Here is a 48,206-nt window from a genome sequence, read left to right on the forward strand (position 1 = left end):
AACGAAATTTAGTCACTTTGTTGAAAAAGCCGCCCAAGGAGGGGATAAGCTCGCCTCAAAATTCCAGAAGAAGTCGGTAACCCCTGAAGGAATCGAGCTTGATGCGAATGACCTTAAAGTCATGCATATGGATTCCAAAGAAAAGTTGCCTGAGACGGATGTACAGAAGAAGTGGAATGAGTTTTATAAGAAGAAAGAGGCAGCGGAGAAGGCGGCACGGGAGGCAGACCAATCCACCCCGCCGAAACAGGACACTGAGGGGACGCCAAAAGCTTCGATAAAGTCTGTGGATGAAATTTTGGAAGGAGCTAATCCTGGCAGGGCTACTAAAGGTAAAGCTACCCAGTATGAAAAAACGGGTGGTTTCGATCAGGCTCTTGACGATTTTAACAGTATGGGAGTGACCGATGTAAAAGATATACCGGGTGGTAAGGTAGGAAAATTACCAGATGGACGAACTGTGAATGTAAGAAACAAAAGCTCTGACGGTAGGCCGACATTAGAAATTTATGACGGTAAAAAATCAATTAACATTCGTTACTAAGGTAGGTGTGGAATAGTGCAAGAAAATTGGGAGCGCTGGGAACCGATATCTGGTTTGTCATCAAAATATTATGTAGAGTCATTGTCAGATAGTATTGAGGGTTTTAGAATTTTGTTGTCTGACGCTTATGACGAATATAAGAAAGTTGAAGTGTTATTTGAAGATTCCGTACATGCATATAGGAGTACAGATGAAAGTTTTAGACAAAGTGTAATAAATAAAATTGATGAGCGATATGGAACAGAGTTTTACTCAGAATGGACCTTTTTTAAGGTTACTAATTCTGAATATATTCAATGGTTATCAGAACAATCATATGGAATTGCAGAATCAGAATCACTTATACACTTTTCCATTTTGGCAGGCGACTCAATTGTAGATGTTATCGCTGCATACGAACCAAAAATAGCAATTATTTAGATAGACTGGCTTTACATCATAACAGCAGGATCGTACAATAAATCGAGTTTTCCCGCCAGTAGGTACACGATTGCGGTACGGTAAAACCTGCACGCGGCTTAATCGCCCAAGGCACGTTCACACGCAGAATCCGGCCACATCCCCCGCAGCGGGTTCGCGGATGCTCGGCATGAAAGTAAATCGGATATTCGGCAAAATTGAGATGACGCCATGCCTGATCATAGTCTGCAATATCTTGTACCGGCTGAGCTTCTCTCCCGCATCCTGAACAAGCGAACAGGGCCTCCTTTCGAAACTTCAAGTAGACATCCATCCGCTCCATTTTCTCATCAAATTGACAGCGGTCGATGTACCACGGCTCGGGGATATGAAACACATTTTCGATATTCGGGATCTCTATTAACATTTGAACACACTCCGTTTCTACTGGTCTATTTATTTCCAGTATTAGACTGGAAATACTTCGCCGTATAGATAGTTTGGTACGAGAAGTATCTGGATTACGGGAGGCTGTTCAGCACAATGAACATGTATTAGCTCGTCAACAAATGGAACTGGAAGAAGCAGAACGAGAAGCTGTGCTAATGGTAAAACGAGCAAAGGAACAAATACAGAAAACGGAACAGCTATTAAGTCGCCATTGCTTTAGCATCTTGCATTGATCTTATGCGCTTTCGAAATTCAGGATCAATAGTATTATTGGATTAAAGGAAATTCATCTTCTTAAAATGTCGTTTTTATGGGAAAGGTTTCGTTTGACCTCTGTCAATAGATTGGACACATAAAATCGGCGAAAAAAACTGGCATAAGGGACAATCGGTCCTGTATACAATCAAGTATTGCGATCAGGACGCCTCATGCATGGCGCAGGTCCTCGGGCTCTGCGCCCAGGATGGAAGAAGGAGGAGCCGACATGAAAGGAAAAAAGGGAAAGCAGCAGGCCGAAGGAGCGTTCGCCGAGAACGAAAATGCCGCCTACCAGCAGGCGGCATTCGAGCACCCGCTCGGCGGTCAGTACAGAGTGTGGTATCCCTACGTCAGCCCGTTCGATCCTTGTCCGCCGATTGTCGAAAAAGTCTACAATACGCCGCCGCAGCTTTTTTTCACGTATCAGCCGATGCATTTGCCGCAGTTTCCGCCCCGCGAGGCTTTGAGAAGAGGGACTTTATGGCCCGCATTATACAGTCCTTACGAGAAGAAATCCACTTGACGGGAAAGGAGGCCGCTTAAGCGATGCAGAAGCAAATGCCGGAATCGTATTATACGAAGCTGGAGGAGCTGCAGGCGATCGATTTCGTGCTCGTCGAATTGACGCTTTACCTGGATACGCACCCGACCGATGTCCAGGCGCTGCAGCAGTACAATCAGTTCGCCCAGCATCGGATGCATCTGGCTCAACAGTTCGAGGCGGAGTTCGGCCCGCTCATGCATTTCGGGCACAGCTTTTCGAGGCACCCGTGGCAGTGGTGGGAACCGCCGTGGCCTTGGCAGGTCTGATTCGAGGGGGAGGGAAACGAAGCGATGTGGATTTATGAGAAGAAGCTGCAATATCCGGTCAGGGTCAGCAAGTGCGATCCGCGCATGGCCAGACTTTTGCTGGAACAGTACGGGGGAGCGGACGGCGAGCTGGCGGCTGCGCTGCGCTACTTGAACCAGCGGTATTCCATACCGGACAAAGTTATCGGTCTGCTGACGGATATCGGCACGGAGGAATTTGCCCATTTGGAAATGATTGCCACAATGGTCTATAAGCTGACCAAGGATGCTACGGTCGAGCAGCTCAAAGCGGCAGGGCTGGACGATTATTACGTCAATCATGACCGCGCCTTGTTCTACAACAACGCCTCGGGCGTACCGTGGACGGCGACATACATTCAGGCCAAGGGCGACCCGATCGCCGATCTGTACGAGGATATCGCCGCCGAGGAAAAAGCCAGGGCGACGTACCAATGGCTGATCGACATGACCGATGACGTGGACCTGCAGGACGGCCTGAAGTTTTTGCGCGAACGGGAGGTCATCCATTCCATGCGGTTCCGGGAAGCGGTCGAAATTTTAAAGTCGGAGAGGGAAGCCAAAAAAATATTTTAACATCCACCCATTCCCTGATTCTTCGCAAGTAGCGCCCGTGGTACAATGGGGTCGGGGAGTTGATGGTCATGCCGGCTACGCCGATGCGCATGGAAAAGCGGGGTCTTTCCTTGGCGGCCCGCGCTTATTTTTTCGAACCGAAGATTGCAGGCTTGCGCCTGCTGCTGTTTAAGACCGGATCGGAGACGAGGGTTTTCTCCGAGCAGGGCCAAGATTGCACCCGCCTGTTTCCGGAGCTGCATCTCGTGCCGCTGGAAGGAAGCGCGATATTGGACGGCGAAGCGTGCTGCATCGATCCGCAGACCGGGGCGCCGGCCCTTAGGCTCGTCACCGACCGCCTGCGAATCAGGAGGCGGGCCAGAGCCGCGTCGTTTGCCTTGCACCGGCCGGTCGTTTACCTCGTATGGGATATATTGCAGTACAACGGGAAAGACTTGCGCGCCAAGCCCCTGATCAAGCGAAAATCAATTCTGGAAAGCGTGCTGAAGGAAAATCGCTTCTTTCGGATGATGCCTTACTTCGATGGCAGCGAAGCGCTGATTGCCGCGTTGCAGGACACGAGGGCGGCACAGATGATCGCCAAGCCGAAGGAAAGCTTGTACACCGGCAAATTGCCCCGCGATTGGCTGGAGATCGATGTTTCCTCAAGGCCTTACTTCATAAGCGACTGATGGATCGCTCCCTCGCTCTTGCAGCGAGGGCTGTTTGATTCTACATCTTGTTTAGGATTGCCGGCCGCCGCCTCATTCATTCGCCTCGGGAAGCTAAAGAAATCTTTATGATGGTTCGCCTTCATTTGAATATCCTAATCATTATTGAACATTGCAATTCGAGGAATGAAATGAGGCGATCGACATTCATTTGGTGGTTGCTGTCATTGCGCTGGCTAGCGTAGCTGTGAAGCGGGCTTGGCGCGGGTTTTCCGTATTTCATACGACCGTGCTATATATGATGGTTTGCAATTTGCTGTACTGGTTTCTAACCGACGACTATCTTCTGTGGGCATTCGTTCCCGACCTGATCCCGAACGGTGTCATTACGGAATTAATTTACATGTTGATCGTATTTCCGTGTACGGTCGTGCTGTTCCTATCATCTTTTCCGAATCAGAAGAAAGGGCGCTGGAAGCATTACGCCTTGTGGGTTGCCATTTATGGCGTGTCGGAGTTCGTCTATTCCGTTACCGGCCGGATCATGTACGATCACGGTTGGAGCTGCTGGGTGTCCCTCGCTTTCGATTGCCTGATGTTTCCGATGCTTAGGCTGCACAGCACAAGGCCCGGAATCGCCTACATCGTGTCCGTCTTTTGCGCCGTGGGGCTGATGCTGCTGTTCCGCGTCCCGCTGCGCCCTATGCCTTGAGGCTCGATTGACAACCCTCGCCATTCATGTTTCTATAGTACATGAACGACAGATGGGAGGAACCGAATGTGTCTGCTGTGATGAGCAAGCCGGAAGCGATGATTTTCGACCTGGACGGCACGTTGTTTCAGACTGAAACGCTGCTGCTCCCGGCTTATCATGCGACCTTCGACCGCTTGCGGGCCGAAGGCTTATACGAGGGAGCGACGCCCCCGGAATCGGCGATTTTAGGCGGACTGGGCATGCTGCTCGCGCATATATGGAAGCGGGTCATGCCGGATGCCGACGAGAGCGTGCATCGGAGGGCCGACGAGCTGCTGCTGCAATATCAGCTCGAAGGAATGGCGCAAGGGCAAGGCCGGCTGTATGAAGGCGTCGCCGATACGCTGGCCGAGTTGCAGCGGCGAGGCATCCGGCTGTTTGTCGCCAGCAACGGGCTGGAGGCTTATGTCAAAGGCGTTGTCCGGCAGCACGAACTGGAGCCGCTGTTCGTGCCGGGGGGGCTGTACAGCGCCGGGGAATACGGCACAGCGACGAAGGTGGATTTGGTGCGGCGGTTGCTTGCCGACCACAGCGTGACTAGCGCATGGATGGTCGGCGACCGTTCGTCCGACGTCGAGGCCGGACATGCCAACGGCCTGGCCGTCGTCGGCTGCGATTACGCCGGATTCCGGGAGCAGGGCGAGCTGGACGGGGCGGATGTGCGCATCGACCGATTTTCCCGGCTGCTGGAGCTGCTTTAAGTAGAGCGGAGCGGCACAAGGCTGACGCCAGCGGCGCATGTGTCTCAAAGCTGGTTTCGGCGCACGCGAAAGGCTGTCTGCAAGCGAATGCGTTTCGCCTGCAAACAGCCTTTTTGCACGAAAGAATGAGGCGGAAGAAGCGCTATGCGGTTACCCCGGCCTCCGCTTGCGGCTCTGGCACCGGGTCCGCTTTTTCCGGGCTTTTGGGCCGCTGCATCAGCCACAGCGCGTACTCCAGAGGACGATAGATCGCTTGGCGGTACGTTTCCTTCTCTCCGATGCGTCGGAACACTTCGCGCGAAGGCTTCGGGTTCACCTCAAGCAGCCAAACGTTGCCCTTCGGATCGACCGCCAGATCGATGCCGGTTTCGCATTGCGGGCCGAAATGCTTCTCGATCTGCTCCGCCACGTTCAGCCCGAGCGCGTACGCCTGCTCGCGGATTTCGTCAACCTTGGATGGCGACTTGAATCGCTGGCGCAGCAGGGTCTCCATCGGTACCGCCTTGCCGCCGCCGTGCAGATTGGAGGTGACCGAGGCTTTGGGGCCGATTCGGCCTGCGCAGCCCGTAACCTGCCAGCGGCCTTGGCCGTCCTTCTGGATCAGCATGCGAAAATCGTGCACGCGGCCGTTGTTCAGCTCGAGCGGAATGCCCTGCTGCACGATATATTTTTCACTCAGCTTCCACCCGGCCAGACGGGCCGGGATTTGGCTTGCGGTAATGCGGCGGGCCGGGATAATGCGCCGGTGCGGGTCGCGCCCCTGCATGAGATAGGTTGTGCCCCCGGCTGTTCGCTGCAGGCGAATGATGCCGCGGCCGCCGGTCCCGTTCTTCGGCTTCAGAAATACGACAGGGTAACGCTTCAGAAAGCTTGCCAGCTCCTTGGCGTCTTTATAACGAACGGTAGCCGGCAAATGAGGCGCAATCTGCGGATGCTCGCTTAGAAGCTGATGCACCGTCCACTTGCTGGCCATCATCCGTCCCAAATACCGCAGCTTGGCGTGTTTTTGGCGGAAACGCGTGAGCTTGCGGTAATTGTGCGCTCCGTGATAACGGCAGCGGTCGTAGATCAGCGGGGGGACCGGGGCCCATTTGCGCAACCAGGCCGCCCGATTCGCGTTGTACGTCATTGCGTGGATCCGTCCTCTGGCACTGTCCATATCGTCCGGGGTGAAGATCAGCACCTCGAGTCCAAGCTTGTTCCCCGCCACGCACAGCTTCCGGAAGAAAGAAATCTCCTCCAGTCTCCTGCCCGGCAAATACATGGCCAATACGCCGATTTGATGAGACAAAAGGAACCACCTGCCCGTTTTGACTTTCTTGAAAATAGCCCAAGGTTCGCAGCCCATTTTTCAACGTTTACAGAAAGTTTAACTTCGCTAAAGCATTAAGCGAAGTGCGACTTTCTGTACCAAGAAAAACTACCTCTAAACCGCGGCCCGCTCATCCTTGAATGGACGTCGATAGACGTTTTTCTTATCTTGTGATGATGCCGCCCAAGCCGTTTTCTTTTCACCTGTTGCTGCTTCAAGTGCTGCTTCTTCCTGCGTTCCTCTATCGAAGCACATTCCACCAGCGGGCGGGGGTGCGCTTGAGCGGCAGTTATGCTTGGTGCAAAAAGCCACACTTCAATTTAATGCTTTAACGCTTTGTCGAAGTTAATATTTTTCTGGCAGCTTTTCCGGCAGCGCTGAGAAAACCTTGCCTTCGGAATGGCCTTTATTGGCCCTTTTTGGCCCTTTAAAATCTGCACTTTACTGCGACAGAGATGCTCGGCCGGCGGCCCCCGAGATCCGCGTTAGCGTGCAAACTGCCAGTTAGCGTTCGGACTCCGCATTAGCGTGCGAACTGCCAGTTAGCGTGTGAACTCCATGTTAGCGTTCGGACTCCGCATTAGCGTGCGAACTGCCAGTTAGCGTGTGAACTCCATGTTAGCGTTCGGACTCCGCATTACGTGCGAAATCCGTGTTAATGTTCAAACTCCGCGTGAGCGCGGCCCCTCCCTGGAGCACATGTGGCGACAAATCCTGCAAAAAATGCAACATTTTACGCTATCTTCGCCCCAGAGGAAGGGGATTGTTGTATTTCGTGCAACAATTTGGGCGAAATTGGCTTCAAATCCGGGAACATCGCCCGAAATGTTGCACAAAGTGCAACATTGAGCCGCTAATACGGTTTATCCCCCCGTTTTTGTTGTACAAAATACAACATTTGCTGACTCTATTTGCTGACTCTCTTGCAAATTCGGCGGTATCCACACGCAGAATTTTCAATACCGCAGGCGAGACGGCCGATGACGAAGGAATCGCTCGTCATAGGCGCCCGACATAGGCGTCGTCATAGACGTCTATTTTCAGCGATTACGCGCCGCCCGTCGCCCTGCAGCCTCCGGATGGAGCGAGCTTTGCCGCGCTTGGAACGGGACAAATAAATGCTGTATCGGATCAAATTATTCAGCGATCGTCTGCGGATGAGGGGCTCGTCGAACTTCATCGGCTTGGAGTTCGCCTCGAAAAACCAGATGTTCCCATTCACATCGACACCCAAATCCATGGACATTTCGCCAAGCTGGTGACCGCAGGCCTGCTCGATTTGCTTCGCCGCGAGCAGCGCCGTCTTCCTGACGCGGGCCATAATCCGCCTTGCGTCGAGCGGGCCGAAAGCAGACAGCAGCAGCTTGGCAGGGTTGTCGATCGATCCGCCCCGGGGCACATGCGTCGTAATGCTGTGCTTTCCGGCCCGGCGGGCGCCGACGCCGGCGACGGTCCACAGCCCCTTGCCGTTCTTCTGCACGAGCACCCGCAAATCGAAGGGGCGCTGCCGGAATTTGGCGAGCGGAATGCCCTGCTGGGCGATATATTCCTTATTGCCCATCATTTGTTGAATGTGCGGCCACAGCTGGCTCACCGACGGATAGCGGTAAATCAGGCTCTTCGATTTGCTCTGCACGCTCAGCTCGTAAGGCCGCGGCTCCTCGCTGCCGTCCTTGGAAGCCAGCTTGGTTACTCTCATGATTCCTTTGCCCGCCTTGCCCCGGATCGGCTTCAGATACAGGAAGGAATGAGCCTGCAGCAGCTTTTCCAGATCTTCGGAGGAGGTCAGCTTTTGCGTGGCAGGGATGATCGCGCGCGTGGCCGCGGACTGGTTCAGCCATTCGAACAAGGTCCATTTGTTGAAAAACGACGGGTTGAAAAAGCGAATCTGGTTATGGCGCAGGCAGGTCTGAATGACCTGCTGCACCTCGGGAAGCAGCTCGAATTTGCGGTATGGGATGCGATTATAGATGACGTGCGGTAAGGGCATCCGCTTTTTTTTCCACGATTTGCTGGCCGTATTGTAGGTATAGCCTACCGCATGCTTTTCCGACAAATTGAAGCTCTTCGTCGTCATGACATAAACGTCTACGTGATGCTCCTTGCCGGTTCGGATCAGGTCGATAAAATTGTCTAAATTCCCGCGAAAAATCCTCGTTTTGTCCTGATGGGTAAGAATGGCCAGCGTCGTTCGCCGCGGTTGTTGTAGGACTTGGGCGTCCACTTACGAATCCCTCCTTGCCCGAAAGCGGCTCAAGTAGAGGCAATAATCGAACAAATGATTCAGAGAGGCCCTTCCCTGCTCCTTCAAAGCGGGGTGCTTGAAAATAGACCGCCCCGGCTTCGAATTCGCCTCAAACATCCACACATGCTCGTTTTGGTCGATGCCGATATCGAAACCGAGCTCGCCGAGCGTATGCCGGTAATTGCGCTCGATGGTCTGGGCCAGCTTCACGGCCGTCTCCTTGGCATTGGCCAGCACAGCGTCCGAGCGGGCGCCGAAAATCTGCCTCAGCACTTGTTCGGGCGTCATCAGCTGGCCTCCGGTGCGCACGTGCGTGGTGATGCTGCCTTTGCCCGCTTTCTTGGCCCCGATGGCCGAGACGACCCATTCGTTGCTGGCATTCTTCGTCATATGGAAACGGAAATCGATCGGACAATTGTCGATCTCGATCAGCCGGATGCCTTGCTGGGCGACGTACTTGTTCAGGCTGCCGCCTTGTTTGCGGAGCAGCGCCATCAGGCTGTCGAAACTGCTAAAGCGGAGCAGGACGTTGCGTCCGGCGCGGCGAAAGCGCGCGTAATATCCGCGCTTCGGGTTGTAGGTCAGCCGGAAAATGCCGATGCCGAGGCTGCCGCCGGTCGGCTTGAGGTAAATAAACTTATGCCTCTCCAGCATATTGCGCAGCTCCGCCGCCGACGGGTTAATGCGCGATTCCGGCACATGGCGGGACGCCTCGGTCCCCTCGAGCAGCCGGTACACGTCAGACTTGTCGAAGAAGCTCCAGTTGAAGAGCGGAATCCCCTTTTTGATAAACCGGCTCTTAAACGCGTTCATGCTCATCAGCTTTTCGGCCTTGCGGCTGGGCGAACGGTTATAGACGACATCCGGAAGCGGTATCACCTTCCGCATCCAGCCGTTCTCGCCCTTCGGAATCATGGCGGTGACGGTCGATTGCGCCCAGTTGACGTCCCGCGGAGAGAAGCCGAAGTAATAGGCGCGATCGGAGCCGGCGCGCATGAATTGACGGATGAAAGACGTTCGCGAGCCGAAGGGCGCCGAACTGCTGCGGGTTACGTTCGTCAGCACGCCGATCATCGGACCGATCCGGATATCTTTGCCGTTGCTGCACATGACGGTGATGGAGCCGGGGCGCGGCACGCGCAGCTGGCTGTAGACGGCTGTCGGCAAATATAGGTGATGGCCCGTTTTTTTGAGGAGCTTCAGCCCCAGGCTGGCGGTTTTGCTGCCGAGGGACAACGTGACGCCTCTTATTCTGGACAGGTTGAGCGCATTGGCCAATTCACTGGTCACGTATACCGTTCTATCCTGTCGGTTTATGACGTGAATCGTACAAGTAGTCAAACTCATGTTGGACCTCCTCAGAGTTTTCCGCATAAGGAAAACTGGCTTCGAAAGGGTTGAATGCGGTCTTACTCCAGCTATGGCGAATCCGGCACGCTCACGGGGCGTTCGCCAGAAACCGCCGCTTCCGGTTTCGCCAGCACATACCGGGCATATCGAATCGGGTTGGCCGTGGCGGCTGCCCGCGCTTGTTCGTCGCGCAAATAAGTAAAGATGGAGCGGCCGGGTTTGGAGTTCGCTTCGAGAAACCAGATGCGGCCGAGGGCATCGATCCCGAAATCGATGCCCAGCTCGACAAGCCGCCCGTGACGCTGCTCCAGCGCTTCCGGAATGAGCTCCGAAAGCCGGTGCAGCTCTGCTATGAGCGCTTGGGCTTTATTCGGGCCGAACTGCCGCTTCAAAAAATCGGGGAGCGAATGGACCGTTCCGCCGCCGTGAAGATTCGCGGTCAGGCTTCCCGCGAGCCCTTGCCTGGCGGCCATGCCGGTAATTTGCCAGCGGCCTTGGCCGTCCTTCTGCACGAGCGCTCGCACGTCGTAGGCGATGCCTTCGCGCGTCTGCAGCAGAAGGAACTGCTGCAGCAGGTAGCGGCGGCAGCCGATAAAGCGGCGCAGCCAGCGCAATAGCGCGGCCATGTCGCCGAGCTCGAGCGCGATCGGCCGGTTGCGGCCGTCGCGGCCGCGCACGGCATACGCCGCGGGCTGCGGCCTGGCAGCGCCGGGCTGGCGGTCGGCCGTCCGCCGTACGTGCAGTACGCCGCGGCCCTGGGAGCCGCCCTCGGGCTTCAGCACGGCCTCGCCGCGCCGCATGAGCCATTCGGCCAGCGTGCGCATGCTGCGCAGCGGTTCGGTTTCCGGGAGATAGGCGCTCAAGCGGTCGTCCTGCCTGAGCATCTGCCCGACATCCCACTTGCCCCGCAATCCGTTGCCGAGAAACCGGATATTGCGCCGCCGCAGCTCCCGCACTGTCCTACGATACGCGGCGTACTGTTCTTTGGTGCCGAAGAAGCAGCGGTCGTATACGAGATCGGGCTCCCTCAGCTCCTCCCTGGACCAGCGCTTGCCGGCGGCATCGTAGATGTACCCGCAGACCCGCTTCTCGGATTCGTGCAGACCGGACGGTGTGAACACATAGACCGCGAGACCCATACGCTGGCCGATGAGGCACAGCCGGCGGAAAAACTGGCGATTGCGAAACGGAGGGTCCCCATCGGTCTCGGTTGTCATGATGCCCAGCGTGCGGAAGCGGCGTTCTCCCGGCTTCGATCTCATCATGCGAATCACCTCTGCAGGTCGATCGTTCTTCTCGGATGTGAAGCGGTTCATCTCCGGCTTGGCGGTTGCCCCATCAGAATTTGGACAAGTAACGCGCATACTGCACGATCGTTTTCACGGACGGCCGGATTTTGCGGTCCGGGGAAAGCGGAGAATTGTCATCTTTCGACGGCTTGGAATTCACTTCAAGAAGCCATACCCGTCCGTTCGTATCGATCGCCAGATCGACGCCCAGCTCGGCGAAATGTCCCGGAACCTGGGCTTCAATGCCTTTGGCGATTTGCAGGGAAGCTTTCCTCAGCTTCGTCAAACCGCCGGATACCTTCGTCTCGGACCGGGCCAGCGCCTCCTTCACCGTGCTGAGCGTGCCGCCTCGCGCCAGATTGGAGACGAAATGACGATTGCTCGCAATCCGGGCGACGATCGAGGTGATGGCCCACTGTCCGGTCTCGCCCCGCTGCACCAGAGCGCGAAAGTCGACCGGTCGTCCGCCGACGGTGATCAGCTCGAGGCCCTGCTGTATCTGATAACGCTGGGCCTTGACCTTGCCTGATATGACCGAGAACAGCCGGCTGAGCGAGGCGAACGATTGCTTGCGGATGCCGTTCAGCTGCGTGAGATGACATACGAAGGAACCGCCCGGCTGCTTGCGGATGCGAATGATGCCTTTCCCGAGACTTCCCGTAATCGGTTTGAGAAAGACCGTCTGGTACTTGCCGCACATCGCCTTCAGCTGCTGATAATTGTGCAGCAGATGGGACTCGGGCAAATAGGCGTTCAGATGCGCTTCCTTGCGAAGGGCATCGAACACTTCGTTCTTGTTCAAATATTTCTCGTTGAACATCTGGGTGTTGTGGCTCGATTTGGCGTGACTGATGAACTGCTGCACATTTTTCAGATTTTCGTACTTGCGCGAAGTCAGCCGGTTATAGAGAACGTCCGGTATCGGGAAGGTTCCCTTCGTCCATCGGCCACCGGCATAATGCCATCCCGGCACCGTATCGCCATGCCCTTGAACCTCGTTCGGCGTGCAAAAAAAGACGGAAGCCCCGTAAACGCCGCAGGCATCGCTCATCTCCCGGCAAAACGCTGTGCTGGCCCCGAACGGCTTATCGGCCGATCCCGCATAGACCCGGCTGACCAGCACGCCGATCAGAGGACCGAGCACAATGGTGCGGGAGCCGCTTTTGTATTGACAACAGAGCTGCCTGCCGTGCACCAGGCCCAGGCGGGAGGCGAGGCTTTGGCTAATCCGAATCGTGCCCGGCTGCGAGGTGGGCAGCGTTCTGACCTCTTGCCGGGCCGATCCGAAGCGAAGCTGAACCGTTTGGTTCAATGGGATTCTCCATTTTTTTGCCAATCCTGCGCTAAGCATGATCACAGATTCGTCCAATGAACTGCTGGCGCCGGGAACATGGATTTTTACTTTTGTTCTTTTCACTCGCGGTTCTCCTTCCAGCACCGAGTTGCCGCAGGTACATGCATGAAACAGAATGAAACGAACTACTCCATCATATGAGGGCTTCTAACCCTTGGTGATAAAAGCCAGGGGGTGGAGTTCGCCCGGTTTTCCTGGGTCTGATCCGGGCTGGACGAGCTGGAAAAAGGGCGGTTTCACCGCTTGTTTGCAAGCGATTTCTATCGTCCCCAGTCGTCTCCTGCGGGGGTGAAAATTCAGCAGTATGAATACCTTGAATTTTCAAAATAGACGCCTATGACAAGCGCTTCCTTCCATCGGTCGTCACCTGCGGTCTTGAAAATTCAGCGTTTGGATAGCGCTGAGTTTTCAAAATAGCGCTAGGGATGGTATAATCCTACGAGGCCGTTATCGGCTGAAATCCGACTTGGAGGTGACCTGCTTCTTGCTTGTAGCTTCATCCGCACCCAGAAAAAAGAAGCTGCTGGAACTTGATATCGTTCGGGCGGCCGCCATTCTTGCCGTTGTGCTGATTCATGCGACCGCCGATCCTACTGTCGAGCTTCCGACCGACAGCGGCTCGTGGATGGCGTACGTGGCTGTCAACAAACTGAGCAATTTTGCCGTGCCGGTGTTTTTGCTGCTCAGCGGGCTCGTCCTGTTTTACCGGTACGACGGGGATTGGAGCGGCAGGCAGGCGGCCAAGTTCTACGCGCGCCGGGTCAAGCAGATCGTCATTCCTTATTTGATCTGGTCTCTCTTTTATTACTTGTACAATCAGTGGGTTGTCTCCCCCGCGAACGTGCGCCTGGATGTGGCCGATTTCGCCTCCATGCTGCTATGGGCCGAAACGTCCTATCATCTGTATTTTATGATTATCATCATCCAGTTTTATATTTTGTTTCCGATCCTGATGAGCCTGTGCCAAAGGTTCCCGGGCTTTCGCCTTGCGCTGTTCCCGGTCGGGCTGGCGCTTCAGGCGGCGTGCTATGCGTACAGCCAGTGGGTAGAGCCGATTCCCCACAGCCCATCGCTGTGCGTCACCTATTTCGGCGTCTTCGCGCTCGGCGGGTTCATCGGGCTTCATTACGAGCGGTTCGACGAATGGCTTCGCCGCAGCTTCCGCTGGGTGCTGCCGGTGGCCGTCCTGCTCGGCTGCGGCTTTATGCTTCTGTACCAGCTGGAGCTGTCGCAACGCATATTTTTCGACAACGTCTGGTACGAGCTTCTGTTCACGGCTTATGCGGCGTTCGCGGCGCTTGCCTTGATCCGCCTCGGCCAGCTGCTGCTTGAGCGCCAAAAACGGCTGGCGGGGTGGCTGCTGTCCCTGGGCGCCGTCTCGTTCGGCGTGTACCTGGTGCATCCGGCGATTCTTACCTACTGGAAGACGCGGGTCATCTGGGAAAGCAACCGCATGCTGTATTACCATACCGACATCGTCGGCTCTTTTGTGGCGACGCTGGCTGTGCCGTGGCTGCTCGTCTGGCTGTACGGCCGCTCCCGGAGGCTGTTCCGCCGCGCCGGCAAGCCGAAGCTGCCGGCAGGGGACGGCGCCTGACGGCCGGGTGGTACTAAATGCTTCTTCCTTCTCATACAATAGCAATGTACAAGTTGCCGAACGAGGAAGGAGTCATGATACGAGTGAAAGGACTGAAAAATGTCGTCTGCATCGGCCTCGCTCTGGGCATGCTCGTCTACGCCGTCCCGCGGATCGATATCGGCGGCGGCATGACGGCGGAGACGGTGTTCGGCGTCGTCTGGATGGCGTTCGCGCTGATGATCGTCGCCTCGCACCTGCATGAGCTGCTGGGCGTCGACGAGGAGACGAAGCGGGAGCTGGCCAAGGTGCGGCGGATGAAGCGGTGGCAGATGGAGCAGATGGTCCGGGGCAAGCGCAAAATGCTGCAGATGAGAAAATAACAGGCGGGGCGCAAGATGAGCGGAAAGCAGCAGGCGGCGCCGGATGATGCATTCTGAATAAACGGCCCATAAGATGGATGATTTGGAAAAGCCATCTTATAGGCCGTTTTTTTGCGCCTGCATTCGCTCTTGGTTCGTTCACATCGATTTCCGGTATTCGTTCGGCGACATGCCGGTATTGTTTCTGAACAGCTTGATAAAATAACTCGTGTGCTCGTAACCGAGCTGCTCGGCAATTTCCGCAACGGTCAAGTCGGATTGGTTCAGCAATTCCTTGGCTCTTTCCATTTTCGTCCGCGTTACGAATTCCACGAAGGTTTCCCCGGTCTCCTGCTTGAACACCCGGCTGAAATGAGACGGGTTCAGATTCAGGCGGTGAGCCATTTCCTCCATGGCGACCTTCTCGCCGATATGCGTGTGCACATAACGCTGCGCCTCCGCGATCTCCCTGCGCACCGCTTGCGACCGCAGCGTCTGGATCTCGACGCTTTTTTCTTCGAGGAACGTTCGGAGCCAGTCCGTCAGATGGTCCAACGTTTCGATCGAAGCGATCTGGCGCTGATGCAGCTCGGAGCTGAAGCTCGTCACGAAATTTTGCATGACCGTATATTTCAGCTCGAGCTCCATGGCCATTTTCAGCGCCCAGCTTTTGACGGCATCGACAGGGTATATTTGCTTCCTGATCCTGTCTTTCCATTGCTGGACGGTATGCGCAATGCGTGCCTTGTCCCCGCTAAGAATGCCCTCTTTCATGTCCTGCAGCGCTTTGGAATAATGCAGAAACAAGTCCTCTTTCGTCGTCTCGACGGAATGCAGCTTCGCCAGGGCGCATTCGCCGGCATAGAAGCGGAACGTCGCCGCGCCAAGCAACTCCTGAATCTGCTTCTTCAATCGGATTAACGATTGATCCGCGTCGCCCCAGCAAAAAGCGAATCCGATCCGCAAGTGACGCCGCAGCAGTTGCTGAACGCGCTGCAGCTCGCCGCGAACCTCTTCGTGAAGATTGCGCTTTATCGTATGCGGGAAGGGAAACAGCAGCAAATACTGGCGTTCGTTCGGAACGAAGTGAACGCATCCTTCATATTGCACCAGCTCCTGCAAGGCGTTGTCTATCACGAACTGCATGTTGATCGCTCCCCCGAACCGTTCCTCCAGCTCGCCGGCGCGTTCCGGGAAGCCGGCGGCCGGCAAATAAGGAATGCCGTCCCGGAGGCGAAGCCCCATGCGCTCCGCTTCGCCTTCCCATTCCGCCTCGTTCCAGACCGGCTGCTCGAGGAGCGTGCGGATAAAGCGGGAACGGATGGCGGAATAGTTTTGCTGCACGACATTTTGCAGCCGAAGCCGGTTATCCTCCGAGCGCTTTTCCTCGCTCAGCCGGTCGGTCAGCTGCTCCAGCACAGAAGCGACCTGCTCGCTCCGCAAGCTTTCCTTCAGGATGTAATCGGTCACGCCTAGCTTTACGGCGCGCTGCGCATAGTGAAAATCTTCGTGACACGACAGGATGACCGCCTTTAACCGGGGATTGGCCTCGCGGGCTTTTTCGATCAAAGCAAGGCCGTCCATCACCGGCATGCCGATATCCGTAATGAGAATGTCCGGGCGATGAAGCTGGCAGGCCTCCCAGGCTTCCCCGCCGTTGGAGCAAGCAGCCGCCAGCTCGAGGCCAAGCTTCTCCCACGGGATGCCGGCGCTTAAATAGTCCAATACCGGATAATGATCGTCCGCGACGACGACTTTAAACATGGTGCTCACCATCCTTCGCGCATTCAATAGGCAGCAGCAGCTCGACGGTCGTGTGACGGCCGGGTTCGCTTTGAATATTCATTTCAAAACGGTCCCCATGCAGGAGCATGAGCCGGCTGTATACGTTAAACAGCCCGATCCCGGACGATCCGTTCCGTTCGCTTGCGGACATTTGCTCGATCGTTTGCCGTTTCGGGAACTTGAGTCGCTCTTGCAGTCCGGCGAGCGTCGCAGGCGGTATGCCGGCGCCGTCATCGCTGATCGTTATGCGCAGCGATGAGCCGATCGTCTCCACATGAATCCGTATTTGCCCGCCGCGCGACGTAAACCCGTGTTTATAGGCATTCTCGATAATCGGCTGGAGAATAAAGCGGGGAACCGTTATCGAGAACGGGTCGGCGTATACTTCCACACGGGTTTCGGTCGGATAGCGCGTTGTAAACTGCATCAAGTCCATATATTGCTTCGCCGTCTCCAGCTCGGCGTAGAGCGTCACGAATTCGTCGTGCTTGGAAATGCTGGCCCGCAGCAGCGCGGACAGGGACCCGACGACGTTCGCGGTCTCTTCGTCGCCCTTCATGAGCAGCTTGAGCCGGATCGAGCTCAGCACGTTGAACAGAAAATGCGGATGAACCTGGGCCTGCAGCATGGCCATTTCCGCTTGACGCTTGAGTTCCTGCTCCACCTGCACCTGGTGCAGCATTTGCTGGATGCGATCGAGCATGTGGTCGAACGAACGGCCTAGCATGCCGATCTCATCCCCGCCGCGAATATGGGATCGAACCGTCAAGTCTCCCGCTTCCACCTTCTTCGCGGCTTCTCCCAGCGCCCGAACGGGCTGCGTAAATCGCCGCAGCAAATAGGTGAGGGCAATCAAAAAACAGGCCGCGAACAGCGCCTGCAGCAGCAGTCCCGAGCGATAAATCCCGCTCAGCTTCTCGGTAAGCCGTTCGTAGGGAGCCACGCTCACAAGCCGCCATCCGGCGGAGCGCAGCGATAGCGAGAGAAACAGCTGGTTCTCCCCGTGGAGATGAATGATGCTGGGCAAAGCCGGCGCCTCTTGCGGCAGCACGCTGTCAAAAGGGGCTCCGATGAGACCGGGATTGCGATTGGACAAGATCATATTCTTATCGTCCAACAGAAAAACATCTTCCTCCATATCCGTAAATAGCTCGCGAATCGTATTTTCCGTACGGCTGACGATCAGGTAGGCAAAGGGCGGTTCGTCGACGGACTCGGTTAATGCCCTTGCCGTCATATACACATAGTTCTGGTCCGGGGATTGGGGAGGAAGATAGTTGCTTTTCCCGCCCAGAAACAAGGTTTCGTAAGCCGACAACTTCCTCACTTCGCCAAACCAGCTCTGCTCAAAAAAACGGCGCGGTTCGAAATCGTAAAAAGAGTAATCGGAATAAGCGCGTCCGTCTCTCGCCAGCAAAGTGACCCTGAGGTCGCGCTTCTCGCCGGCGATTTGCTCCAGCCGGGTTGTCAGCTGCCGCGCCGCGACCGGGTTCGTCCTCGCCTCTTCCAATAACGTCTTCATTTCCGGATCGAATTGGACGAAGTTGGAGATCGAGACCATTTCCTGAAGAATCGCTTCGATTTGAGATTGCACGATCATGAGCGATTGCGTCGCTTTCTCCAGCGTATGCTCCCGGATGATCAGCTTGGAATAGACGCTTGTAATGTACAGCATGCCGATCGCAGGCAGCACGAGGCAGGCGATCGAGGTTAGAATCAGCTTTTGCCTTAGCGACATCTGCTTTGGGTTCAGTCCAGCACGCATTTTCATTCTGCCACCTTCAAAGACGACTTCAATCTGTTACGCTAAAACCATACTATAGCATTAGACAGGCGGCTTCATTCAACATTTTTTGCTAAATGGAAAAAAATATCGCAAAATCTTTTCGTTTTAGCAAAATTCGTTTCATGATTGCGCGCTTCGCCGCACCTATAATGAGGAGGACATAAAGACAACGAGGTGACGAGAGTGGAGCAAGCTGCTAAAGGGAGGAGCGGGCAAGGCGCTTCCCGGCGCATCCGAAAGCAGGCTTTTTACGATACGCTGGCGGGCTATTCGTTTATTTTGCCGATGCTGCTGCTGACGTTGACGCTGGTCGTTATCCCGATTATCATCTCCGGCGCGATCAGCTTTACGAATTGGAATTTCATTGAAGGGATCGGCGGACTTCATTTTGCAGGCCTGGACAATTATATCCGCTTGTTTCAGGACGAAGCGTTTCTGCGCTCCTTGCGGAATAACGTCGTGATGATCGCGGTCGTTCCGGTATCCATGTTCATCGCCATGATCCTCGCTGTTTTGATCGACAAGGCGACCTATTTCAAAGATTTCTTCAAAGTAATCTATTTCATGCCGTTCATCTCGAGCTTCGTGGCGATCGCTCTGCTGTGGAGAGTGCTGTTTCACCCGAACAACGGCCCGATTAACGGGTTCCTGCGGGCGATTGGCGTCGACAATCCTCCGCTTTGGCTGGCGGACCCGAATTATGCGCTGCTTGCCGTGATGATCATCATGGTCTGGACGACGCTCGGCTTTAACATGGTCATTTATTTGGCGGGCTTGCAAAACATTTCGAAGGACATCTACGAGGCAGCCGAGGTGGATGGCGCTTCTCCGGTCAGGCAGTTCTTCAGCATTACCTTGCCGATGCTGTCGCCGACGACCTTCTTCCTGCTAATTACGGGGATTGTCGGGTCGTTTAAAGTGTTCGAGCTCGTTATGATTTTGACGAACGGCGGGCCGGCCGGCTCGACCTCTGTCATCGTTTTCTATCTGTATGAGGCTGCGTTCGTCAACCTGGAATCCGGCTATGCGTCGGCGATGGGCATCGTTCTGCTCATTCTGATTTTGCTACTGACCTTAATCCAATGGATCGGCCAAAAAAAGTGGGTCAATTACTAGGAGGTTTTGCGCATGAAATCCGTTCGATTGGGCCGGGTCGTCGTCACGGCGCTTATGGGCTGCGCGGGCATCTTTTTTATACTGCCGTTTCTGTGGATGCTGTCGGCGTCCTTCAAGCCCGAGCTTGAGGTGATGACTTATCCGATTCAGTGGATTCCCACAACGTGGAATATGGTCGAAAACTACAGCCAGGTATGGCTGGGAGCCGTTCCGTTCACGCTATATTATCTCAACAGCATCAAAGTGACGCTGCTGGCGACGGCGCTGTCCTTGGCCGTTTCCGCAATGGCGGCTTACGGCTTTTCCAAGGTGACGTTCAAGGGACGCGAAACGCTCTTCCTGCTGGTCCTTGCTACCTATATGATTCCGCCTCAGGCGATCTTAGTGCCGCAATTTTTAATGTTCCGCTGGCTCGGCCTGTTCGACAGCCATCTCGGCCTCGTTCTGCTGGCCGCCTCGGGAGTGCTCGGAACGTTCCTGCTGCGTCAATTTTTCATGGGCGTCCATAACGATATCATCGAGTCGGCAAGAATGGACGGAGCGAGCCACTGGGCGATCTTCGTCCGAATCGGGCTGCCGCTCGTCAAGCCGGCGCTGGCCACTTATATGATTCTTCGGTTCATCTGGACCTGGAACGATTACCAGAATCCGCTTATCTTCCTGCGTTCCGACTCGCTGTTTACTTTGCAGCTCGGCATCCGCAAGTTTGCCGATCTGAACGGCGAATTTTACTCGCTGATGATGGCGGGCGCCGTATCTGCGATCGTGCCGCTTTTGATCGTCTTCATCGTAGGCCAGAAGCAAGTTATCGAAGGCGTGGCCGCGGGAAGTGTCAAAGGATAAATACTTGAACATAGCTAGGGGGATTTCACATGGTTACAAGCAAATGGAATCGCGTTCTCATCATTTCCGCTTTAACGGCACTCGTCGGCGCGGGATGCTCGTCGCAAGCTCCGGAAGGTGCGAATGCCGGCAGCGCGGCGGACGGCACGGTCACGATCAAGCTGCACAACTGGTATCCGAAGAAAGCGGACAACTGGGATGTCGTGATTGCCGAATTCGAGAAGAAGCATCCGAATATCAAAGTGGACTTTGTGTCTGCCGAGGATAACAACTCCAACGAATATTACAAAAAGCTGGATCTCGCCGCCGCTTCCGGAGAAGATCTGGACGTTGTGATGTTCAGCAATATGACGTTTCTCAATCAGCGCGTCAAGCTGGGGATGATGGAGCCGCTGGACAGCTATCTTCAGAAAGAAGGGGTCGATCTTGCCGAAGAATATACCGTAAACACCCGAATCGGGGACAAAACCTACGGCCTTCCCGGCAAAGCGAACCAGCCTATGGTCTTCATTAACGAAAGCCACCTCAAAGAGGCCGGTCTCGAGCTTCCGAAGAGCTGGACCTGGGACGAGTACATGCAGTATGCGAAGGCGATGTCGAAGGAGGAAGGCGGCAAGAAGCGGTACGGCACGTATTTTCACAGCTGGGCCCAGAACGCTTACTTTATCTCTAATATAGGGCAGCCCGTCGGAGCGAACTTGACGACGGACGACGGCACGAAGGCCAATGTGGATACTCCGTTTGTCCGAAAATCGCTGGAGCTGCGGCTGCAAGGAGAGAAGGAAGGTTCCGCCACGCCGTATTCGGAAGTGGTCAGCCAAAAATTGAACTATCGCCCGCAATATTTCAATCAGGATACGAGCATGATTATGATGGGATCGTTCCTGATTCCGGAAACAGGCGGTACGGAGCAGGTGCCGGCAACGTTCAAAACCGTTTTCGCGCCGATACCTACGATGAACAAGGATGACAAGTTAATCGGCAACGTCAGCAGCGACATTTTGGGGATTTACAGCAAATCGAAGCATAAGGAAGAGGCCTATACCTTTATTCGCTGGTTTACGACGGAAGGCATCGTCCTGCAGGGCAAAACGATTCCTTCGTGGAAAGGGGCGAATCTGAACGAAGTGGTGGACAACATCATCGCCGGCTCGAAAACGCCGGAGATGATCGACAAGGAGTCGCTGCTCTATGTGCTGGAAAATACGGAGCTGGCGACGCCGGCGGTTGCCGTGCCTTACCATGCGGAGCTGGAAAAGGCGTTCCAGGAGGAATTCGACAAAATGATGCTGTCAGGCCAGGACATCGATACGACGATTAACAATGCCCAAACGCGCATCCAAAAAATTATCGATTCCAAGCAATAACAGGAGGGATTCACGATTATGCTTTATCCGATAGTGACCCGTTCCCGGGGTGTCATCGATCTCAATGGGATTTGGCGGTTTAAGCTCGATCCCGGCCAAGGATTTGCGGAGCGTTGGCAGGAGCGGCCGCTGAGCGGAACGATTCCGATGGCTGTTCCTTCCTCATACAACGACATAGGGGCCAGCGCCGACATTCGCGATCATGTCGGGTGGGTATGGTACGAGCGGGAATTCGCCGTGCCGGACGTTCTGTCTTCGCAGCGCATCGTCCTCCGCTTCGGCTCGGCCACGCATGAAGCGAAGGTATTCGTCAACGGCAAGCTGGCAGCCGAGCATGTCGGCGGGTTTACGCCGTTTGAGGCGGAGATCAACGGCTTGCTGCAAGCCGGGAAAAACCGCCTGACCGTCGCGGTGAATAACGTGCTGGACGAATCGACGCTGCCCGTCGGCAAATATGTGAAGCGCGATATTGAAGGGCTTGGCCAAGTCGTCCGCAATTACCCGAATTTCGATTTTTTCAATTATGCGGGACTTCACCGGCCGGTCAAAATCTACACGACGCCTCGGGTTTACATTCGGGATGTCGAGATCGTCTCGAGCGTGCTGGCGGACGGCTCCGCCGCGGTGCATTACAGCGTGGACCTGTGCGGCGACGCTAAGGTCCGGGTCAGCATTGCAGATGAAGCGGGAATCGTTGTCGCGCAAGGAGAAGGCTCGGAAGGCACGCTGCAGCTTGCGGAAGCGAAGCTTTGGGAGCCGCTGAACGCTTATTTGTACGTATTGAAAATGGAGCTGCTGCAAAGCGGTGAAGTGATCGACGAGTACGAGCAGCCTTTCGGAATCCGCACTGTCGAGGTGAAGGAAGGCAAATTTCTGATCAACGGCAAGCCTTTCTATTTCAAGGGATTCGGCAAGCACGAGGATGCACCGATTTGCGGCCGGGGATTGAACGAGGCGGCCAACGTCATGGATCTTCGCTTGATGAAGCGGCTCGGAGCCAACTCGTTCCGAACGTCCCACTATCCGTATTCGGAGGAGTTGATGCGGCTTGCCGACCGGGAAGGCTTCGTGGTCATCGACGAGGTGGCGGCGGTCGGGCTGCATTTGAACTTTATTGCTATTCGTTCGAGCGGCCCGAAACGGAAGACATGGGAAGAAATCAAGACGCACGAAGTTCACCGGCAGGCGATTCGGGAGCTGATCGCAAGAGACAAGAATCATGCATGCGTCGTCATGTGGTCGATCGCCAATGAGCCTGATACGTCGGAAGACGGAGCCAGAGAATACTTCGAGCCGCTGATTCGGCTTGCGAAGGAATGCGATCCGCACAAGCGTCCCGTTACGGTGGTGACTCTGCAGGAGGGAAGCCCCGAGCACTGCCAGGTGTCGGATCTGGTCGATGTTCTCTGCTTAAACCGCTACTACGGCTGGTATTTGGAAGGCGGGGAGTGGGATATCGCCCGAATCAGGCTGCGTCAAGAACTGGAGGGCTGGGGCAAGCGCTGCCCGGACAAGCCGATCATCATGACGGAGTACGGCGCGGATACGGTCGCCGGCTTCCACGACATCGATCCCGTCATGTTCACGGAGGAATTCCAGGTCGCGTATTTGCGGGCGAACCATCAGGTGTTCGACGAATTTGCGAATTTTGTCGGGGAGCATGTCTGGAATTTCGCCGATTTCAACACGAGCCAAGGGATTATCCGCGTTCAGGGCAACAAGAAAGGGGTCTTCACCCGGGAGCGCAAGCCGAAAGCCGCCGCGCATGAGCTTCAGAGGAGATGGAGCGCCATTCCGGACTTTTATTATAAATAATGCAGAAATGATGCAGGTTAGAAATGCAGAAACTCGGGCTCATCGAATGCCCGAGTTTTTTTTGCTGCATGCAAGCCTTCAGCGTTCGTTGACGACGGATGGCAAGGGCTCGTTCGCTGCAAGCGTCCATCTCCTTTAATACAGCAGCGAGATGGTCAGCAGGTCGAACAGCACAAGCGGCAGGATCGTGCTGTAATACGGATTGTATCCGAAGGCGGGATACGGATAAGGGTACGGGTACCCGTAAGGAATGACTCTGTAATGGGCGGGGTTCGGGGCTTGCGCGATCTGCAAATATACGTAGCGGTCATCGACGTGAACGATAACGCCGTCATGATACTGATGGTCTACGGTCTGCACGCGAACATGCCGATACATATGCTTCTGGCATGCTTGCCGGGCGTTTTCCTTGCATCTGTGGATCGCTTCCGACACTTCCGGCTCAAGCTGATACACCGTCTGCGGTTGAACGGAATGCGGGGCTTTCGTCATCCATATCACCTCCTTCGCATGCAAGTGGGCCCGTTATCATCCTATGTGGGGACGGGACGTTCTAGACCTGCCCGGGGTTTTATTCGCGGCGGCAGTCGTGTTACAATAGTTATTACAGAGTAGTACAGTATTGATCATCGGCTTGTAACAGTAGGGGGCAGAGAGAAACCTATGATGCCTGAAGCATCCACCAAGCACGAGCAAATTTTGAAATATATCGAAAGCTTGAAGGTCGGCAGCAAAATATCGGTGCGCAAAATCGCCCAAAAGCTCGGCGTCAGCGAAGGCACCGCCTACCGGGCGATCCGCGAGGCGGACAATATTGGGCTAGTCGCGACGAAGGAGCGGGTGGGCACCGTTCGGGTAGAGAAGAAGCAGCGCGATCAGCTTGACCGGCTGACGTTCGCCGAAGTGGTCAATATGGTGGACGGCGAGGTGCTCGGAGGGAAGGCGGGCCTGAGCAAGACGCTGTACAAGTTCGTCATCGGCGCCATGCAGCAGGATGCGATGCTGCGCTACATCGACCCGGGCAGCCTGCTCATCGTAGGCAACCGTTACGACGCCCACATGGGCGCGCTCGAGCACGGCGCCGCAGTGCTCGTCACCGGCGGCTTCGGCACGAGCGACGAGGTGAAGCGCATGGCCGATCAGCTGGAGCTGCCGATCATCTCCAGCAGCTATGACACGTTCACTGTCGCCTCTATGATCAACCGGGCTATCTACGACCGGCTGATCAAGAAGAAAATACTGCTTATCGAGGATATCGTCCCGTCCTCGATGCGGGTCTATTCGCTGCGGGCGCATCATACGCTGAAAGATTTTCGCCGGCTGCATGAGGAGACGGGGCACAGCCGCTTCCCGGTCGTGGACGAATGGAACCGCGTCATCGGGATGATCACCTCGAAGGACTTGATCGGCGCGCAGCCTGAACAAACGCTGGATAAGCTGATGACGCGCAATACGGTCACGGCGAGTCCGAACACCTCGGTCGCTTCGGCCGCCCATCTGATGGTCTGGGAGGGGATCGAGCTGCTTCCCGTCATCGACAGCAATCGCAAGGTGACCGCCGTGATCAGCCGGGAAGACGTGCTGAAGGCGATGCAGCATATTCAGCGGCAGCCTCACCACGGGGAGACGATCGAGGACCTCATCTGGTCCGGATTCGCGGAGGAGAGGGACGAAGCGGGGCAGCTGCGCTTCCGCGGCGTCATCACGCCGCAAATGACGAACCGGCTGGGCACGGTATCGGAAGGCGTGCTCACCTCGCTGATGGCGCAGGCCGCTTACCGCGTCGTACAGGACATGCGCAAGGGAGATCTCGTGCTGGACAACATGTCCTCCTATTTCGTCAAGCCCGTGCAAATCGACAGCGAGGTCGAGATTCGTCCGCAAATTATCGAGGTCAGCCGCAAATTCGCCAAGATCGACGTCGAGCTGCGCCATGGAGCGGCGCTTGTCGCCAAGGCGATGCTGACGGCGCAGGTCATCGAGCAGGGGTAATGGCAGCCGGCGCTAACCATCTTTAGTACGGCTTCGCATGCCTGCGCCTCTCAAGCGGCGAATAGGCGGGCTTTAACTTTTCTTAAACATTCCGTAAAGAAGAGTTAATCGCCCTGTATTACCATGAAGATCAGCGGGAGGCTGACTGTCCTTTTTCGTCCCGGACACGTTATGATAGACAGATAGACGCCTATGACGAACAAATTCCTGCCGTCATCGGTCGTCACCTTCGGTCTTGAAAAATTTATCATAGCAAAGGATGAGCCTTTCGTGTCCAAAAATATTCTCATTGCCGACGACGACAGCAAAATCGCCAAATTGATCGAAATTTATTTGCTAAATGAAGGATATGCGGTCTACAAAGCGACCAACGGCCTGCAGGCGTTGGAGATGATGGCTGAATATCCGATTCATCTGGTCATACTCGATATTATGATGCCGGGCATGGACGGGCTCGAGGTGTGCATCAAAATCCGCGAGAGGCAGATGACGCCGATTCTTATGATCAGCGCCAAGGACAGCGATATGGACAAAATCAACGGCCTCATGACCGGGGCGGACGATTACCTGGTGAAGCCGTTCAATCCGCTGGAGCTGGTCGCCAGAGTGAAGTCGCTGCTGCGGCGGGCATATTTCCAGGCTGAGCCGAGCCGTCCCGGACAGGAGCATCTCATCGTCATCCAGTCGCTGGAGATCAACAAACAGACGCATTCCGTAACGGTGAGCGGCCGGCCGGTCAAAGTGACGCCGATCGAATTCGGCATCCTGTTCCTGTTGGCCAGCCATCCGGGGAGGGTGTTCAGCTCCGAGGAAATTTTCGAGCTGATCTGGAAAGAGAAATATTACGAGAACAACAACTCCGTCGCCGTGCATATGAGCCGTTTGCGCGACAAGCTCGAGAAGGAGATGGGCGGGGAAAAGTTGATTCATACGGTCTGGGGGGTCGGCTACAAGCTTGAATATTAGATGGCTCGTTACGCTGCTATGGAGCCTGGTGGCGTCGGCGGTGGTGATGATTGTTCTGTATTATGTCGGTAAAGCGGTACATACGACCACTTTCCGCTATTCCCTCCCGCTTGAGCCGATTTTATCGTGGCTTCATTATAACTTCGGACTGAAGAGGCTTTATGCGCTGAGCGGCATTCCGGTCTTCGCTCTGACGCTGTGGCTGTTCATCCGCAGGGAGCTCCGTTACCAGCGGCAGCAATACTTGAACGAAATCATCCGGCATGTGAAGATCATCGCGGAAGGACGCTTCGATCATAAAGTGCCTGTTCGCCCGCTCGCAGACCTCGGAGAGCTGTCCGCCAATATCAACGACCTGGTGACGAAGCTGAAGCAGGCGATGGAAGAGGAACGCCGGGCGGAGCAGACGAAAAACGAGCTGATCACGAATGTGTCGCACGATTTGCGCACGCCGCTAACCTCCATAACCGGTTATTTGGGGCTGATCGATCAGGACCGCTATCGCGACGAGGTGGAGCTGAGACACTATGTCGGCATGGCCTATGAGGAGTCCCAGCGGCTCAGCCGGATGGTTCAGGATTTGTTCGAGTATACCCGCTTAAGGAACAGGGAGATGAAGCTGGCGCGCAGCCGGATCAATCTGGTGGAGATGCTGCGGCAAATGACGGCGCATTTCCAGATTCGGCTGGAGGAAGCCGGAATGGAGCCGCGGCTGTATTTCGGGCAGCCCCATCTGTTCATCCTGGGCGACGGCGAGAAGCTGCGAAGAGTGTTCGAAAACTTGATGTCCAACGCCATCCAGTATGGCAAGGAAGGGAAATTGCTGGATGTTGTCGGGAGGATGGAAGGGCCGGACGTCGTTATCGAGATCGTGAATTACGGCGAACCGATTCCCCGGGACGAGCTTCCCCGCATTTTCGACCGGTTCTACCGGATCGAGAAATCGCGCTCCCTGCACAGCGGCGGCTCGGGCATCGGGCTGGCTATCGTCAAGCAAACCGTCGAGCTGCACGGGGGGGCGATCGACGTCAGCAGCGACGACGAGCGCACCGCCTTTACGGTGAGGCTGCGCGGGCTGCCGGTCGGCAATGAAGCGTCCCCGGGCGACGGCTCGCAGCCGGTCGCGCCCGGGAACGGGCAACCGGGCAAAGCGGACGGCGCTCTGCGGCCTTAAGCGGCAGTACAGTATGGAGAAAGGAGGGACTAACGCTTCGATGAGATGGAGAGCTTTAGGTATCGGCATGCTGGCGCTGGCGGCCGTCTACGGGGCGCTGAACTGGATGAGTCTCAAGCCGGAAGCGACCGCTGCGCTCGAGTATGTCCGCGCGAATGCCGTATCCTGGTCGTCGCCTGTGGCGGTGGAAGGCGTAGCGGCCGTGCTGATCGATGCGGAGACAGGCGAGGAGCTGTATGGCAAAAACGTCGACAAGCGGCTGTATCCCGCCAGCACGACGAAAATTTTGACGGCATTGATCGCGCTGGAAAGAGGCGAGCTTGGCGATCGCATTGCAGTCGGCGACGAGGTGAATCTCCGGACGGCAGACGAAAGCTCGGCCTGGCTGAGGGAGGGGCAACTGCTGACACTGAGGGATTTGCTGTCGGCCATGATGCTGCCGTCCGGCAACGACGCGGCAAGGACGATCGCCCGGTACGTGGCCCGGAAGGAGAAGGGCAGGGACGTATCGGCCGAGGAAGGCATTCGCTATTTCGCCGAATTGATGAACGAGAAGGCGAAGGAGCTTGGCGCCCGCCGCTCCCATTTCGTGAACCCGCACGGGCTGCACGACCCGGAGCAATACACGACGGCGCGCGACATGGCGCGGATCGCCCAGGCGGCGATGAAGCTGGAAGCGTTCCGGGACATCGTGAACGAGAGGGAGCATACGGCGGCGTTCGCCGCATCCAAGGTCACCTACGAGAACCGGAATCAGCTGCTGCAGCCGGGCAGTCCTTATTATCTCGAAGAGGCCGACGGCATCAAGACAGGCTTCACCGACGAGGCCGGCTACTGTCTCGTGTCCTCCGCCAGCCGGGGCGGCACAAGGCTGATCGCCGTCGTGCTGCGTTCGACGCAAGACAGCGTTTGGAGCGACTCCCGGCGTCTCCTGCAGTACGGCTTCGCAGAGAAGGGCGTGCCTTCCGCCGCTTCGGGCGCGATGCCGGCCGGATAAGCGGCTCTATGCGCGCTTGTCCGGCCTGCGGGCGCGCTGTCCCCCGGCGCGGGAGGCATCCTTCTCCGCTCCGCCGGCGGCGATCAGCCGGCTGAACTGGCCGTGATTGCGTATGCCGGCGAACAGGTTGAACAGGCCGAGCAGCAGGCAGACGGTGCCGAAGATGCGGCGGGCCACCGAATCCGTAAAGAAAAACAGCTGGGATACGGCGATGATCGCCAGCATAATCCCCATGGCGATATTCATCCTCGAGGCGTACAACCCCTTATATGCGATGTCCTGTTCCCTGCGGTGCCGGAAGCTGTAGAAGACGGTGAATCCGAGAGCGATCACGATGAGCAGGCTAAGCGTCGTCTGAATGTAAATCATGGATAATCCGTCAACCTTCTTTCTTCTTCTCGCAGCGTGCGCATTCGGCCGCGCTTTGCGCTGCGGCGCATTACATTAAATGTACCGATTTTGTCCGGCAAAAGCAATCCCGCCTTTCCCGCGCCGCCGTTTACGATACGGGAAGCCGCTTCCACTCCCTGGCCGTGACCCATACCTTCAGCTCCGTCTGCACGAGCACCATCGTTCGCACCGTGACGACGTAGTCCTTGTCGAGCACGTCGGCATATGTCTTCTCGGCCAGTATTTGCCGGAACAGCTCCTGATTTTCCGCAAAGTTGGATATTTTTTGGCCGACGACCACCTTGCGCATGTCCCCGTGCACCAAGCGCTGCAACTCCGTCTCCACCACTTTGTCGAACTGCGTGCCTTCCGCCGGCTCCACATGCACGTTCAGCAGGTTGATGGTCGTATACTGGTTTTTCGTTTTTTTCAGATTGGCGTTGTCCTCCATCAGCTGCTTGCGCTCCAGCACGAGCTCCCGGTTTTGCGTAAGCACGACATCCAGATGATGATTGTAGATCCCCATGAAAAATGCGCTGCCAATCACCGCTCCCGAGATAAACAATCCGATCCCCTGCAGCAAACGGCCCGTCCTCTCGAGCGGTGCCTTCATCCCTCGGCGCCTCCTCTGCATATCCACTGAATGAGCGTCGTCCCCATATGGGCCCCCAGGAAAGCGCAGACGATATATAAAATCTGCTTGAACGCCGGAGACAGATGCCCGAGGGCAAAATGGCTCTCGATGGCCCGGATTGGATCGATCGTGCCGCCGATCGCGGCGACCATTGCCCATACTTTGATCTGCTCGGCGACGGTCAGCATCCGGTGGACGGGGGGCTGGTCCAGGGTCAGCACCGAATGAATGCCGGCCAGCATCGTTCCGCCCAGGACGACGCCGAAGGCGACGAAGAAGTCGAGGAGGCATTTGACGACAAAGCCCGCCATGCGTCTAACCACCCTTTCCGTATCTGTACCCTGCGGCGCGGCAGCGTCCTGGCAGCCGGCACGGCCTGCCGCCGGTCAGCGTCCCTGCCCGAACCGCCAATGCCCGGACGCGCGCTCGGGTCCTTGCCGGGAGCTGCGGCACAGGCGGCTTCCGGCAAGCGGCCCTTCTCCGACCGCCACTCGCAAGTACCGCTCGTTCGATTGCAGGCAGCGCCGGCACGTTCCGCGTCCGGGCGGCGCCCTTGTCTGACATCCGGCGGCCCGCGTCCGTACGCTTGCCAAGGGCCTTGCAGCCCAGCGCGCAGAGCTTGGCCTTTCTATTCCTACTCTATGGCACGGGTGTTCGCCTTATGCTAAAATATTTTTATCGAATCGATCAGGGATGAGGGTGGCGCGGATGAACGGCTTTGTTCATCTTCATGTACATAGCGAATACAGTCTTTTGGACGGCGCTGCGCGGATTGACGATCTGGTCCGGCAAGCGGCGAAGCTCGGAATGAAGGCTTTGGCGCTGACCGATCACGGGGTGATGTACGGCGCCGTTCCGTTCTATAAAGCGTGTCTGGCTTATGGCGTGAAGCCGATCATCGGGTGCGAGATGTATTTCACGTCCGGCTCGATCCGCGACAAGGGGTCGCGGGCGGAGCAGCCGATCTATCACCTGATCCTGCTGGCCAAGAACGAGACGGGCTACCGCAATTTAATGAAGCTGTGCTCGATCGGCCATCTGCGGGGCTATCATTATAAACCGCGCATCGACCTGGAGCACCTGGCGGCGCACGCCGAAGGGCTCATCTGCACGAGCTCCTGCCTCGGGGGCGAGGTGTCCCAGCATCTGCTGTACGGCCGCTACGAGGAGGCGAAGGCTGCGGCGCTAAGGTACCGCGGTATTTTCGGCGACGACTTCTATCTGGAAATCCAGGATCACGGATTGACCGAGCAGAAGAAGGTCATGCAGGAGATGATTCGGCTCAGCCGCGATATCGGCGTTCCTCTCGTCGCGACCAACGACGTGCACTATGTCCGCGAGTCCGAGCATGCGGTGCAGGAGATTCTGATCTGCATCGGCACGGGCAAGACGCTGGACGACGAGGACAGGCTGCAGCTAAAGACAAGCCAGCTGTACCTCAAGAGCCCCGAGGAGATGGGCCGGCTGTTCGCTCATGTGCCGGAAGCGCTGGAGAACACCGTCCGGATCGCCGAAGCCTGCCAGCTGCAGCTCGCATTCGGGCGCTCCATCCTGCCGGAGTTCAGGCCGCTTCCGGAAGGGAAGACGGCCTTCGCCTATTTGGCCGAGCTGTGCGAGGAAGGGCTGCGCCGGCGTTACGAAAGTGTGCCGGAATGGAAGAGCGAGGCGTGGCGGGAAAGCCTGGAGGGCAGGCTCCGCTACGAGCTGTCCGTCATCGAGGGAATGGGATACTCGGACTATTTCCTGATCGTCTGGGATTTTATTCGCTACGCTCACGAGCAGGGGATCGCGGTAGGCCCCGGCCGGGGCTCGTCGGCCGGCAGCCTCGTCGCCTACGTGCTGCGGATTACGGACGTCGATCCGATCAAGTACAATCTGCTCTTCGAGCGGTTCCTCAATCCGGAGCGGGTATCGATGCCCGATATCGACATCGACTTCAGCGACCTTCGCCGCGATGAGGTGATCGACTATGTCGTCCGCAAGTACGGGCGCGACCGCGTGGCCCAGATCATCACCTTCGGCACGATGGCCGCCAAGGCGGCGGTGCGGGACGTCGGCCGTGTGCTGGGGATGCCGTACAACGAGGTCGACCGCTGCGCCAAGCTGATTCCGCATCAGCTCGGCATGACGCTCGGCGAGGCGCTGGAGGCGAGTCCGGAGCTGAGGGCGCATGCCGCGGCGCAACCGAAGGCGGCCGAGCTGCTCGAGCTGGCCATGAAGGTGGAGGGGATGCCCCGGCACGCCTCCACGCACGCCGCCGGGGTCGTCATCTCGCGCGAGCCGCTGACGGAATATGTGCCGCTGCAGGAGGGAACGGAGCAGACGCCGCTCACCCAATATTCCATGGAGCATCTCGAAGCGATCGGGCTGCTCAAGATGGATTTTCTCGGCCTGCGGACGCTGTCGATCATCGAGCGTTCCCTGCAGTGGATTCGCCAGCAGACCGGAGAAGAGATCGACTGGCGTCAAGTGCCGATGGACGACCCCGCGACGTATGAGCTGCTCGGGCGGGGAGATACGACGGGCATATTCCAGCTGGAGTCGGCCGGCATGCGGCGCGTGCTGAAGGAGCTGCGGCCATCTAGCTTCGAGGATATCATCTCCGTGCTGGCCTTGTACCGTCCGGGGCCGATGGAGTTTATCCCGCAGTTTATCCGTTGCAAGCACGGCGAGCAGCAGGTCGTTTATCCGCATCCTTCCCTTGAGCCGATCCTGAAGGATACGTACGGGATTATCGTCTATCAGGAGCAGATTATGCAGATCGCCTCGCAGATGGCCGGCTTTACGCTGGGCGAAGCGGACCTGCTGCGGCGCGCGGTATCGAAGAAGAAGCGCGAGGTGCTGGACGAGGAGCGGGCGCATTTCGTGCGGGGCTGTCTGGCCCAGGGCTTCGCCGAGGAGGAGGCGAACCGCGTGTACGATATGATCGTCCGCTTCGCGGACTACGGCTATCCCCGGGCGCACGCGACCGCCTATGGGGTGCTTGCGTTTCAGACAGCCTATCTGAAGGCGCATTATCCGGTCCAGTTCATGGCGTCGATGCTGACAGCCGTCATGGGCAGCCATACCAAGGTGGCGGAATACGTGGACGAATGCCGCCGGATGGGCATTCCCGTACTGCCGCCCGACGTGAACGAGAGCGGATATGTGTTTACTCCCGTGCCGCCCCGGGCCGCGCCTGACGAAGGCAGCGCGGCGGACGCCGCATCCGGCAGCGGGAATAAGGCGGCAGGGCCCGGCGGGGCGATTCGGTTCGGCCTGGCGGCGATCAAGAATGTCGGCACCCAGGCGATCGAATCGCTGATCGCCGAACGAGCCGGCGGGCCATACGCCAGCCTGATCGACCTGTGCCGGCGGGTCGATCTGCGCGTATGCAACAAGCGCGTCCTGGAATCGCTCATCCAGGGAGGCGCCGCCGACACCTTGCCCGGACACCGGGCCCAGCTGCTGGCCATGCTGGACGACGCTGTCGAGGCCGCCGTCAAATGGCGCAAAAACCGCGAGGATCTGCAGCTTGTGCTGGACGGATTTCAGGAGGAGGTGAGCTGGGACGTGCACTATCCGGAGATTGTCCCGTTCACGATCACCCAGCAGCTGGAGCTGGAGCGGGAGCTGCTTGGGCTTTACATTTCGGGCAGTCCGCTGGACGATTACGAGGACGTGCTGAGCAAGCTGGACATCGATCCGCTGCACCGCCTCGGCGAATATCCCGATCACAGCGAGGTGATGGCCGCCGGGCTCGTCGTGTCCAGCAAGACGATCGTCACGAAGAAAGGCAAGCCGATGGCGTTCATGGAGCTGGAGGATCGCGTCGGCAAAGCCGAGGTCGTGCTGTTCCCGGGCGTCTGGGAGAAGCATGCGGGCGTCGTGCAGAAGGGCAGGCCCGTGCTCGTCATCGCCAAGCTGCAGCTGGGCGACGACGATTACAAGCTGCTGGCGGATCAGGTCATCGCGCTGGAGGATCCGCAGCTGGAGCTGAAGGCGGCGAGGCTGCAAGCGCGCGCTGCGGCAGCCCGGCGTCGCAGTCCGGCGCAGGCAGCGGGGGCGGCCGGCGCCGCGGCCGCAGGCGCGCGCAACCCGGGGCCGGCTCGCCAGCGGGCTTATCCCGCGGCGGCCCCGCAGGCGCAAGGCTCACCTGCCGCGCCGGCGGCCGCCCGCCCCGGGGCAGCCTCCCCGGCTCCGGCCGCGGCGAACCGCTCAGGCCCGGCTCCGGCCGCGGCGGCCAGGCGGACGGCGGCGGGCCAGCGCGTTTATATCAAAATCTCGGCACAGCACGAGCAGCCGGAAATTTTGACGGAGCTGAAGCGGCTCATTCAGCAGCGTCCCGGTCCGCTGCCGGTCATCCTGTACTACGAGCGGCAGCAATCCTCGATCAGGCTGAGCGACGCTTACAACGTCAAGCCGTCTCCCGAGCTGTTCCGGCAGATGGAGGCGCTGCTCGGCAAAGAATCGGTAAAGGTGAAATAATCGCCCCCTCCCCCGCATACATTTAATAATCCATGCGACCCGTCCTGGCCGATGTGCGTTGCCCAGGCTGGCAGAACGGTCGATAGTATAGCGGAGGAGGGGTTCTTCATGGCCCATCAGCAGATCGTGGAATACTTGGCCGGGCGCGGCGTCACCACCGGCCGCATCGCCGAAATCGTGTACCGGCTGCAGGCGCCTTATAACCCGTCGCTGACGATGGAGGCGTGCGAGGAGAGCGTGCTGGCCGTGCTGCAAAAGAGGGAGGTGCAGTACGTGCTGTATACCGGCATCGCGCTCGACGAACTCGCCGAGCAGAAGCGGCTCCCCCAGCCGCTGCAGGACATTATGGAGACGGACGCGCCGCTCTACGGCGTCGACGAGACGCTGGCGCTCGGCATCGTTCATGTGTACGGCATGATCGGACTGACCAGCTTCGGCTATCTGGACAAAGAGAAATCCGGCATCATCCGCGAGCTGAACGATCACAGGTCCGGCATCCACGTCTTTCTGGACGATCTGGTGGCTGGTCTCGCCGCCGCCGCTTCCGCGCGCATCGCCCACCGCTATCAGGACGAGCTGGACGGAAGCGGCGCGCCGCTCGATACGGGCGAAGCTTGAAGCTGCTTCAGCACCGCCTCCCGGCCTTACCTCCTCGGGACCGCCCGACGTCCCTCGCTGTCCCGTCTTTCCTTATGTTGCGGGCAAAAGTGGAGTTATGATATCATAATTTCATTATGTTCGGGAGGTTTTTTTGTCATGTGGACGGTCATTTATATCGCTCCGACGGCGAAAATAGCCGACAGAATCAAACAAAGGCTGACGGAAGAAGGATTTCTTGTGCAAGCGCGCCCGATCAACATGACGAAGAATCAGTTCGAAATTCTGGTCCCTGAAGGCGAAGTGGAAGAGGTACAAGAGGTGCTGAACAGCATATTGCATAGAACCTAGCCTCGGATTCACAAATCCGTCACAAGCGTCAAACATACGCAAGCGAGGTGTAGCCCGTGTCATTCATAGATCTGTTCCAGAAAAAACGCAAATACGCCACAGTCCCTTCGACGGACAGGCCTCCCGCCAATCGTCCGATGGATGCCGAGGCGGACGTTGCCGAGGATCGTCCGAAGCGGGAAATTCCCGAAGGTCTGATGAACAAATGCCCGAAGTGCAGCAACATTCAGTACAGCAAGGAATTGGAGAAAAATCTGAAGGTCTGCTCGGCCTGCGGCTATCACTTCAAATTGAATGCGGTGGAACGGATTCAGTCGCTGGTCGATAACGGCCAATTCCTCGAGTACGACAGCGAGATGATGTCGGAAGACCCGCTCGGCTTTCCCGATTACATGAAGAAGTACAACAAGGCGGTCGAGGCGACTGGCATGAAGGACGCTGTCATCACCGGCGAAGGCACGATCGGCGGCTACCGCAGCGTGCTGGCGGTCATGAGCGCGGATTTTATGACCGGGACCCTCGGTTCGGTGGTGGGGGAGAAGGTGACCCGGGCGATTGAGCGGGCGACCGAGAAGCAGCTGCCGCTCATCGTTTTCTCCACATCGGGCGGAGCCCGCATGCAGGAGAGCATCCTCAGCCTGATGCAGATGGCCAAGACGAGCGCCGCCCTAAGCAAGCTGAACGAACAGGGCGGGCTTTATATTTCTGTCATCACCGATCCGACGTACGGCGGCGTCACCGCCAGCTATGCGATGCTCGGCGACTTCGTCATTGCCGAGCCTTCGGCGGCGTTCGGCTTTGCCGGGCCCCGCGTCATCGAGCAGACGATCCGCCAGAAGCTCCCGGCCAACTTCCAGACGGCGGAGCTCAATCTCAAGTACGGCCAGGTGGATTTGGTAGTGCACCGCAAGGATTTGCGGAACGTGCTTGCCCAACTGCTCGGCTTGCATACAGTGAAGGAGGAGACGGCCAGTGGCAAATGAATTGCCTTTCGAGCAGCCCCTCGTCGAACTGCGCGGCAAAATTGAAGAGCTGAAGAAGTTCAGCGTGGACAAACAGATCGATTTTACCGACGAAATCGAGCGCCTCGAGCAGCGGTACCAGCAACTGGAAGCCGAGCTTTACAAAAATATGAGCGTGCAGCAAAAAATACAGCTGGCGCGGCATCCCCAGCGTCCGACTACGCTGGATTACGCGCAGCATCTGCTTACCGATTTTATCGAGCTGCACGGCGACCGGCTGTTCGGGGACGATATGGCGATCGTCGGCGGCATTGGCCGCCTGAACGGCGTTCCCGTGACGATCGTCGGGCATCAGAAGGGGAAGGACACGAAGGACAACATTAACCGTCACTTCGGTATGCCGCACCCGGAAGGCTTTCGCAAAGGACTGCGCTTTATGAGGCAGGCGAGCAAGTTCAAGCGCCCGATCATTACATTCATCGACACGCCCGGCGCGTATCCCGGGATTGCGGCCGAGGAGCGCGGGCAGGGCGAGGCGATCGCCCGCAATTTGCTGGAGATGGCCGGCTTCGGCGTGCCGATCCTGTGCGTAGTGGTCGGCGAAGGCGGCAGCGGCGGCGCCTTGGCGCTCGGCGTGGGCAACCGCGTGTTTATGCTCGAGAATGCGATCTACTCCGTGATCAGTCCGGAGGGCGCGGCCTCGATTCTATATAAAGACGCTTCAAAAGCGATGGAAGCGGCCGAAGCGATGAAAATTACGGCGGACGAGGTATTGCGACTCGGCGTCATTGACGAAATCATTCCGGAACCGAGAGGCGGAGCCCATCGGAACGTTGCCGAACAGGCGGAGGCCATCAAGCGGACGCTGTGGAAGCATCTGCAGGAATTGATGAAGATGACAGAGGACGAGCTCATCGAGGACCGCTATAATAAATTCAGAAGTATCGGCCGGTTCACAACGATCCAGGAGGGTAACCATGCGTAAAACGAAAATTGTATGCACCATCGGTCCGGTAAGCGAGTCTCTTGAGATGTTCAAGAAACTCATCGAAGCGGGCATGAACGTATGCCGGCTCAACTTCTCCCACGGCGATTTCGAGGAGCACGGCAACCGGATCAAGAACGTGCGCCAGGCCTGTCAAGAGCTCGGCAAGACCGTTGCTATCCTGCTCGATACCAAGGGCCCGGAAATCCGCACAGGCAAAATGCTGGACGATCAGAAGATCGAATTGGTACAGGACAAGCTGATTACGCTGACGAACGAAGAAATTCTTGGCACTTCCGAGCGTATTTCCATTACATACAAGGATTTGTACAAGGATGTCAAGGTTGGAGCTACCATTTTGCTTGACGACGGTTTGATCGGCCTGCAGGTCGAGGATATCCGGGGAACCGATATCGTCTGCCGCATCAAGAACGGCGGCCTGCTGGGCAGCAAGAAGGGAGTCAATGTCCCGGGCGTGAAAATCAATCTGCCGGGTATTACCGAGAAGGACGCTAACGATATTATATTCGGCATTGAGCAGGGAGTTGATTTCATCGCTGCTTCTTTCGTGCGTAAAGCGAGCGATGTCCTGGAAATCCGCGAAATTTTGGAGCGCCATAACGCGTCCCACATTCAGATCATCGCGAAGATCGAGAACCAGGAGGGCGTGGACAACCTGGACGAAATCCTCGAGGTATCCGACGGCCTGATGGTGGCTCGCGGCGATCTTGGCGTGGAAATTCCGGCGGAGGACGTACCGCTCGTGCAGAAAGAGATGATCCGCAAGTGCAACCTGGCCGGCAAGCCGGTCATCACAGCGACGCAAATGCTCGATTCGATGCAGCGCAACCCGCGTCCGACAAGGGCCGAAGCGAGCGACGTGGCGAACGCCATCTTCGACGGCACCGACGCGATCATGCTGTCCGGCGAGACGGCTGCCGGCAAATATCCGATCGAGTCTGTCATGACGATGGCGCGGATCGCCGAGCGCGCGGAAGCGGCGCTGGAGCACCGCGAAATTTTCATCCGCCAAAGCAACGCGCAGCAGATGACGGTGACTGAGGCGATCAGCCAGGCCGTAGCGAACTCGGCGCTGGATCTGAACGCGCGGGCGATCCTGACCGCCACGGAGAGCGGATATACGGCGCGCATGGTGTCCAAGTACCGGCCGAAAGCTCCGATTATCGCCGTCACGCCGAGCGAGCAGGTGCTGCGCCGCCTGTCTCTTGTCTGGGGCGTCGTTCCGGTCAAAGGCGAGATGTGCTCTTCGACCGACCAGCTCTTCGAGCTTGCCGTTGACGCGAGCGTGAAGGCGGGGCATGTAGCGCTTGGTGATACGGTCGTCATTACCGCCGGCGTACCGGTAGGCCGCTCGGGAACGACGAATCTGATCAAGGTGCATCAGGTCGGCGAAATGATCGCCAAAGGCCAGGGTATCGGCACGCAGATCGTCTCCGGCAAGGTCGTGACGGCACGTACGGCGGAAGAAGCGAACGCCAAGGTGACCGAAGGCTGCATTCTCGTTACCGTGACGACGGACAAGGAGTACATGCCGGCGTTCGAGAAGGCGGCAGGCGTCATTACGGAAACCGGCGGCATCACCTCCCACGCGGCCGTCGTCGGCATCAGCCTGGGCAAGCCGGTTGTCGTGGGCGTGGACAAGGCGCTGGAGGTCATTCAGGAAGGCACCGAGGTATCGATCTATCCGGAAGTGGGAGTTATTTATACCGGCCGCTCCCGCGTCCTTTAATCCGTGCGGAACGTTCGCCGGAGTCATTCTCCGGCGGGCGTTCACCGGGCAGCAGGCGACAAGCGGCGACAGAGGAATCGCCCGTCAACGGCGCCTATACAGTCCATTGCAGCGAAATCGTGTCCCTATGCGGTTTCGCTGTTTTTCTACTTGAACGTTATCTTTAGGAAGGAGGCTGCTGCTCAAGATGCCGTCGCCATGGTTCACGCATGAGCTTAAAGTGAGATACCAGGAAACAGACCAGATGGGGGTCGTGTATCACGCCAATTATTTGAACTGGTTCGAGATCGGCCGCACCGAGCTGATCCGCGAGCTGGGCATGCCGTACCGCTCGATCGAAGCGAAAGGACTATTGCTGCCGGTCATTGAAGCGGATATTCGCTTTGTCAAGCCGGCGCGATATGACGATACGGTTACGATTCGGACGCGTGTGGAACAATACACGAATATTCGCCTGAGCTTCTCCTGCGAAATTTGCCGGGACGGGGAGACGCTCGCGAGCGGCGGAACCCGCCACGTCTGGGTCAACCGCGATTGGAAGCCCGCCCGCATCGATAAGGAAGCGCCCGAACTGTACGAACTACTCAAGAAATGGAGTGGGTAAGCGCTCATGTTCCGTTGGCTCGTCATTGTGCTGATTGTCGTTCCTGCCCTGGAAATTTGGGGATTGCTTGCGGTCGGCAAGCTGATCGGCGGCTGGCAGACATTCGCATTGCTCGTGCTCACCGGCCTGCTCGGCGCGGCGCTGGCGCGCAGGGAAGGGCGCAAGGTGCTGGAGTTCGCCCGGTATCAGATGTCGGTCGGACAGCCCCCGGGCGATGCAATACTCGACGCCATTTGCGTCTTCGGCGGCGGGCTGATGCTGCTTGCGCCGGGCTTTCTCACGGATGTGTTCGGACTGGTGCTGCTTTTGCCGCCGACAAGACCGGTTTTTAAAGCGTTGATTCTCGCTTGGATTCGGAAGCAGCTCGACTCCGGGCAGTTCCATTTTATTTGGCGCGGACGCCAATGACGAGCGATTTCTTCCGTCATCGGTCGTCGCCTGCGGTGCCTGAAATTTTGTTATTGCAAGGCATTTACACAAAATTAACAAAAGGGCGGTATTCCGTTAACATTGCTCGCTTACGATGAAGGAACTACATACAGTAAAGCGCAAGCTGATGGGGGATGCATGACGCCATGAAGGAAACGACGATCCGCGAATCGGCCAACCATTATTTGAACCGCGACTTGAGCTGGGTGGAGTTCAATTGGCGCGTGCTGGAGGAAGCGCAGGATGTCGAAACGCCGCTGCTTGAGCGCGTCAAGTTTTTATCGATCGTATCATCCAATCTGGACGAATTCATGAGCGTTCGGGTCGCCGGCGTCAAGGATCAGATCAAGGCAGGCTACACGAAAAAGGACTTTTCCGGCTTGACGCCGGTCAGCCTGTTCAAGCGGATTATGAAACGGTCGGTCAAGCTGGTGGGGGAGCAGTACCGGGTTTATCGCGATATTCTCAGGCTGCTGGCCAGGGAAGGCATTCTGTTCACGGACTATGACGATTTGAACGCGTCCCAGAAGAAGCAGCTGGATCAATATTACCACGATATCGTCTTTCCGGTCTTGACGCCGATGGCCGTCGATCAGTCGCGCCCGTTTCCACTCGTTCACAGCCAATCGCTGTACTTGGCCGTCGTGCTGCTGAAGGAGGGCGACGATCCGGAGGAAGAACCGTATTTCGCCATTGTGCAGGTTCCTTCGATTTTGCCGCGTTATATTGCCGTCCCCACAAGAGTCGGCAGCAAAAAGCACGAGTTTCTGTTGCTGGAGCAGTTGATCGAACGGCATATTCATACCTTGTTCAGCGGCTATCTGCCGCTGTCGGTCAGCGCGTTTCGCCTGACGCGCAATGCGGACCTGACGATCAATGAGGAAGGCGCGGAAGACTTGCTCGAGGAGATCGAGACCCAGCTCCGCAAGCGGCGGTGGGGGGCGCCCGTTCGGCTGGAGGTGCGGAAGGGGATTCATCCGTATGCGCTGGAACGGCTGAAGGACGAATTTGAAATCGCCGACAATATTTTTGAGATCGACGGCCCGCTCGATTTGACCTATTTCATGAAGCTGGCCGGCAGCCTGGACGGCTTCGATCATCTTCGTTACGAGCCGGTCGAGTCGGTGTATCCGGCCGAGCTGGCGGATGCGGACGATGTGTTCGAGGTGCTGAAGCAGCGTGATGTGCTGGTATGTCACCCTTACGAATCGTTCGATGCGGTGACCGATTTCATCTGCGACGCTGCCGACGATCCGCAGGTGCTGGCCATCAAAATGACGCTGTACCGGGTCAGCGGCAATTCTCCGTTAATCCAGGCTTTGGGCAGAGCCGCCGAGTCGGGCAAGCAGGTGACGGTCGTGGTCGAGCTGCGGGCGCGTTTCGACGAGGAGCGGAATATCGCCTGGGCCCGCAAGCTGGAGCAGGCTGGCTGCCATGTCGTGTACGGGCTCGTCGGACTGAAGACGCACGCCAAGATTACGCTGGTCGTCCGGCGGGACAAGGACGGCCTGCGCCGCTACGTGCACGTAGGCACAGGCAATTACAACGATAACACGGCAAAGCTGTATACCGACATCGGCCTGTTCACCTCGCACAAGGAGATCGGCGAGGACGCCTCGGCCCTCTTCAACGAGGTGACCGGCTATTCCGCGCCGCATCATTGGCAGGCGTTCGGGGTGGCCCCGGCCGACATGATGGAGCAGCTGTTCGGCAAAATACGCCGTGAAGCGGACAACGCGGCGCAGGGCAAGCCTGCCCGCATCGTAGCCAAGTTGAATTCGCTGTCCAACCAGCAAATGATCGACGAGCTGTACAAGGCTTCGCAGGCGGGGGTCAAGATCGACCTGATCGTCCGCGGCGTTTGCTGCCTGAAGCCGGGGGTGGCGGGGCTCAGCGAGAATGTGACGGTGACCAGCATCGTCGACCGCTTCCTGGAGCACTCCCGCATTTTTTACTTTGAGAATGCGGGCGACGCCGAGGTGTACATCGCCAGCGCGGATTGGATGACGCGCAATTTGACGCGCCGCGTGGAGCTGATGTGCCCCGTGTTCGACCCGGAGCTGCGCAGGTCGCTGATCAATATTTTGCAGCTGAACCTCAGCGACAATGTGAAAGCCCGCCGGCTGCTGCCGAACGGGCTCTATGAACGGGTGCGGCCGGGCGAAGGCGAGAAGCCTTTGCGCAGCCAGTTCGAGGCGATGGACGTCAGGTCGTGGAAAACGACGGCTCGTGAAGGCTAAGCTGCCGGCCCCACCATTTTTTGAACTCCTTGCGCAGCGCTTCGACCTCTCTGTATTCGGCAGAGGGGTCGCTGTTTTTGCGGAAGCGCAGGTGAAGCGTATGGTCGTCGGCCGAAGCGCCGGCAAGCTCCAGCGGCTGCGTCTCGCTGATATCGAGGGCGACGCCGAGCTGCAGCAACGTGCCGAGTCGGGCGACCATATCGATATCTCCGCCCTGCAAAATATCTTTGTGCTGCGCGGCCAACTGCTGGGCGCGCGCCCTGCTCTTGTACGAGGCGATCAGCGCCGATAGCACAATCTCCCGGTGCGACAAGCCGTCGATCCGCGCATGAGCGATCAAGTAGAACGAATGCCTCGCGAACTGATAGTAGCTGACGGACGCGCCGATCCGGTACAGCTTGGCGGCGACATGCAGGCACAGCCGGGCCCTGTCGTCATATTGATGCGCCCCGCAGGCGCGCAGCGCGTCGAACAGGGCGACGCTCATGCGGCTGACCTGGGCGGAATGGGCGGCCGGCGCCGCGGAATGAAGCGCCAGCAGGTTGTCGGCGCTGCGGGCGGCAATATCGCCGTCCGGCTGCCCTCCCGGCGCGAACGATTCGATGTACAGCCCGTCGCGCAAACCGGCGCCGCTAACGACATAGTGCGAAGCCCGGGCAGTCTGGTACAGCGCATGCAGGATGAGCATGCCCGGGACGATAATATCGTGGCGGTCCTTGGACAGGCCGTCGACCTTCTTGCGCTTGTCCGCGGGCATCGAGGCCAGCCACGTCACCAGCTCGTCCATCGCTTCGCCCGAGATGGTGTAATTGTGTGTCAGCGGCAGCGAGTAATGGACTTTGCGCTGATGGATTTTGCAGAGCGTGCGCAAGCTGCCTCCCAGCACGACGAGCGGCAGGCCCGGGGAGTCCCCGATCCACGGCTCGGAGGCGAACGCCTGCTCGGCCATCTGGCGGATGGCGCGCTGCGCTTCTTCCGTGAAGTCGCCGTCAGACGCATACGCTTTGGCCGTATTCACCGCGCCGAACGGGAATGAAACGCTGCGCAGCAGCTTGCGGTCGCGAAAAACGGAGACTTCCGTGCTGCCGCCGCCGATGTCGACGAGCAGGCCGTCCCGAATGTCTATCGTATGGATCATGCCGAGGAAGCCGATGCGCGCCTCGTCTTCGCCCGATAGCAGCTCGACGTCGAAGCCGGTCTCGCGCCGCACCGTTTCGATGATGTCGGAGGCGTTGGCGGCGTTGCGGACCGCGGCCGTCGCCGCGGCGCGGATGGCGGCCACCCAATGCGCCTCGCAAATGCGCCGGAACCGGGACATGATGCGAATCAGCGTTTCTATCCCTTCGGAAGTCAAGGCGCCGTCCGGCCCGATCCGTCCGCTCAGCCGGGCGGATTCCTTGAATTCGCTGATGATGCGGCGGCCGCCGTTCGAGCGCTGTTCGTAGATGACGAGCCGGATGGAATTGGAACCAATGTCAATGATGCCGATTCTTCGGCTGTTGTTCATGGCCATCCTCCTTGCGGCGTAGAAATATGATCTTATTGTAGCAAACGGCGGCCCGGAGAACAAAACATGAAATAATCGCTCGCGAAGGCGTACGATCCATGTCTGCTGAACGAGCCGCCCGACAAAATGCTGACCGCAAGACGGGAATGCGCTGCGAGCGGTTCCCGGCGAGAGTTCTGTGAACCAGCAAGTATAATTTGCGCCAATCTAGAAAATCCTTCTATAGGAGGTAAACAAGAAACAATCTTTATCAGTTGTATAATGAACTTTTATGCCTTAATTTGTTCACATTGTTTTCTAAATCCTTTATAGTAGAACTATGTGCAAAAAACGAACGACAAAGGAGAGATTCTTTTGACGGCTACCAAAGGTCTGGAAGGCATTGTAGCGACGACCTCCTCCATCAGCTCGATTATTGACGGAGTGCTTACTTATCGCGGCATCAACATTGACGAACTGGCGGAGAATGCGACTTTCGAAGAGGTAGCGTACCTGCTGTGGTATGGCAAACTGCCGAATCGCTCCGAACTGAACGGGCTTATTCAGCAATTAAGCGAATATGCTCAACTGCCGAATGAAGTTCTTGAACAAATCAAGCTGTTTCCGAAGGATGTCAACTCGATGGCAGCGCTGCGCACGGCTGTCTCCAGCTTGGCTCTGTACGATCCGGAAGCGGGAGACATGTCTCCGGAAGCGAACCTGCGCAAGGCGATCAAGCTGCAGGCTCGGCTGACGACGATCGTCGCCGCTTTCGCGCGGATTCGCGAAGGGAAGGAGCCGATCGCTCCGAAGGCGAACGTGTCCATCGCCGAGAACTTCCTTTATATGCTGACAGGCCAAAATCCGGACAAGGTCGCTATCGAAGCTTTGGACAAGGCTCTCGTGCTGCATGCGGACCATGAGTTGAACGCTTCCACGTTCGCTGCCCGCGTTACCGTGGCGACCTTATCCGACATTTATTCCGGCGTTACCTCCGCTATCGGCGCGCTCAAAGGGCCTCTGCACGGCGGAGCGAACGAAGCGGTCATGGCGATGCTGGAGGAAATCGGCACGCTGGACAATGTCGAAAGCTACATCAACAACAAGCTGGCGAACAAAGAGAAAATCATGGGCTTCGGTCACCGGGTCTACAAGAACGGCGATCCGCGGGCCAAGCATCTGCAGAAGATGTCCCGCGAGTTGAGCAATTTGACTGGCAACATGAACTGGTATAATATGTCCGTGAAGATCGAAGAGCTCGTAACCGGGCAAAAAGGCCTGAAGCCGAATGTCGATTTCTACTCCGCATCGGTGTATACGTCTCTGAAAATTCCGCGCGACCTGTTCACACCGATCTTCGCGATCAGCCGCGTATCTGGGTGGACGGCGCATATTCTCGAGCAGTACGAGAACAACCGTCTGATTCGCCCTCGCGCGGAATACACCGGACCGGCCAATCAGCCGTACGTGCCGATCGAGCAGCGCTAATCGGCAGCTTGGCGGGCTTTATGGCGAAGTCCCGCCTTGTTCCGCGTGCTTTTAGCCAAGCCCCGGCAGCGGCGGATCGGACGCTTCGGTTTCCGCCCCCCTGCCGATTGCAGCGATCCTGGAAATTTGACGGTAACCGCCGATAAATTTTCAACATCTTCGAACTATTAAGAGGAGGCCTTCATACTTATGGTGCAATTTGAACAATACTCGCAGCCGACCCACGGCGAAAGAATCACGATTACGAACGGCAAGCTGAACGTCCCGAACAACCCGATCGTCCCGTTCATCGAAGGCGACGGCACCGGCCCGGACATTTGGCGCGCATCCCAGCGCGTGCTGGACGCCGCAGTCGAGAAAGCGTACAAAGGCGAGAAAAAAATCGCATGGTACGAAGTGTTCGCCGGCGAGAAAGCATTCAACAAATTCAACAACTGGCTGCCGAACGATACGCTGACGGCGATCCGCGAATATATCGTGGCGATCAAGGGGCCGCTGACGACCCCGGTAGGCGGAGGCATCCGTTCCCTGAACGTGGCGCTGCGCCAGGAACTTGACCTGTACGTCTGCTCCCGCCCGGTTCGTTACTTCAACGGCGTGCCTTCTCCGGTGAAGCGTCCGGAGCTGGTGGATATGGTCATCTTCCGTGAGAATACCGAGGACATTTATGCAGGCATCGAATGGCAAGCAGGCTCCCCGGAAGTCAAGAAGGTTATCGATTTCCTGCAAAATGAGATGGGCGTGAAGAAGATCCGCTTCCCGGAAACGTCCGGTATCGGCATCAAGCCGGTTTCCTCGGAAGGCTCCGAGCGTCTGATCCGTGCGGCAATCGAATATGCGATCAAGCATAACCGCAAGAGCGTAACGCTTGTTCACAAAGGCAACATCATGAAATTCACCGAGGGCGCGTTCAAAAACTGGGGCTACGAGCTGGCCGAGCGCGAGTTCAGTGACAAGACGTTCACTTGGGCGCAGTACGACCGCATCAAGGAAGAGCAAGGTGTCGATGCGGCGAACAAGGCACAGAAGGAAGCGGAAGCAGCCGGCAAAATCATCGTGAAGGACGCGATTGCGGACATCGCGCTGCAGCAGGTGCTGACGCGTCCGGCCGAATTCGACGTGATTGCGACGCTGAACCTGAACGGCGACTACTTGTCCGACGCGCTGGCAGCGCAAGTTGGCGGCATCGGCATTGCGCCTGGCGCCAACATCAACTACGTAACGGGCCACGCAATTTTCGAAGCGACGCACGGTACGGCTCCGAAGTATGCGAACCTCGACGTGGTGAACCCGGGCTCCGTCATCCTGTCCGGCGTCATGATGCTGGAGCACCTGGGCTGGCAGGAAGCGGCCAACCTTATCTACAAAGGCATGGAAACAGCGATCAACAACAAAACGGTTACCTACGACTTTGCCCGCCTCATGGAAGGCGCAACCGAAGTGAAATGCTCGCAGTTTGCTGACGAGATTATCAAGCACTTCTAATTGACTAGAACGGCTCATCCTCTTGCAGCGGGCCGAACGGCGAAGTCCAGCGGGTCGCGAGAGGGGGCGCTGCCTACGGATCGCATCGGCTTCCGATGCGGCCGGGGCATCGCCCTGTTTTATCGTTGCAGAAAGTTTAAGTTTGCTAAAGCGATAAAGCAAAGTGCGACTTTCTGTACCAAGAAAATCGTGGCGAGACCAAACCTATTTAGGAGGAATTGCTCATGGCTATTCGTCGCAAAAAAATTACCGTCGTTGGCGCCGGCTTCACCGGTGCGACTACCGCTTTGATGCTCGCGCAAAAAGAACTGGGCGATATCGTCCTGCTCGATATCCCGCAGCTGGAGAACCCGACCAAAGGGAAGGCGCTGGACATGCTGGAGGCGTCCCCGGTGCAAGGGTTCGATGCCAACATCATCGGCACTTCCGATTACGACGATACCAGAGATTCCGACATCGTCATCATTACGGCCGGCATTGCCCGCAAGCCTGGCATGAGCCGCGACGATCTCGTGACGACGAATGCGGGCATCGTCAAATCCGTCTGCGAGAACATTAAATTGACGAGCCCCGAGTCGATCGTCATCGTTCTGAGCAACCCGGTTGATGCGATGACGTTCGCCGCCTATCAGGCGCTCGGCTTCCCGAAAAACCGCGTCATCGGCCAATCCGGCGTGCTCGATACGGCACGCTACTGCACGTTCCTGGCGCAGGAGCTGAACGTCTCTGTCGAAGACGTCCGCGGCTTCGTGCTCGGCGGCCACGGCGACGACATGGTTCCGCTCGTCCGCTACACCAGCATCGGCGGCATTCCTGTCGAGTCGCTGCTGCCGAAGGAGCGCATCGACGCGATCGTTCAGCGCACCCGCGTTGGCGGCGGCGAAATCGTCAACCTGCTCGGCAACGGCTCCGCATACTACGCCCCGGCCGCTTCTCTCGTGCAAATGACGGAAGCGATTCTCAAGGACAAGAAGCGGATCATTCCGTCCATCGCTTTGCTGCAGGGCGAATACGGTTATGACAACCTGTTTATGGGCGTTCCGACGCTGCTCGGCGGCAACGGCATCGAGAAAATTTTCGAAATCGAGCTGCTGCCGGAAGAGAAAGCGGCGCTAGACAAGTCCGCCGAGTCTGTACGCAATGTGATCAAGGTCGTTACAGGCTAAGCGCCAGCATCTGCAAAGATGAAAAGCCAGCTCCGGTACATTTCCGGCTGCTGGCTTTTTTAATTTTGAGCCTGGCTGCGCATCATGCAGCTGTTCCCGTTACAGCTCGTAAGCGTTGGCAGAGGCAGCGCGTTCGACGGCTATCCCCTTCTTCTCAAGTATAGCTAAGCAGACAAGGTTTGTGTTAAAAAAAATAACGCCTCACGATGAAGCGCTTAAGAAGCTGCTGCAAACCTTTTTCAAAGAATTTATCGAATTGTTTTTTCCGGAATTGGATCGTTTGCTGGACCATCGCCAGACGCGATTTCACATGCAGGAACTGCTCGTCGATATTGTCGGCCACGAATCCAGGGAGCTCGATCTCCTGCTTGAAACGAAGTATACCGAGCTTGATGCCTATGTGCTGATTCACTTTGAGCCGCAGTCTTATAGGGATGCGGATTTTCATGAACGCATGTTTATTTATTTTGGACGCTTGTTCGAGCGGCATCGGAAAGAGCATAAGCTGATCATTCCGATCGCCATTTTTACGGCCGACGATGTGAAGGATGAACCGGATTCTGTAACGATGGAAATTCCGGGGCATGAAATATTGCGGTTTCAGTTTTTGAAGGTCGAGCTGCGAAATCAAAACTGGCGGCAATTTATTCAGTCGGACAATCCGGTGGCTGCTGCCTTGCTTG

General features: G+C 57.2%; 43 protein-coding genes and 2 pseudogenes. 32 read left to right on the plus strand and 13 right to left on the minus strand.

What is annotated here, in order from left to right; translation table 11 throughout:
* A pseudogene (locus F591_RS32370) lies at positions 1–544 on the plus strand (hypothetical protein); the annotation flags it as partial.
* A 15-nt stretch (positions 545–559) separates the two neighbouring features.
* A complete protein-coding gene (locus F591_RS30570; protein ID WP_083935537.1) occupies positions 560–964 on the plus strand; it encodes a hypothetical protein in 405 nt (134 codons plus the stop codon).
* A 79-nt stretch (positions 965–1,043) separates the two neighbouring features.
* Here F591_RS30570 and F591_RS0117990 read toward each other — a convergent pair.
* Positions 1,044–1,370 (minus strand): annotated as a pseudogene (locus F591_RS0117990) (transposase family protein); the annotation flags it as partial.
* 615 nt (positions 1,371–1,985) lie between these two features.
* On the opposite strand from F591_RS0117990, the gene F591_RS32930 reads away from it, so the two are divergent.
* From F591_RS32930 to F591_RS0118020, 6 genes are all read left to right on the plus strand, one after another.
* Entirely contained in the window at positions 1,986–2,174 is a 189-nt protein-coding gene (locus F591_RS32930) for a spore coat associated protein CotJA (protein ID WP_026326707.1), read from the plus strand.
* Positions 2,175–2,197: 23 nt separating this feature from the next.
* On the plus strand, positions 2,198–2,461 hold the full coding sequence (locus F591_RS0118000; RefSeq protein ID WP_019536013.1) for a spore coat protein CotJB: 264 nt from the start codon (positions 2,198–2,200) through the stop codon (positions 2,459–2,461).
* 24 nt (positions 2,462–2,485) lie between these two features.
* Positions 2,486–3,055 carry a manganese catalase family protein gene (locus tag F591_RS0118005; RefSeq protein WP_019536014.1) on the plus strand — a complete coding sequence of 190 codons (570 nt, stop codon included), beginning with the start codon at positions 2,486–2,488 and terminating at the stop codon, positions 3,053–3,055.
* 68 nt (positions 3,056–3,123) lie between these two features.
* On the plus strand, positions 3,124–3,726 hold the full coding sequence (locus tag F591_RS0118010) for an ATP-dependent DNA ligase (RefSeq protein WP_019536015.1): 603 nt from the start codon (positions 3,124–3,126) through the stop codon (positions 3,724–3,726).
* A 193-nt stretch (positions 3,727–3,919) separates the two neighbouring features.
* Positions 3,920–4,417, plus strand: a complete 498-nt coding sequence (locus F591_RS28400) for a CBO0543 family protein (protein ID WP_281166711.1) — start codon at positions 3,920–3,922, stop codon at positions 4,415–4,417.
* A gap of 80 nt (positions 4,418–4,497) precedes the next feature.
* Positions 4,498–5,160, plus strand: a complete 663-nt coding sequence (locus tag F591_RS0118020) for an HAD family hydrolase (RefSeq protein ID WP_019536017.1) — start codon at positions 4,498–4,500, stop codon at positions 5,158–5,160.
* Positions 5,161–5,302: 142 nt separating this feature from the next.
* Here the strand turns inward: F591_RS0118020 and F591_RS0118025 are convergent, their stop codons facing one another.
* Entirely contained in the window at positions 5,303–6,451 is a 1,149-nt protein-coding gene (locus F591_RS0118025; protein ID WP_019536018.1) for a YheC/YheD family endospore coat-associated protein, read from the minus strand.
* A gap of 784 nt (positions 6,452–7,235) precedes the next feature.
* On the opposite strand from F591_RS0118025, the gene F591_RS32935 reads away from it, so the two are divergent.
* Positions 7,236–7,490, plus strand: coding sequence for a hypothetical protein (locus F591_RS32935; protein WP_083935539.1), 255 nt, complete (start codon positions 7,236–7,238; stop codon positions 7,488–7,490).
* A 6-nt stretch (positions 7,491–7,496) separates the two neighbouring features.
* On the opposite strand, the gene F591_RS0118030 is transcribed toward F591_RS32935, so the two are convergent.
* The 4 genes from F591_RS0118030 to F591_RS0118045 form a co-directional block, all read right to left on the minus strand.
* Entirely contained in the window at positions 7,497–8,696 is a 1,200-nt protein-coding gene (locus F591_RS0118030; protein ID WP_019536019.1) for a YheC/YheD family endospore coat-associated protein, read from the minus strand.
* Positions 8,697–10,064: a YheC/YheD family endospore coat-associated protein gene (locus F591_RS0118035; RefSeq protein WP_026326709.1), complete on the minus strand. Its 1,368-nt coding sequence runs from the start codon at positions 10,062–10,064 to the stop codon at positions 8,697–8,699.
* 71 nt (positions 10,065–10,135) lie between these two features.
* A complete protein-coding gene (locus F591_RS0118040; RefSeq protein ID WP_245581075.1) occupies positions 10,136–11,332 on the minus strand; it encodes a YheC/YheD family endospore coat-associated protein in 1,197 nt (398 codons plus the stop codon).
* A 73-nt stretch (positions 11,333–11,405) separates the two neighbouring features.
* On the minus strand, positions 11,406–12,773 hold the full coding sequence (locus F591_RS0118045) for a YheC/YheD family endospore coat-associated protein (protein ID WP_026326710.1): 1,368 nt from the start codon (positions 12,771–12,773) through the stop codon (positions 11,406–11,408).
* A 421-nt stretch (positions 12,774–13,194) separates the two neighbouring features.
* Here F591_RS0118045 and F591_RS0118050 point away from each other — a divergent pair, with 421 nt between their 5' ends.
* Both F591_RS0118050 and F591_RS0118055 read left to right on the plus strand, forming a co-directional pair.
* The gene (locus F591_RS0118050) at positions 13,195–14,307 is read left to right on the plus strand and encodes an acyltransferase (protein WP_019536023.1); all 1,113 of its coding nucleotides are present in this window, start codon (positions 13,195–13,197) and stop codon (positions 14,305–14,307) included.
* A 74-nt stretch (positions 14,308–14,381) separates the two neighbouring features.
* Positions 14,382–14,669, plus strand: coding sequence for a hypothetical protein (locus F591_RS0118055; protein WP_040742010.1), 288 nt, complete (start codon positions 14,382–14,384; stop codon positions 14,667–14,669).
* Between the two features lie 138 nt (positions 14,670–14,807).
* Here F591_RS0118055 and F591_RS0118060 read toward each other — a convergent pair whose 3' ends face one another.
* Both F591_RS0118060 and F591_RS0118065 read right to left on the minus strand, forming a co-directional pair.
* Complete coding sequence (locus tag F591_RS0118060; protein WP_019536025.1) at positions 14,808–16,412, minus strand: helix-turn-helix domain-containing protein; 1,605 nt, start codon at positions 16,410–16,412, stop codon at positions 14,808–14,810.
* Positions 16,405–18,204, minus strand: coding sequence for a sensor histidine kinase (locus tag F591_RS0118065; RefSeq protein ID WP_019536026.1), 1,800 nt, complete (start codon positions 18,202–18,204; stop codon positions 16,405–16,407). Before F591_RS0118065 ends, F591_RS0118060 begins: the two co-directional genes overlap by 8 nt.
* A 198-nt stretch (positions 18,205–18,402) precedes the next feature.
* Here F591_RS0118065 and F591_RS0118070 point away from each other — a divergent pair, with 198 nt between their 5' ends.
* From F591_RS0118070 to uidA, 4 genes are read left to right on the plus strand one after another with little or no spacing between them, the layout of a single operon-like run.
* On the plus strand, positions 18,403–19,335 hold the full coding sequence (locus tag F591_RS0118070) for a carbohydrate ABC transporter permease (protein WP_019536027.1): 933 nt from the start codon (positions 18,403–18,405) through the stop codon (positions 19,333–19,335).
* A 12-nt stretch (positions 19,336–19,347) separates the two neighbouring features.
* The gene (locus F591_RS0118075) at positions 19,348–20,178 is read left to right on the plus strand and encodes a carbohydrate ABC transporter permease (RefSeq protein ID WP_019536028.1); all 831 of its coding nucleotides are present in this window, start codon (positions 19,348–19,350) and stop codon (positions 20,176–20,178) included.
* Positions 20,179–20,207: 29 nt separating this feature from the next.
* Positions 20,208–21,545, plus strand: coding sequence for an ABC transporter substrate-binding protein (locus F591_RS0118080; RefSeq protein WP_019536029.1), 1,338 nt, complete (start codon positions 20,208–20,210; stop codon positions 21,543–21,545).
* Positions 21,546–21,563: 18 nt separating this feature from the next.
* The gene (gene uidA, locus F591_RS0118085) at positions 21,564–23,360 is read left to right on the plus strand and encodes a beta-glucuronidase (RefSeq protein WP_019536030.1); all 1,797 of its coding nucleotides are present in this window, start codon (positions 21,564–21,566) and stop codon (positions 23,358–23,360) included.
* 135 nt (positions 23,361–23,495) lie between these two features.
* On the opposite strand, the gene F591_RS0118090 is transcribed toward uidA, so the two are convergent.
* Positions 23,496–23,852, minus strand: a complete 357-nt coding sequence (locus F591_RS0118090; RefSeq protein WP_019536031.1) for a hypothetical protein — start codon at positions 23,850–23,852, stop codon at positions 23,496–23,498.
* 171 nt (positions 23,853–24,023) lie between these two features.
* On the opposite strand from F591_RS0118090, the gene F591_RS0118095 reads away from it, so the two are divergent.
* The 4 genes from F591_RS0118095 to F591_RS28410 all read left to right on the plus strand — a co-directional run bounded on the left by F591_RS0118095 (position 24,024) and on the right by F591_RS28410 (position 28,489).
* Positions 24,024–25,352, plus strand: coding sequence for a DRTGG domain-containing protein (locus F591_RS0118095; protein ID WP_019536032.1), 1,329 nt, complete (start codon positions 24,024–24,026; stop codon positions 25,350–25,352).
* A 270-nt stretch (positions 25,353–25,622) separates the two neighbouring features.
* Positions 25,623–26,318 carry a response regulator transcription factor gene (locus F591_RS0118100; protein ID WP_026326711.1) on the plus strand — a complete coding sequence of 232 codons (696 nt, stop codon included), beginning with the start codon at positions 25,623–25,625 and terminating at the stop codon, positions 26,316–26,318.
* The gene (locus F591_RS28405) at positions 26,308–27,492 is read left to right on the plus strand and encodes a sensor histidine kinase (protein ID WP_245581076.1); all 1,185 of its coding nucleotides are present in this window, start codon (positions 26,308–26,310) and stop codon (positions 27,490–27,492) included. The genes F591_RS0118100 and F591_RS28405 overlap by 11 nt, the downstream gene beginning before the upstream one ends.
* 40 nt (positions 27,493–27,532) lie before the next feature.
* Complete coding sequence (locus F591_RS28410) at positions 27,533–28,489, plus strand: D-alanyl-D-alanine carboxypeptidase family protein (protein ID WP_019536035.1); 957 nt, start codon at positions 27,533–27,535, stop codon at positions 28,487–28,489.
* A gap of 6 nt (positions 28,490–28,495) precedes the next feature.
* Here F591_RS28410 and F591_RS28415 read toward each other — a convergent pair whose 3' ends face one another.
* From F591_RS28415 to F591_RS0118125, 3 genes are all read right to left on the minus strand, one after another.
* Positions 28,496–28,858, minus strand: coding sequence for a YtpI family protein (locus tag F591_RS28415; RefSeq protein ID WP_019536036.1), 363 nt, complete (start codon positions 28,856–28,858; stop codon positions 28,496–28,498).
* A gap of 130 nt (positions 28,859–28,988) precedes the next feature.
* Entirely contained in the window at positions 28,989–29,492 is a 504-nt protein-coding gene (locus F591_RS0118120; RefSeq protein ID WP_019536037.1) for a sporulation membrane protein YtrI, read from the minus strand.
* Positions 29,489–29,824, minus strand: a complete 336-nt coding sequence (locus tag F591_RS0118125) for a YtrH family sporulation protein (RefSeq protein WP_019536038.1) — start codon at positions 29,822–29,824, stop codon at positions 29,489–29,491. Before F591_RS0118125 ends, F591_RS0118120 begins: the two co-directional genes overlap by 4 nt.
* 397 nt (positions 29,825–30,221) lie before the next feature.
* On the opposite strand from F591_RS0118125, the gene F591_RS0118130 reads away from it, so the two are divergent.
* The 9 genes from F591_RS0118130 to F591_RS0118170 all read left to right on the plus strand — a co-directional run bounded on the left by F591_RS0118130 (position 30,222) and on the right by F591_RS0118170 (position 41,898).
* Positions 30,222–33,980, plus strand: coding sequence for a DNA polymerase III subunit alpha (locus F591_RS0118130; protein WP_019536039.1), 3,759 nt, complete (start codon positions 30,222–30,224; stop codon positions 33,978–33,980).
* 108 nt (positions 33,981–34,088) lie between these two features.
* Positions 34,089–34,598, plus strand: a complete 510-nt coding sequence (locus F591_RS0118135; protein WP_019536040.1) for a phosphatidylglycerophosphatase A family protein — start codon at positions 34,089–34,091, stop codon at positions 34,596–34,598.
* A 138-nt stretch (positions 34,599–34,736) separates the two neighbouring features.
* Entirely contained in the window at positions 34,737–34,928 is a 192-nt protein-coding gene (locus F591_RS0118140) for a hypothetical protein (protein ID WP_019536041.1), read from the plus strand.
* 56 nt (positions 34,929–34,984) lie between these two features.
* Positions 34,985–35,911: an acetyl-CoA carboxylase, carboxyltransferase subunit beta gene (gene accD / locus F591_RS0118145; protein ID WP_019536042.1), complete on the plus strand. Its 927-nt coding sequence runs from the start codon at positions 34,985–34,987 to the stop codon at positions 35,909–35,911.
* Positions 35,901–36,875, plus strand: coding sequence for an acetyl-CoA carboxylase carboxyltransferase subunit alpha (locus F591_RS0118150; RefSeq protein ID WP_019536043.1), 975 nt, complete (start codon positions 35,901–35,903; stop codon positions 36,873–36,875). Before accD ends, F591_RS0118150 begins: the two co-directional genes overlap by 11 nt.
* The gene (gene pyk, locus F591_RS0118155; RefSeq protein WP_019536044.1) at positions 36,868–38,625 is read left to right on the plus strand and encodes a pyruvate kinase; all 1,758 of its coding nucleotides are present in this window, start codon (positions 36,868–36,870) and stop codon (positions 38,623–38,625) included. Before F591_RS0118150 ends, pyk begins: the two co-directional genes overlap by 8 nt.
* A gap of 187 nt (positions 38,626–38,812) precedes the next feature.
* Positions 38,813–39,229: an acyl-CoA thioesterase gene (locus F591_RS0118160; RefSeq protein ID WP_019536045.1), complete on the plus strand. Its 417-nt coding sequence runs from the start codon at positions 38,813–38,815 to the stop codon at positions 39,227–39,229.
* A gap of 6 nt (positions 39,230–39,235) precedes the next feature.
* Entirely contained in the window at positions 39,236–39,637 is a 402-nt protein-coding gene (locus F591_RS0118165) for an FxsA family protein (protein ID WP_019536046.1), read from the plus strand.
* A 167-nt stretch (positions 39,638–39,804) separates the two neighbouring features.
* Positions 39,805–41,898, plus strand: a complete 2,094-nt coding sequence (locus tag F591_RS0118170) for an RNA degradosome polyphosphate kinase (protein ID WP_026326712.1) — start codon at positions 39,805–39,807, stop codon at positions 41,896–41,898.
* Here F591_RS0118170 and F591_RS0118175 read toward each other — a convergent pair.
* On the minus strand, positions 41,864–43,405 hold the full coding sequence (locus tag F591_RS0118175) for a Ppx/GppA phosphatase family protein (protein ID WP_019536048.1): 1,542 nt from the start codon (positions 43,403–43,405) through the stop codon (positions 41,864–41,866). The genes F591_RS0118170 and F591_RS0118175 overlap by 35 nt on opposite strands.
* A gap of 354 nt (positions 43,406–43,759) precedes the next feature.
* Between F591_RS0118175 and citZ the strand changes: the two genes are divergently transcribed.
* The 4 genes from citZ to F591_RS0118195 all read left to right on the plus strand — a co-directional run.
* A complete protein-coding gene (gene citZ, locus F591_RS0118180; RefSeq protein ID WP_019536049.1) occupies positions 43,760–44,872 on the plus strand; it encodes a citrate synthase in 1,113 nt (370 codons plus the stop codon).
* 189 nt (positions 44,873–45,061) lie between these two features.
* Entirely contained in the window at positions 45,062–46,357 is a 1,296-nt protein-coding gene (icd, locus tag F591_RS0118185; RefSeq protein WP_019536050.1) for an NADP-dependent isocitrate dehydrogenase, read from the plus strand.
* Positions 46,358–46,581: 224 nt separating this feature from the next.
* Positions 46,582–47,523, plus strand: a complete 942-nt coding sequence (mdh, locus tag F591_RS0118190; RefSeq protein ID WP_019536051.1) for a malate dehydrogenase — start codon at positions 46,582–46,584, stop codon at positions 47,521–47,523.
* 181 nt (positions 47,524–47,704) lie between these two features.
* The coding region (locus tag F591_RS0118195; RefSeq protein ID WP_019536052.1) for an Rpn family recombination-promoting nuclease/putative transposase at positions 47,705–48,206 on the plus strand (502 nt) is incomplete at its 3' end.

The sequence above is a fragment of the Paenibacillus ginsengihumi DSM 21568 genome (assembly GCF_000380965.1).
Classification (GTDB): Bacteria; Bacillota; Bacilli; order Paenibacillales; family NBRC-103111; genus Paenibacillus_G; species Paenibacillus_G ginsengihumi.

Coding starts and splice junctions, on each gene's coding strand:
- F591_RS0118125 (WP_019536038.1), bottom strand. CDS start 29,824: ATGGCGGGCTTTGTCGTCAAATGCCTCCTCGACTTCTTCGTCGCCTTC.
- F591_RS0118010 (WP_019536015.1), top strand. CDS start 3,124: ATGCCGGCTACGCCGATGCGCATGGAAAAGCGGGGTCTTTCCTTGGCG.
- F591_RS0118140 (WP_019536041.1), top strand. CDS start 34,737: ATGTGGACGGTCATTTATATCGCTCCGACGGCGAAAATAGCCGACAGA.
- F591_RS0118080 (WP_019536029.1), top strand. CDS start 20,208: ATGGTTACAAGCAAATGGAATCGCGTTCTCATCATTTCCGCTTTAACG.
- F591_RS28415 (WP_019536036.1), bottom strand. CDS start 28,858: ATGATTTACATTCAGACGACGCTTAGCCTGCTCATCGTGATCGCTCTC.
- F591_RS0118000 (WP_019536013.1), top strand. CDS start 2,198: ATGCAGAAGCAAATGCCGGAATCGTATTATACGAAGCTGGAGGAGCTG.
- F591_RS0118165 (WP_019536046.1), top strand. CDS start 39,236: ATGTTCCGTTGGCTCGTCATTGTGCTGATTGTCGTTCCTGCCCTGGAA.
- F591_RS0118090 (WP_019536031.1), bottom strand. CDS start 23,852: ATGACGAAAGCCCCGCATTCCGTTCAACCGCAGACGGTGTATCAGCTT.
- F591_RS0118055 (WP_040742010.1), top strand. CDS start 14,382: ATGATACGAGTGAAAGGACTGAAAAATGTCGTCTGCATCGGCCTCGCT.
- F591_RS28410 (WP_019536035.1), top strand. CDS start 27,533: ATGAGATGGAGAGCTTTAGGTATCGGCATGCTGGCGCTGGCGGCCGTC.
- F591_RS0118095 (WP_019536032.1), top strand. CDS start 24,024: ATGATGCCTGAAGCATCCACCAAGCACGAGCAAATTTTGAAATATATC.
- F591_RS0118020 (WP_019536017.1), top strand. CDS start 4,498: ATGAGCAAGCCGGAAGCGATGATTTTCGACCTGGACGGCACGTTGTTT.
- F591_RS0118065 (WP_019536026.1), bottom strand. CDS start 18,204: ATGAAAATGCGTGCTGGACTGAACCCAAAGCAGATGTCGCTAAGGCAA.
- F591_RS0118040 (WP_245581075.1), bottom strand. CDS start 11,332: ATGATGAGATCGAAGCCGGGAGAACGCCGCTTCCGCACGCTGGGCATC.
- F591_RS0118035 (WP_026326709.1), bottom strand. CDS start 10,064: ATGAGTTTGACTACTTGTACGATTCACGTCATAAACCGACAGGATAGA.
- mdh (WP_019536051.1), top strand. CDS start 46,582: ATGGCTATTCGTCGCAAAAAAATTACCGTCGTTGGCGCCGGCTTCACC.
- pyk (WP_019536044.1), top strand. CDS start 36,868: ATGCGTAAAACGAAAATTGTATGCACCATCGGTCCGGTAAGCGAGTCT.
- F591_RS0118160 (WP_019536045.1), top strand. CDS start 38,813: ATGCCGTCGCCATGGTTCACGCATGAGCTTAAAGTGAGATACCAGGAA.
- F591_RS0118120 (WP_019536037.1), bottom strand. CDS start 29,492: ATGAAGGCACCGCTCGAGAGGACGGGCCGTTTGCTGCAGGGGATCGGA.
- F591_RS0118170 (WP_026326712.1), top strand. CDS start 39,805: ATGAAGGAAACGACGATCCGCGAATCGGCCAACCATTATTTGAACCGC.
- F591_RS0118135 (WP_019536040.1), top strand. CDS start 34,089: ATGGCCCATCAGCAGATCGTGGAATACTTGGCCGGGCGCGGCGTCACC.
- uidA (WP_019536030.1), top strand. CDS start 21,564: ATGCTTTATCCGATAGTGACCCGTTCCCGGGGTGTCATCGATCTCAAT.
- F591_RS0118075 (WP_019536028.1), top strand. CDS start 19,348: ATGAAATCCGTTCGATTGGGCCGGGTCGTCGTCACGGCGCTTATGGGC.
- F591_RS0118175 (WP_019536048.1), bottom strand. CDS start 43,405: ATGAACAACAGCCGAAGAATCGGCATCATTGACATTGGTTCCAATTCC.
- F591_RS0118060 (WP_019536025.1), bottom strand. CDS start 16,412: ATGTTTAAAGTCGTCGTCGCGGACGATCATTATCCGGTATTGGACTAT.
- F591_RS0118005 (WP_019536014.1), top strand. CDS start 2,486: ATGTGGATTTATGAGAAGAAGCTGCAATATCCGGTCAGGGTCAGCAAG.
- F591_RS0118130 (WP_019536039.1), top strand. CDS start 30,222: ATGAACGGCTTTGTTCATCTTCATGTACATAGCGAATACAGTCTTTTG.
- icd (WP_019536050.1), top strand. CDS start 45,062: ATGGTGCAATTTGAACAATACTCGCAGCCGACCCACGGCGAAAGAATC.